Here is a 57,671-nt window from a genome sequence, read left to right as displayed (position 1 = left end):
GATTGACATTGACCCTAACGCTTGTCGTTATGCCCGCGAACAAGTGGGAGCAATGGCTTTTGAAGGCAGTGCTGTCAGTACAGAAGTGTTGTTAGAAGCTGGGATTCGTAAAGCTGATGCCCTAGCAGCCGTTCTCCAGGATGATGCTTTAAACTTAGCAATGGTAACTCTCGCCAGACACTACGGTGTTCCCCATATTCTGTCTCGGATGCGCCACCCCGATTTTGTGGAACCGCTGCGTTTAGCTGGAGCTAATCATATTATCAGTACCGTCGATCTGGCAGTTTCAACAATGGTGAATTCTATTGAGTATCCGCAAGTAGAATCAATGATGCATTTTGAGCAGGGACAGATTGAGGTTTTAAAACTTTCCATCTCAAACAATTGCTATGTTGTCGGTCGTAGCGTTGCCGAAATTGCTCAGGATTCCCGGTTTCCTACTGGCTCTTTAATAATTGGCTATCAACCCCATCCCCACGAGGATTTGATGATTCCTAATGGCAGTACAGTACTCGAACCCGATTCAACTGTGTTGATTGTGACTAAACCAGGGTCGTTACATCAAGTCATTGATTTTATCGAAGGTTGTAAATGATTAATTTAAATGAAGCTATATCCGCTTTTTTATTCAGCGATCGCTGTTATTGTACTGACATCCTGCACATCGCCAGAGAAGCCACCGCCAAAAGCTGAGACTAATCAGGTCTCTCAATCTCAAAAGGTGGTAATTTTGGATGAAAATTTCAAGACAGTGACGGGTCAAACTATTTATGTCCCTGTCTACTCGCACATCTATCATGGGGATGGGAAAAGGATTTTCAATTTAGCGGCTACTCTCAGTATTCGTAATACTGATTTGACCAACCCTATCATCATTTCTTCTGTGCGCTACTATGACTCAAATGGGAAATTAATTAAACAGTATTTGGAACGCCCGGTTCAACTTGCTGCCCTAGCTTCTACGGATTTTGTTGTAGATAGAACTGACACTAGTGGAGGTTCAGGGGCTAACTTTATTGTGGAGTGGGTAGCTCAAACAAAAGTTTCTGAGCCTCTGGTTGAAGCAGTGATGATTGGTACTGACTTGCAACAAGGAATTTCCTGGCTCAGCCCTGGCAAAGTTATTAAAAGTCAAAATAATGACAAGCGCTCATCTTCTGTACAGGGTTCTTGAAAAGCGACTAATCATCATCTAGTCTCAGCAGTTGCTCGTCAATCTTTTGTATCCGCCCTCGGACAATTTCTTCTGAGAGGATTCGCTTACGCATTGCCTCATTAAGCGCTGCTTTCTCTGCTAGCAATAAACGACGACGAATAGCATCGAGTTTTGTGTGTTCGCCTCTGTTTTCGTCAAACTCATTCGGGCGGCGATTATAGAATTCCCGCAGCGTCCTTTCTGCTGCTGCCACTTGTACCTGATAAGCAGAACGCATCTCCTCATAGACAGATTTTGGCAACACCCCTGACTTCAACAGGCTGTCTAATTCATCTTGTGCTGCTTTACCTGCCATCAGCTGGGCTTGCAATTCTTCAACCTGCTGCTGAGCGTCTGAAAATTTAGATAATTTTAAGCGTTTTACCAGCCAGGGCAAGCTTAACCCCTGACCTACCAATGATACCAGCACACTACCGAAGACTAAAGCGATGAGACCCTCTCGCCCCGGCAGTGTGGTGGGTAAACTCAACGCCAAAGCCATTGAGAGCGAACCTTTGATGTTGCCTAAAAAGAGTAAATGTTGCCAGCGCAATGGAATTGGGCGGTCAAACCAACGAACCCCTGCTAGCAGCGGATAGACCGTAAGAACTCGCGCTGCTTGATACGCCAAAACTGCAAGTAGAATTCCAGGTAAAGCCCTCCAGAGCGTTACCAGGTCTATTTCTACACCAATCAGTAGAAAAATAAAGGTGTTGACAGTAAAACTGGCATATTCCCAGAAACTCAACAAGGTAATGCGACTAGAAGCAGAAGTATTGCGAGAAAGCCCAAAATTGCCGAAAATTAATCCAGCTATAACTACAGCCACAGCACCTGATACACCGAGAAATTGCCCAACCTGAAAAGTTCCTAATGCAACTGCGACAGTTAGTAAGAGACTGCTAAGGGGATCATCTAAACGGGCGAATACAGGTATGCTCAAGTAGCCCAAGACTAACCCCACGACGCAGCCTCCTAGAGCGATAAATAGGAGCTGTTGGATTCCCTGTAGTAACGTGAGCGAACCTGTCGAATAGACTTGCAAAATCAGGTTGAACGAAACTAGGGCAGCGGCATCATTGAATAAGGTTTCTCCTTCAACGATGGTGGAAAGCCGGGAGGGCACCCGTATCTCCTTAAAGACGGCAATCATTGAAACCGTATCAGTGTTTGCTAGAATGACTCCTACAAATAGAGCGGGTATCCAAGTCAGTCCCAGCCCAAATTTCAATAGGACGGCAATAATAGCACTAGAAAACACAGCCCCTGGACCAGCTAGGAGGGCAATTGGTTTAAACGTGCTTCGTAGGCGACTGATATCTGTATTGATACCAGCTTCAAATATTAAAATCGGTAGAAAAAGATTCAAAACAAGGGTTGGATCTAAACCAATGGGACGAGAGAACAGCTCAGTGATCGGCAAACCTGCCAACACTAAACCTGTAACGTAGGGAACACGAAGCCGCCGCGTTAGCAGAGCAACGCCGGTGGCTAGGAGCAGGAGAATAATTGAAACAGTGACTAAGGAAGCAACATCCACTTTGGTTTTGGAAAGTTATTTTGACTTCTGCGATAAACGTTGCCAAAAAGGTGTACAAGTGTCAAAAAAATTTTTGTCACACTTGATGGAGAGTGTTTGAGCCATTGTTATAATATATTGTTTTTGAAGAAAATATTGGATTGACGACCTGTCTAATTTTTACCCTGCAAAGTTCCCTAGTACTGTTGAAATCCCTACTGGAACCGACGCCGGATATCGGCGCTTTTTGGGCGATTGTTCCAAAGCTATAGGGTAGCGTCGCCTTCTGGAAAATCTTCCTGGAGAAAAGGAGACAATTCCTGATTCAGCCGACCTGCTTTAACAAATTCAGCGTAGGTGTCTGCCTCAATCGACAGCAGTTCTCTCCGCAGCTGTTCAGCCGTAAAGCTCCGCAAATTAGGATACTCATTTTGTAGTTGGTCAATCTCTTGTTGCAAACGGTTCAACTCCCCTTTGACCAGCGTTTCCTGGTAGCGGTAAAACTCTGGTTCAACACCCGGACGTTCCTCTACTTGATTGAGGTATTGCAGAACACGATTGAGCGCAGCCAAACGCGCGATCGCTTCCGAATATCTCTGACGCAGAGGTTGATCCCCCAAAAGATTGAGTTTCTCCAACAAAGGTTTAACACTCAATCCCTGCACTAACAAAGTAAACAACACCACCCCAAAAACTGTGGCGATGATTTCCTCGCGCCCAGGCAGGATAGCAGGTATACTCAATGCCAGAGCAATGGAAACTGAACCTCGTAATCCGCCCCACCACAGTACCGTTTGGTCCTGTAAGGGAATCGACGAGTTAACGAGGCGATTACTTAGGCTGCTTAGAGCGTAGATAGCGATCGCCCGTGTCAAAATCACCGCTCCCACGGTCACGGCAATAATTCCCAAGTTTTCTCCTAGAATGGCAAAGTGGATCTGATCGCCAATCAGCAGAAACACAATGGAGTTGACAAAAAACGCCAGAAACTCCCAAAACTCAGTCACAATAATTCGGGTGCGCGGGTTCATACCGATGCGAGAGCCAAAGTTACCTAGAATTAAGCCTGTGGTAACTACCCCAATCACTCCCGAACCCCCCAAATCCTCGGTAATAAGATAAGTGCCGTAGGCAGAAACCAGAGTTAATGATTGCTCTACCAATGGCAAATCGAACCGCTGAGTTAGATAGGAAATACCAAAACCAATGAAACCGCCGACAGCAATACCAATACCAACAACTGAAAACAATTGAACTAAAATCGACTGAATCCCCAAGTTAGCAGTACCTAAGGGAAGCGCCACCAAAAAACTGAAGGCAACTACCGCCATACCGTCGTTAAACAGGCTTTCACCTTCCATCAACGTTGTCAGACGGCTTCCCACACCTAGTTCTCGAAATAACGCTGTCACAGAAACCGGATCAGTAGCAGATAAACTTGCCCCAACTAGCATTGCCGTAGTTAACGACATTCCAGTAAGTTGATTTAACCCCAAGGCGATTCCTAAAATCGAAATCACTACCCCAAGCACCGCATACAAGCAGATGGGAACTAAATCTCGCTTCAAGCCCGGCCATTTCAAATTCCATGCCGCTTCAAATAAGAGTGGTGGTAAAAAAATTGACAGAATCAACTCCGGAGAAAGATTCACGAGGCGGACATCGACAAAAGCCAAACCTAAGCCGACAATTACCAACAACAAGGTATAGGGAATCTGGCGAAACCAGCTAAAAATCTGCGGCAGCGTTGCCACACTTAGAGATACTGAGAGTACCAAAAGAAATTGCTTCAGATTGTCTTCAATGATGGCGGAAGATTGCACCGACTCAAGCGCCATAACAATTCTAGGCTCCTTATTTGCCACATCAAACGGATTGTCCTCAATTATGCGGTACTGAGGATATGTAATTCACTTAGTACAGGATTGCACAATATGGTAACGTTATGGATTTATGAGAAGCTGTACTAAGGAAACTTTCTGCTAGAAACTCGCTTGAGTTCAAGTGCTGCATCGCTGTCACTTTTTAGTCACATTGATTTCCAAGACTGGAAACATCAAGAAACTTTTACAGGTTGACAAAGCGGTTCTATATTACCTTTTTAACTTATGAGTTAATCAGGTTCAACGCCAAAGGTTTCCTGTACACACAACTCCTCCACGGTATTCTCTATGTTGGACCTCTGGTACAAAAACGCTGTCTTGTACTGCATTGATGTCGAAACCTACATGGACGCCAATGGCGATGGTGTCGGTGACTTTGAGGGACTGACTCAGCGACTAGACTACATCGCTGGGTTGGGAATTACCTGCATTTGGCTCATGCCATTTTATCCTACTCCCAACAAAGACAACGGGTATGACGTGATGGATTACTACAACGTTGATCCCCGTTTAGGTACGCTTGGGGATTTCGTTGAATTTACACGTCAGGCGTATGAACGCGGTATCCGCATTATCGTTGACCTGGTAATCAACCACACTTCTGACCAGCACCCTTGGTTTCAAGCAGCTTGCAAGGATGAAAATTCAAAGTACCGGAATTATTATGTGTGGTCGAAACAGAAGCCTGAAGACATAGAGGAAGGAATCGTTTTCCCAGGTTTTCAGAAAAGTACATGGACTTACAACGAAGAAGCGGGAGCCTACTATGCTCACCGATTTTATGACCACCAAGCCGATCTAAATCTTACCAACCCGCAGGTGCGTCAGGAAATCCAGAAAGTCATGGGCTTTTGGCTTGCTCTAGGTGTATCTGGCTTCCGGGTCGATGCAGCTCAGTTTTTAATTGAAATACGGGAGAGTAAAACCCAACTTAATGTCGATAGTCTTTACCTTTACTTCAAGGAGATACGAAATTTCCTCTCGTGGCGACGTGGGGATGCGATTTTGCTAGCAGAGGTCAATGTCTCGGTAGATAAACTCTCACCATATTTTGGGGACGGAGACAAGATGCAAATGCTCTTCAATTTTTTTGTTAATCAGCACTTGTTTCTTGCTCTCGTCCAAGAAAAGGCTGCTCCACTGATTGAAGCATTGAAATCACTACCGAATATTCCTGAAATTGGTCAGTGGGCGAACTTCATCCGCAACCATGATGAACTGACCCTTGATAAACTTTCCGACGCCCAACAAGACGAGATTGCAGATGCATTTGCACCGGATAGAGAGCAGATGTGGATTTTCGACCGGGGTATCCGCCGTCGCTTCGCCCCGATGGTTGATGGTGACCCGCGTCGCCTGCGGCTTGCTTACAGCCTGATGTTGACCTTACCTGGTACCCCTGTGATCAATTATGGTGAGGAACTTGGAATGGGCGATGACTTGTCCCTAGAAGAACGCAAGCCAGCTCGCACGCCAATGCAGTGGTCAAGTCAGGCGAATGCAGGCTTCTCAACAGCACCTCCCGAACAACTGGTACTTCCCGTAGTTCAGCAAGGGAAATTCAGCTACAAGCACTTGAATGTTCTTGAGCAGCGTCGTGACCCCAAATCGCTCCTCAACTGGATGGAACGCGCAATCCGGATGCGTAAGGAATGCCCAGAGTTTGGCTGGGGGAAATACGAAATCATCAGTACAGACAATCCTTGCATTTTTGCACACCGTTGTGAGTGGCACAGTGGTGTTGTCATCGCCGTGCATAATTTAGCCAGTGAGGCTTGTACTGTAACACTTGAGCTAGAAGAAGGCGACGGGGAACGCCTGATAGATTTACTTGGAGACCAGCCCTACGAAGCTATAGACGGCACTTCGCACAATATCCAACTTGAGGGCTATGGCTATCGTTGGTTTCGTGTCGGCTGTCAGCATCTCTAGGCGACAAAATTGTTGTAAATTTTATTCCAAATCCAAGAAGAAAAGAAAGAGAGGGAATCTCACGAATCATATTATGTCCGATTAAATAACCTTACTAAATTTGTAGTGAGGAATGCGCGTCCTCTTGAGCGAAAACTAAGGACTGAAGTCCTTACTACATACAAGTTTTATTACGGGTAATTTGCCGGACTTGATATCATTTAGGATTGCTATATTAACAATCAACCTTTTCAAGGAGGTACTAACCCAAGATAGTAGCTTGGTAGCGCAAATTTTCAGCTTCCTCCACAACTTTTTCCATTCCGCCTTCGGCAATCTTTTTAACGTAATTAATTTTTACTTCCTCTAGCATATCCACCAGCCAAGATTGAATTTCTTGCAGGTTATGCGTCTTTTGTAACTCTTGTTCTAAGGAATATCTAAAGTTTGTTATGAGATTATCAGTTAGTTTGGCACTCACTGGGTCTTCTAGAGTTTTTATTAAGCTGCTATAAACTCTTTGAGACATATCTTTAGTTAAATTTTCTGTAATTTGGGTGGGTAATTGACTCAAGCCAGGTATATTTTGTATTTGTTGATATATTGGAGATTCGTTAAGAGTACTTTCAATAGTGTGACGCACTAAAGCTTCTAAATCCGGTTGGACTTGAGGTAAAACATCATAAACACTGATGTTGAATAAGCGAGTAGCTATAGCTTCTATTTCGTTAGCGTTATTTACCTGAACATAAGGACGGCGCGTTTCAGGATGAAATAACCAACGTGCTAAATCACCCCGACGAATCGCATCTTGCATTTGGTCAATTATTTGAATCCCTACCATTTCAGTGAGTTCCCCAGCAAAACTAACCGCAAAATCATGGTTCAATTGCGCTCGTAGTAGTTCAAGATTTAATAAATGAGCTTGGTAAAGACGAATAATGACTGGAATAACGCGCAACCATCGCCAGAAGGGAAGTAACAAAAATAAATCGTACCAACGCCGTAGCATAGCTTCTAGCCAGTTCAAGTTGGGATTGCGGCGACTGATATAAAAAGTACGCGACAGATATTCTAGGGCAAAAATAATGACAAACGGTAAATCAATCAGCCAGAAAAAATTGACAAAGTTACCGACTTTGTCAATACCTCTATAGTAATTAGTTTCAATGAGAGGTCGAATTTGAGAATCGAAAAAATTGATTTCTGATTGCCAACGCTGCTGCGACAGATAAGTTTGACTCCAAAAAGTGGCAAAGGCAGCCCTAGCAGATTGTTCATGAGTACGCAAGCGTATTTCATTTTTGATTTTTGCTAAGGTACCACTTTTATTTGCAACGTCAAAAGGATTATCCTCAATTATTTGACTGCTGAGAACACGCAATTCACTAAGCAAACTTGCTGCTTGGGGTGACTGCAATCCAGTTTGCAAAACCTCTTCTTGCAATTCGTTTACCTTGTGGAGATAGTTTTGTGTCTCTGGATGGGGTTCAATGCCCTTAACTGGGTCATAGATTCGAGTTAAAGGTGGCAAGGCTTGCAAGTAAAAATCACGCAAAGCCACATAGGTCAAGTCAAAAAAGACTAGACTCAAGTTCATGAGTGTCAGGATGGCAATGCATCGTTCAAACCAGCGGTTACGACGCAGAGGTGTTCTTAGGACTACTGTTGATGTCATGTGAAAAAGTTGAGTTATTATTAGGCTTCTTGCAAAAGTAGATTGATGAATGTTTAGAACCACAGATGCACCCAGATAAATCATCTGTGTTAATCTGTGTGCATCTGTGGTTTCATTTTCATAAATTTGACTTCTGATAATACCAATTCTCTATGAAGGTACATATTATTTTTACCCCTCCTAACCTCCCCGATGCGTTGGGGAGGTGCCGCAGGCGGTGGGGTTCTTTCTATGCATCTTCATATGGAAACGGTATAAGAGGTTTATTATTCAAAATCAAAAGATAGTAATTCTAAATGGCTCGGATTTGAGATTAGCTCTTTTGCTACTAAGTAACCACCAATAGTCCAGGTTTGATATATCCTTGCTTCTTTGCCAATCAATCGACCGTTCTTACCATCGTAGTATTCTGGCCATTTATCCTCCATTAAACGAGTTTCAGCAATCTCAATAGCTTTGTGAGCAAGCTCTAGACGATTTGTTTTTTGAGCCGCAGCTGCTAGTAGCCAGAGTAAAACTGGCCAATTACCACCATTATGATACGACCAAGGGATATTTTTTGGATCGCATCCTGTGACGATTCTCCACTCCATACCTTCGAGTGCTAGAAAACAAATTTTCATGGGCATATATCCCACCAAATCACTCCAGCGTTGCTCAATTAAATTCATAATGCTCTGAGATTCCTGCTCGCTTGCCAGAGAGGTGATAATTGCCATCATATTCCCGACAGTGAAAAAGCGAAAATCCATACGCCCTGGTCCGAGATTACCTGCTAGATAACCGCCAGTGTCTGGAAGCCATTCAGTCAACCAAGTAGGAATTGAATTAGCTTGACACTCCCCTGGCTGAACAAATTTCGCTGTCGCTCATTTGTTCGTAAAGCCAGGGGATTCTGTAATCAACGTCGCAACTTGCTCTACCAGGTTTGCACCAAGTAGCGTATAGGTTCCGACTCCTACAGCGTTACTTCGGGATTGCCCAACACTCACGCTTGTTTTCCAAGATTCAGAATATTTATCGCTGCATTCACATCTCTTTGCAACTCACAGCCACAGGCACATTTATGGGTACGAGTTGAAAGAGATTTTTTCACAATTGTTCCGCAATTACTACATTCTTGAGAAGTCATTCTAGGATTGACAGCTACAACTGTGGTTCCAAATTTAGCAGCAAAATATTCCAACCAATGACGAAATAGTGTCCAAGCCACATCATTAATGGACTTGGCAAGACAGTAGTTTCGTACCATGCCTTTGACATTCAAGTTTTCATAGGCGACTAAAGCGTTAGCCTTGCATACGTTACGCGCAATTCTCTTTGCGTGTTCATTCCGTTGCCTACTTACTCTTAAATGCTTCTTGGCATATCTCTGTCTAGCTATTCGTCGTTGATTTTTATTTTTCTCCTTTTTATATATTTGACGTTGAGCGTGCTTAATAGATTTTTCGGCTTTCCTCAGAAACCTTGGATTTTCTTCATGATGACCATTGGAATCAGAGTAGAAATATTCTAAACCGACATCAATTCCTAACTCACCATCACCTGTTCTTTCTTCAGGTTTAACCTCGATATCAACTGCAAATTGGCAGTAATATCCATCAGCTTTCCGAACCAATAGAACCCGTTTTATGGACTTAACAGGATAGGTGTGAATATCCCATTTTCCTAACAACTTAACTTCCCCAATACCTTTTTTATCGGTAAAAGTGATACGTCGCTTTGTAGGATGTAGTGACCATCCTGAAGTTTTGTATTCAACTGAACGATTATCTTTTTGAAATCTTGGCAAACCTTTTTTGCCTGGTTTTTTAGACTTGCAATTGTCGTAGAATCTGGCAATAGACAGCCATGCTCTTTCAGTTGCAGCCTGACAAGCCATTGAATTCAAATGTTTAACAAATCCAAACTCTTTACGCAGTGCTGTTGAATAGTTGTTCAAAGCAATCTTGTCTATTTTTTGTTCTTTCGGTGCATCCATCCAGTAACGAATAGCTTTATTTCTAATAAACTGAGTCGTCCTGACAGCTTCATTAATAGCTCGATACTGTTGTTGCTTACCTTTCACTTTGTACTCTAGTACTAGCACTGCGTTATCACCTCCTTATTGTTTATTGCTTATGTATAAAATACAATATTTTTAAACAAAAGAACAAGAGCTAATTGTAAAGATATGACAAATTTTGAACCCGATGAGTACAGGCATGAAGGTAATGCTGTATCTCTTCTTAACTATCACTTTGTATGGATACCAAAGCGTAGAAAGAAAGTGTTAGTAGGTGCTATTGCTGAAAGACTACAACAGATTATTTGCGAAGTATGTCACGAAAATAGGTGGAAAATTATAGCTATGGAAATTATGCCTGATCATGTACATTTATTTGTAAATGCAAAACCATGCGACGACCCTAGTAAAATCATCCGGTTGATTAAAGGTCGTGCATCATCATATTTAAGAAAAGAGTTCCCAGAATTGCTTAAGCTTCCTACTTTGTAGACGCCGAGTTATTTTGTTAGTACTGCTGGTAATATTTCTACTGAAGCGGTCAAAAATTATATTGCACAGCAACGAGAATAACGTCACAGTAGGCTTTAGCCTACGTCGTGGTTTTCATCCCCGGCTTAAAAGCACGGGGTTTTCAACCTACCCTTTATAACAAGATACGCCCCTATCCAAGATGCCCCTATGACCACAGGATTTTTTATCAACAAACTTCTCACTGGCGCGTACCTCCTAACTTTGCCGTTGTGATGAAACTTGCGCTCGCCTGTTGACTTCTGACCAGTTGACAACATTCCACCAATTCTCTAAATACTCAGCGCGGCGGTTCTGGTATCTAAGGTAATATGCGTGTTCCCACACGTCATTACCCATAATTGGATACAAACCTTCCATAATTGGGCTGTCTTGATTTGGTGTTGTTGTAATTTGCAGTTGTCCTTGGGGGTTACGTACTAACCAAACCCAACCACTACCGAAACGATCGCCTCCCGCTTCATCAAACTGTTTCTTAAATGCATCAAAACTACCAAAGGTCTGATTGATTTCTGTGGCGATCGCCCCCGTTGGTTGCCCACCTCCCTGAGGGCTCATAATTTGCCAGAAAATCGTGTGGTTAAGGTGCCCGCCACCGTTATTGCGTACCGTTGTCCGAATGTCTTCAGGTACGCTGTCTAGGTCGCGCAGCAAAGCTTCAACGCTTCTGTTCTGCAAGTCAGGATGCTCTTTCAAAGCCTCGTTGAGGTTGTTGACATATGCTGCATGATGCCTGTCATGATGCAGTTTCATGGTTTCTGCATCAATCGCTTTGCCTAGTGCGCCATAGTCATATGGCAATGGTGGTAGCTGTGCGGGGGAAGCACTCAAGCCCTTGTCAAGATAGGCTACGGGGGAAGAAGTAGCGGGGGTTTGTGTCACTACAGGTGTCGCTGTGGGAGTCTCTGCGGGAGATGGTGACTCTGCTACTGGTGTTGGTTGACAAGAAGCTAACAGGATAAACAGAGCGGTTCCCATTAGTAAATAGCTGATTCGTTGTCGCAAAAATTTTCTCATGAACTCTAACTTCTAAGGGAATATTGTCTACAAATCTTATGCTTTTTATCATTAGACATCTAGGAATGCTTCTCTATTCTTTGTTGATTAAGCAATTGGTGCCACAAGTCTCAAGAGGATGGAGTTAATAATTGCCAAAGCAATTGAACCAATTAGAGCGCTCCAAATCCCCCACCGTAAGCTAAATCCTGGTACTAAATACGCAGCTAAAGCAAAGATGATTGCATTCAAAATAAAGAAGAATAAACCCAAAGTAACGATAATAAAGGGAAAGGTAAAAAAGGTCAAAATGGGAAGCAGAATAGCATTCAAAATTCCGAAAACTGCAGCAGAAATCAATGCTTTGCCAAAACCGTCAATTTGCACTCCAATTGGCAATCTAGCAATAATCAAAAAACTGACAGCAGTGACTAGCCAAGTCCAAATCAGTCCAGCCATAATAAAAACTCCCTATTGGCAATAAGCTTTTGTGGGTACATTATTAAAGGTAATAAAGAGTCAAGAGCCAAGAGCTAACTTTAATCACTCTAGACTTTTGACTCTCAAGGAGTGACCAATTGTTTTCTATTTTGAGTATCGACGATAAATGTGAATAGAAAGTGACAGCAACGAGGACACGGAGAATATCTCAACCTCTGCGCGTCAGATACGTATCATGGTTTCCGCCGCGTTTTATGCTACTTACTTTCACCGATATATGACACTTATATGGCACTCAATAAATTACGCCGTTGGTATCGTCTATAAACAATAGCAAACCATCGGGTGCGATCGCCCGCAAGGGCTCGGCTCCCTTTGGGAGCATCGCCTATGGGGGGCACTTCGTGCCAATGCCCAAAGCGCGCGCACTCGCGTTCGTGCGCAGCGCACTCACTGCCCGAACGCGAGTGCGTGTCCGCAGGACTTACGCCGCAGGCGTGCCCACGGTGAGGGACATAGGGCGATCGCCCACTTCTAGATCAACTCTTTAAAATGAAAAATAAATCATGTACCTTGGGGCATAGAACAAATTAGATACTTATAAAAGTTAACAAAAAGTGAATGTCTTCATAAAAATATTTTTCATAATTAAAAGTAAACATCTTTTATAGAAGATTAGATTAAGAAACGCTTTACACAACCTACTATAGTTAAGAATGGCTGAGTGTAATTTTCAGACATCTACTTAAATTCGGAATTATCCGGGGTTTCGCGCCTAACTTCCTCTATTTGACCAACTTGAAAAATCAAAATGAAGGGCTGACCCATTTCTTTTTTTAAAAATTCTTCTAAAAGCATCACTTGTCTTGGTGTGACAGGTTCCCTAGTGCGAACATTCAAACGGACTTCCGGCGGATTGGTTAACCAATTCACATCACTATCTAGTAATATCACTCGTTGAAAGGTAATAGTTCGATTTAGTAGAGCTCTTTTTAGACTGGCTTCAAGCCGGGCTTGCCTAACCAGCTGGAAAAAGCTAACTCCTAAAGGAATGAGAAGTACCGCTGTAAATGCTAGTGTCCAACCTAGAGCTTTACGCGCACGGTGCAGTGGAGTACAACCGGTGAGCAAAAAAGTCAGCATACAAGAAAGGGTAATTCCCAGCAAATTTGTCAGATAAAGTAAGGTTGCACCAATACTGAGCGACCAATTTGCTTGTGATAAACCCAAACCCACAACACATATCGGTGGCATAAGAGCAACAGCAATGGCAGTACCAGCCAGAGAACCTGAAATTTTTGGCTTAACTTTAGCAAAACCACTAATTCCTCCAGCTGCCACTGCAATTCCTAAGTCTAGTAAATTAGGTTTAGAACGGCTAATAATTTCGCTGCCAAATTCTGGAAGCCCTACAAAATAACCAACTAACAAAGCTAAAGTGATTGCCAAGGCTGTTCCTACTACAATTGCACTTAAACCTTTGCGGAAGAGAACAACATCGCCTTCTAAAGCTCCAAATGCTAACCCTCGAATTGGTAACATCAAAGGAGCAACTATCATAGCACCGATAATGACAGCGGCACTATTAGAAAGTAATCCTAAGGTGGCAATGACACACGAGCCTAAAATCAACACGACATAATTTATATCTATAGTTGATTCTTCTAAGAGTCCGCTTCGTATTTCCTCTATTTCATGCGGCGCAACTCTTTTGTTTTTTAAATTATTGAAACGATGGCGAATATTATTGATGTTTCGCAAAATACTATCCCTCATTCACGAAAAAGCCTGTAGACGAAAATTGAGGAATTATGTTGCAACCCCTCTATCGATTCCCTCAAAACTCTTGTTGTTTTTTGGGTATTTATTCATATTTTGAAATTTTCTCCATCTAGCCAGAGTTATAACATTAAAATGATTGAATTTTCTTGACAAGAGCCAAAGCAGATCATGCCATAACAAACTGGATAAAAGTTATGCTGCGTTAGAAAAATTTGTGTATTGCTGCAATATATGACTGACCTTAGGCAGAAATTATTTTTAAAATTTTCTATTAATATAAGCACCATCTCCCTAGGAAAAAGGTGTAATGAATTTTCAGGAATCAGTATCAGCAGTATGGGTAAAACTTCAGAAAATGCTAGATAGTTTCATCATCATGCTGCCTAATATTGTATTGGCATTGCTCGTCTTTGCGTTATTTTGGTTCGCGGGTAGGATAGTTCGGTTTGCTGTCAGACGCCTAACTCGAAGGTATCGCCATGCACGTAATCTGGGGCTGATTCTCGGACGTTTGGCGCAGGGGGCTATCATCTTACTGGGTTTATTTATAGCTTTATCGATTGTCCTTCCAACATTCCAAGCAGGAGATTTAGTTCAACTCTTAGGTATCAGTGGTGTAGCAATTGGTTTTGCCTTCCGTGACATTTTGCAAAACTTTTTGGCTGGTATCCTAATTCTTTTAACTGAACCGTTCCAAATCGATGACCAAATTATCTTTAAAACCTTTGAGGGAACGGTAGAAAACATTCAGACACGTGCTACAACAATCAGAACATACGATGGTCGCCGCATCGTAATTCCCAATGCGGAACTATTTACAAATTCGGTCACTGTGAATACTGCCTTTGAGAACCGCCGCTTGGAGTATGATGTTGGCATTGGTTACGGCGACAATATTGAACGGGCAAAGGAGTTGATTCTCCAAGCAATGCATAGTGTAGATGTGGTCTTGAAAGACCCCGCTCCTGACGTGCTGGTGATGGAACTTGCTGAAAGTACAGTCAATATCCGTGCCCGGTGGTGGATTGCTCCCCCGCGACGGGCAGATAGTCTCGACTCACGGGATCAGGTTCTGACTGCTATCAAAAATAAGCTGACAGCCAACGGCATTGACTTGCCCTTCCCAACGACACAAATTTTGTTCCACGATCAGACAGAAGAAACAGATGGGAATCGCTCACGTCAGCGTGAAGGATGGCCCGCAGGATCGGGTGAAGTGCCAAAACCAGTAAGAATCAGTGATGCTCTTATGAAGCTTGCCGATATGCGAGCACAAAGAGACAATGGGAAAGCAGAAGGTAACGGTAATGCTCGCAAATTGGAATAAGAAGACTTGGTTTCCAAACTCCCGCGAGGTTTTTATGAGTCGCTTTCGTCGCTTTCGCATTATTATCATCATTTCTGCCATTGCTTTGATGGTTGTATTGACATGGTTTTCAACGAGTCAAATGTCAGTACAAGCGCAAGGGCGACCGACATCTGTGATTACACTGGATGGTCGTCGGCTATTTGAAGTCAGTGAATCTGGGCAATTTAGCGCTGAAAATCGCGCGGCTGATGCCAAATTGATTTTAAAGGCAGCAATCCGCTCGACTGAACCAGCAAAGGTGGAGATTGTAGAAAGTAATGAATTACCCGTGATTCAGGTAAATGGTCGTCACTTGCTAACGGTAACCCAACAAGACACTCCTCCTGGTAGAACAAAGCAGGAACAGGCTCAAATCTGGGTGCAACAAATCACTGAGGCTATTTCGCAAGGTCAACAAGAACGAAGGTTAAGTTATCTATGGAAAGCGATATTATTTGCAGTTTTATCCGTGTTGGGTGCAGTTGCTCTCCATCTAGTTTTGGGTCGGATTTGGCGCTCTTGGCTACGCAGACTCGTTCCTAGGGAAGCGAATGACCCTGATACGGGAGCGCAACCTAAGGGTATTGAATTATTTCTACAATTGACGCTCTCCTTAGTGCGTGCTGGATTATGGTTAGGAACGCTTATTTACATTACAGACTTATTTCCGTTAACGCGCGAGTGGAGTCAGGGCATTGCTAATATTCTTTGGATGAGTCTGACATCACCAGTCATTTCTCTAGGGGAAAAGTCTTATTCAGTCATCAATATCATTATCCTAATTGCCCTATTTTTTGGATTAGTGGCTGTTGCAGGAGCAGTTACGAATTTATTGCGATCGCGTATATTACGCATTACTAGTGTTAGCCGAGGTGTTCAAGAATCCATAGCCGTTATTATCAACTACAGTTTAATATTTATTGGTACAGTCGTTCTGTTGCAAGTTTGGGGCTTGGACATCAGTTCCCTGGCAATAGTAGCGAGTGTTTTGGGTGTGGCAATTGGGTTTGGCTTGCAGGGAATTGCCAAGGAATTGGTGAGCGGTTTAGTCATCACCTTTGAGCGCTCTATCGAAATCGGGGACTTTGTGCAAATTGGGGAATTTATGGGAACGGTGGAGCGATTAACTGCCCGCAGCACTCATATCCGTACTTTAGATGACATAACGGTGATTGTGCCAAATTCTCGTTTATTAGATAAGGAGGTGGTGAATTGGAGCCATCGTAGCCCTGTGTCTCGGCTAGTATTACCCGTGCGTGTAGCTTATGGTTCAAGTTTGAGTACCGTGCGTTCTGCCCTGCTAGAGGCGGCAAAAGATAATCCTGATGTTTTAAAAAAACCAGCACCTAAAGTTTGGTTTAAAGCCTTTGATGAAGATTCTTTAAATTTTCAGTTATTAGTTTGGATCTCACAACCTCGCAAGCAGTTTCAAATCAAGAGCGACCTCTACTTTCAAATTGAAGAAATTCTGCGGCATCGTCATGTTCAGATTCCCTTTCCGCAACGCTCCCTCCATTTGCAGTCAGGAAGTCTTCCTTTGGAACTTTCACCCACGTTAGAAAAGTCTTTGTCTCAACTTTCTGAAGTTTTGACCGCTTGGCTGAAAAATCAGTCGCAAAGTGATAACTTGAATGGTTCGACGAAATCATCAAAGGAACGACACTGAAAAAATCAGTTCTTATTGCCTCAGATATTCTTACCCTTCGGGTATCTCCTATGGCAAGAAATTAGGTTCGGTGACTCGTTCATCCTGAGCAGCGACGGGAATTGATGATGTCATCGCAATCGTAACGGGAGCAATCAGAAGAGAGAATAATAGGATTCCCTGCACAATGATGTGTGCTAATTTATCGAAGTGTATCTTGATTCTTTTCTCAGTTCTGCCCATCGCTGTTCTAATACTTTAGTGACTGTCTTCACCTCTTGCTGATTCAATTTGGGTGTATATCAAAAAGCCTCTGCTAAGTGGCAGCTTTACCTGTTCTATGCTTCAAGACGTATCTATCAGCCTCTCAACAGAGGCTATTAGTTTAGTAGGCTCTGCGGGTAAACGTGTAGTAAAGCCACAGACCAATCATGGCTCCAATAACCGAGACGATAATGCCCCCGATGCTCAATCCTGCTGAGGTCAAGGCTAACGTTCCTGTGGTCAGCAAGGTGTACACGCTTCCACCAATGAAGGCACCAACAATTCCTAGGATCAGTGTTCCCAGAATACTGCCCCCCTGATGCCCGGGATAAATCATTTTCGCGATCGCACCTGCAATCACACCTAAGATGATCCAAGCAAGAATATTCATAAGTTTCCTCCATTAACAACATCTTTTGTTAAGCGCACTGAAAATCCAATCAGTAATACTAATTCTCTGTAACAAGGCGCTTAATAATTACCCCCGCCTTTGGCGTCCCCCCTTACCAAGGGGGGACTACAGGGGGGTCGAATTAAGCTCAACTTCATAGACAATTGGTATAACTCTGCCTGTTTTCGTCATCAAGCGAAAATTAGACTTCCTCTTCAAGCAAAACTGAATAAGTGCGTCCTTTTACCTGTTTATAGAATATCAATTAGTCGAGACGATTTTACTCTATCTGAAGTAACAAAAACTCTTTAAAAAATATGAGTAAAAAAACCTCTCAAAAACTACAATTAAATGACGCTTAGACGTTATTTATAATAACTAAAAATTAGGTATAGTAGCAATTAAAAACGAGAATTTGATTATAGGTTCAAAGGAATAGCACTATGAAAACCAAAGTTTACAGGACTTTTACAGCGTTCAAGTTATCGCAATTGAAAAAGCTGATAACTGCTCGATATCTGGAAGATTGCCTGAACTTTCTCCAAGGCATCACTCAGATTAAGAAGAATTCAGTTGTCAGAATGCAGAACTCAGCTTGGGCATCGCATAAATAAATTTAGGGGATTTAAATAAGGACGCCTTAAAACTTCATTCCAAACAAATCAAAGAAATAGAGAATCGCAAACCCCGTAAAGAAAATCCCCGACACAATCATGAAGATAAACGAGAATAAGCCAGGTTGCATGGTTTTAGGAAGTTGCTGCCGATTGACGAAAAGAGTCAAAAATACAACAACAGGGTTGTGGATGACGGTGACTATACCGCCCCAGGAAAGAATTTCTACCGGGTCACGCACTATAAAAAAGACAATGAGCGGTAAAATTGTTACTGCCCAAATTGCATAAGCATTCGTGAGCCATTTTCTATTTGTAAGGTTTGAGAATATCCACTGCTGAAGATTGTTGCCGTTGTTATCATGCTCTGCTTGCAAGTTTTGGATTTGCGGCTCGAACAAAATCAGCGTGCAATCAGCAAATAGTCTCCCCCAGGGGAATAAGATCGGATTTCTTTGCGTTCCCTGAGTCTTGGCATAGTTAAAGTTTCCAAGGAATCATTTTTTGCTTATCTGCTCAAAGTTGGAGAGCACATCTCACCCTCTTTTTGGAAGAGGTCTATTAAGGTCGTAAATACAACTGTGTAATGTAGTAGGTATCGCCAGCTCGCCAAACTCCCACACCCGTTTGTGTGAAAACGGGACGCAGAATATTCTCCCGATATTCTGGACTTTTCAACCAACTCTCCACCGCTACATTTCCTGGTTGCGAAATATTCGTCGGACTTTTGAACAAATTCTCACCCACAACCCAAAAGGGGACTCTCCCAACACGTACTCGTTGATTAGCGGTACTGCCATCTGCCCCGGTGTGGCTGAAGAAGTTTTTTTCAGCCATCTGCCAACTGTAGTTCCGGGCAAGCTGCGCTAGTGTTTCATTGTCTTGCAAAGGTCTCAGACCGTTTTGTTGACGCACTTGGTTGACGCGTTGTCGGACTGCTGCCTCAATTTCGGCGCTTTCGGAGGTTTGGGCAGGAACTGGGGGCGTAGGAGGTTTGCGTAATGGTATCTCAATTCTGGGCTTGGGTGGCAAATATGAAATCACTCGGTCACACCCCGTTACCAGGAGTGCGAATGCAGCCCCAAAAGCCCAAATTATCCCTTGTAATTGGGGTTGACACTTGTGCCTCAAATCAAAAGCAGGTAAGTCAATCCTCTGTTCTCGAACCGCCCGTTGGATCTTCATCTATTTCTACGTTCCTCTATTTAATTGCTGGCGTAAGCAATAGTACTGAGGAGAGAGTTTTCCGCCTGCCGTGAGTCCAGTCGGGTATGTTGCACTACAATAGGCACGTCCGATGTAATCACGCTAGCAAAATCAGTATCATGAGGGATCGGTTCCGGTTCTGTCAGGTTGTTGAAACGGATATGCTTTGTACGTCGGGCAGGAACTGTCAGTCGGTAGGGACCAACAGGTTCCTTGTCACTGTAAAAAATCGTAATTTCCACATGGGCATCAGAGTCGCCAGCATTGAGAATGCATACAGTTTCATGACTGGTGAACTGAGGTTCTGGACCGTTGCTGTAGGCGGGGATGTATCCTTCAGCAATTGCCCAAGCTTTACATCCAATTGACTGATTCATTGAAAATCTCCTGGTAAATATCGCACTTTTCTTTCTGATGGTTTTCGCCGTTGCCTCCAAGGAATAACTCTGCTTGCCAAGATACTGAAAGTACTGCCAGTAACTTCAGCAGTTGTTTGCTCCCTAGTATCATGCAAACTGCGTAAGCCATGTAAATCTAGAAAGCTGAAACCTACCTTCGAGAAGAAAGGAAGCAAACAGAACAGGAGGGTATCAGTTGTTTGGTTAATCCAACCAAAGCCACTTGGACCAATGATCCAAACAATGGGATAGCAAATCCAAAACGTTGTAAAGTAGGTGCACAGCTTGTCATAAAGTTCTGATAGTTGCCGCCCTTGACTTCTCGTTTTAGCGCGTAAGGGTCCCCAAATTCCCCATAGAATAATCAAAAAGGGAACGACACCATTGATGTACCACAGATATCTTACCCAAGGCACTGTGGATAGGTCAGCAACTAAGCCACTGGCAATCACAATCACCTGTGTACCCATCAGGGAAGCGATTAATATCCAGTCTTTTTTGGCAAGATAATGCATTGCGGTCAAGGACAGTGCCAACAGTAACAACGGTGTGGTCACAATCCAGTCAATGTAGCGAGCGAAATGGGTAATCTGACCAGCGACTGCAATCTTTCCCTGCTCTAAATCACCTTGTGGTAATACCATCGACAAGTAAGCTAATCCTGACCAGATAGGTATTAAGGTAGCAATCAGATACTCGTATTTAGGAACACCACGAGGATTTCTACTGAGCGACATAAAGTGAGTAGCACCAAGCGCCATACCTGCAATGTAGAGCCAATGAAAAATCTCCTGCCAATCCATACTCACCTCTAACCGAGTAAATTTACGTAAGCAGATAGGTACTTTTTTTCAGATTAAACAGTTGACGTTTTGAAATAGAAAGGATTTCTATTTCGTTATTTCTAACGTTAAAAATAAATGTGATTAAAAAGTGACAGCGATGAGCAAGAGTCCAACTTGAGCAAACGCCAACCAATGAGAAGTCAACACAATAGGGGGAGAGGGAGGACAGGGAGATGGTGGGATAAGAGGAAAAACCTTCGTGTCTCCTTGTCCCGGAGTCCTCGTATCCTCTTTTGATATGCTGAAACCTCTGTTGAATAGAATTGCTGCGTTGCTGTCACTTTCTATTCACATTTGTTTCGCACATTGGATGTAGATGAAAAATTTATGATTGTTTAACAATCAGTTGAGGAGCTTTAGTTCTGATTTTACCCTGACAGTGCTAGTGTCTTACATTTAACAACACGGCACTGATAAATGACTTTGAAGCAAGAGGTAAATGATATGCATATTAATCGAATTTTGAGACAATATGTAACCGAGGAAAGGAATTCTCTTCTTTCCAGTCTAAGCGAGACAAACTTGGTTAGAACAAGCTTGAGAGCAGAAAATTTGGATGGGGAACAACTAAGTGTAGAACATTTCAATGGGGCAATACCCTTCGATCCAGCAGTGCTTTTGGCTCCTATTTTCTTTCTAGCAATGGCTGGACTCGTTATTTTTCATAAGCGAAAGCTCTCACGTCAAGTTCATACACATCAAGTTCATAGGCTAAATAGTTTACATAAACTTCCTTGTCAAAAATGTCGTTTTTTTTCAAACAACAATTATCTCAAATGTACGGTACACCCTTCCACTGTTCTAACAAAAGAAGCAATCAATTGCCGCGACTATCATCCCCTAAATAAAAAAAGTATTCGCTTTTCTAGGATTTACGGTAATAAGCAAAACTAATTTGTTTGCAAAAATTCGCTGGTCTAACGAGTAGATTTTTCATAAGGTTGTCCAGTGTTTTCCAGTTGTAATGAAGAGGAAGTTTGCACCAAACTAGTTTTGAAAGAAAGCTGGTTGCTGTCACTTTTTATTCACAATTGTTGCTCATACTCAAGACATCAGTATCCAGGAGCGATTGCGCAAAGCACAGACGCCGGCGTATCGCTCGCCTTACCAATCGGAGTCGAACACATGTGAAACTTGGTCAATGGGTTGGCTTACTAGCCTTGATCGCTTCTGTATATATCCTTTGGCAGATTAAACAACTGATTTTGCTTTTGTTTACGGCGGTAGTCTTAGCAACCGCTTTAAATCAATTGGTTCTACAATTACAAAAATTACGCATCAAGCGTTCTTGGGCTGTTTTGCTAAGTATCTTTATATTACTAGCATTTTTCATTGGCTTTTTCTGGCTGATAGTACCTCCTTTTACGGCTCAGTTTCGAGATCTTATAGCACTTCTACCTACAGGTATATCACGGATTCAAGATTGGATAAATTATCTAGAAAACCGCTTTGGAGGAGAGTACCTAGATTTACCCAACATTAATAACTTAGTTCAACAAATCCAACCTTTCGCAATGCAGTTATTTGAGAGGTCTGTTAACTTATTAACGACTTCTATTACCGCTTCTTTAGAATTTTTATTTGTGGTAATATTAACACTTATGCTGTTGGCAGACCCTCAGCCCTATCGCAAATCATTTATACGATTATTTCCCTCGTTTTACCGCAAACGAGTTGACGAAATTCTTTCGCGCTGTGCAACTGCTTTGGGAAGTTGGACAGTAGGGGCTTTGATTGAAATGGTTTTTATTGCTGCTTTAAGTGGAATTGGTTTGTGGATTTTGCAAGTGCCACTGGCATTAGCCCATGCTGTTTTGGCAGGCTTACTCAATTTTATTCCCAATATTGGACCGACTTTGAGTGTAGTATTTCCAATGGCGATCGCTCTGCTAGATCAACCTTGGAAAGCTGGAGTCGTTTTAATTCTGTATATCGTTATTCAGAATATTGAGAGTTATTGGTTAACTCCTACCATCATGGCAAAACAGGTAGCGTTATTACCCGCTGTCACCCTAACTGCACAAATATTTTTTGCCACTTTTTTTGGAGCCTTGGGGTTATTAATGGCGATACCATTGGCTGTGATTGCTAAAACTTGGTTAGAAGAAGTTTTATTTAAAGATGTTTTGGACAAATGGCATAATGCTTCTTTGTAAAAACTCTCTTAAATTGAATCATTCTTGACTATTGCTCTATTTTCAATTTATCACTTTCAAGAAAATAATTATCATACAATCAATAACAGTTATAAGCCTGGTGTATATTGAATCATCAAAGGTGTCAATTTTATCCAGAAAAATTATTCGTTATTGTACCGATTCTCGTTTGCTAGAAACTCTGTGAAATGAAATGACTAAATTGTTGTCACTTTCTAATCACATTTGTCTCTCAAACTAGATGTATATTATTTCACGATACTGTACAACCAGTATAGGAGCAGACTTGCTTACCTACCCTATAAGAGTGAGGACGCATACATAGGCGTGCCTCTACAAAAACTAAACTTATCCCGCGTTCTCAGCAGCCTTTGCCATATTGGAGGCAGTTTGCAGGAAAATAATAATTATAAACGTGGTGATTGAACTTTGGAGGTTATAGTGAGTTTTAGAAAAATTTTGGTTGCTGTTGACGCATCACCTCAAGCACAAGTGGTGTTTGAGCAAGCTTTAGAGTTAGCTAAAAAAGAGTCAGCTAGCTTAATGTTATTCCACGGCATTGAGATAGCAGCAAAACTCACGTACCTAACAGAATTAGAGGTGAAAACACAACAAGCCCAAGGATTACTACAGATATACCAACAAAAGGCGAAAGACCAAGGAATTTCGGCAGAAGCCAACTACCGGGCAGGGGAAGCAGGGAAATGTATTTGCAATTTAGCACAAAGTTGGAAGGCGGATTTAATTGTGATTGGTCGTAGAGGCTATAAAGGACTAACAGAAGTTTTATTGGGTAGCATCAGCAATCATGTCGTTCACCATGCTCCTTGTTCAGTTTTAGTTGTTCAAGGTGAGCCTTTGGCCAGCTAGATGTAGAGCCTATTCCTCTGTCAAGAAATACTTGAGAGCCACAGAGGAATAAGGCACTCGCTAATCAAATAGAAACGCTATTGACCTTATTTAGTTTCATTGTAGGGACTAACCTGCATTTCTGCTCTATATGACCGAGGACGTACACACAGCTGTACCCCAACCAAAATTCAAATTATCCCGCGTTGTTAACAACGCCTTAATTGTTAGTTTGCCCTGTCAGGGAATTTTATTGGAGCGAACAACATGACAGCATCACTTACAAATGAATTGTCAGAACATCAATGGCATAATCTGGCTGAGCAGGAAGTTGCTCGGCGTTTAGACACAAATTTAGACACAGGTTTAACCGCTGCTCTTGTGACAAAAAGACGGGAGCGTTTTGGTTCTAACGAACTCAAGAGTAAACCTGGAAAAAGTCCGTTGGTGCGGTTTTTCTTGCAATTTAACCAACCGCTGCTGTATATCTTGCTGATAGCAGGTGCAATCAAGGCGTTGCTAGGGCAGTGGGTGAATGCTTGGGTGATTTGGGGTGTCACTCTGATTAACGCTATTATTGGTTTTGTTCAAGAATCTAAAGCTGAAAGTGCGATCGCAGCCTTAGCTTCCTCAGTTCAAACAAACGCAACTATCCTCCGCGACGCTAAAAAGATGCAAGTTCCTTCCACCGAGTTAGTACCGGGGGATGTGGTGCTTCTCACGTCTGGAGACAAGGTACCAGCCGATTTGCGTCTTGTGCAAGTACGAAATCTGCAAGTCAATGAATCAGCCCTAACTGGGGAATCTATCGCCATTGAAAAAAACACGCGATCGCTTAACCCAGATGCACCATTAGCAGAACGCACCAACATGGCTTATGCTGGTAGCTTTGTGACGTTTGGCACTGGCAGGGGTATTGTTGTTGCTATTGGAGAGGGAACAGAAACTGGGCGCATATCCCAACTTATAGAGCAAGGAACCAGCCTGAAAACCCCATTAACCCGCAAATTCGACAAATTTAGCCGCACTTTGCTGTACATCATTTTGGGGATAGCGGCGCTTCTGTTTGCAGTCGGGCTAGGATATGGCTACTCTTGGGGAGAAATGTTTGAAGCTGCCGTCGCCTTTGCTGTCAGTGCCATTCCTGAAGGATTACCAGCTGTAGTTACAGTCACGTTGGCGATAGGTGTTTCCCGGATGGCACGCCGTCACGCAATTGTTCGCAAGTTACCAGCGGTGGAAACCCTCGGCGGTGCTACAGTTATCTGCTCTGATAAAACTGGCACCCTAACTGAAAACCAAATGACGGTACAAGCAATTTATGCAGGTGATAAATATTATACAGTTACTGGTGTGGGCTATGCTCCACAGGGAGAAATTTTGCTAGATGAAAAGCCAGTGAATTGGAATAATTCTCCTGCCCTTAAGGAATGTCTCAAAGCTGGATTGTTATGTAATGATTCGCACTTGGAAAAAAAAGATGAGCAATGGCTAGTTGTTGGCGATCCAACAGAGGGAGCGTTGATAACTGTTGCCAATAAAGTTTTACTAACCCGTAGCGGCTTAGAAGAGGAAATGCCCAGGCTGGATGTCATTCCATTTGAGTCTGAGTTTCAGTACATGGCAACTTTGCATGAAACTTTGTCATTAGCAAGTGACACTAGACACAAAACTATCTACGTTAAGGGTTCGGTAGAGGCTATTCTCAATCGTTGTCAGCTTCGGTTGGATGCTGAGGGAAACCTTAGCCCTGTGGAAGCAGAAACTGTGCATCAGGAAGTTGATGCAATGGCGAATCTTGGTTTACGGGTGCTAGCTTTTGCGAAGAAATCTGTGTCAGAGACTCAAGACACGCTGGATCATGCAGACATCGAACAGGATTTGATTTTCTTAGGGCTGCAAGGGATGATTGATCCGCCCCGAAAAGAAGCAATAAAAGCTGTGGAAGCCTGTCAAGAAGCTGGGATTCAGGTAAAAATGATTACGGGCGATCATGCTGTGACAGCAGCTGCCATTGCTTCTCAAATGGGCTTTAATCAAAATGGCGAAGTTCTTGCCTTCACAGGGCGTGAACTTGCTCAAATGGAGAAACAAGAACTTGCCACAGCAATAGAAGATGGGGTTGTGTTTGCCCGTGTCGCACCAGAACAGAAACTCCGTATCGTTGAAGCACTACAGTCTAAAGGCGAAGTCGTTGCTATGACGGGGGATGGTGTTAACGATGCACCCGCCCTCAGACAAGCGGATATTGGTATTGCAATGGGGGGTGCTGGAACTGAAGTGGCGAAAGAAGCCTCGGATATGATTTTGACAGATGATAACTTCGCCTCGATAGAAGCTGCGGTGGAGGAAGGGCGAACGGTTTATCGGAATTTACTTAAGGCGATCGCCTTCATTCTCCCAGTAAATGGTGGCGAATCGATGACGATTTTGATTAGTGTATTGCTTGCTAGAGACTTACCAATTTTGTCTTTACAAGTTCTGTGGCTAAATATGGTGAATTCTATCGCCATGACTGTACCATTAGCCTTTGAGCCGAAGTCTCTTGGGGTGATGCGACAACCTCCACGTAAACCCAATCAACCCTTGCTCTCCAAAAGTTTAGTACAGCGCATCTTGGCAATTTCTGCCTTTAACTGGATTTTAATTTTTGGTGTCTTTGAATGGATGCGACAAACTACAGGAAATATCGATTTAGCGCGCACAATGGCAATCCAGGCTTTAGTCGCAGGGAGAATTTTTTATCTTTTAAGTATTAGTCAATTAGGAAGTGCTGTTATCGATAAACTCCGTGGCATCAGACAGACGATTAGCGATGCCCCAGCGATTGTCATTGGAATTGTTTGCACTATAATTTTGCAAGTAATTTTCAGTCAGTGGAACTTAATGAATAACTTATTTTCCACTGCACCACTGAACTTGAATCAATGGTTGTTTTGTGTGCTTGTGGGCTTACCCATGATTGCAGTATCCGCCTTAGTCAATCGTTTCGATCCTCCCAACTGATCCAGTTGTCTACAAAACTCGCAAGCTTGCGAGTTGCCAGGTTTACTGGTCACTGTTTAACTAGTGTTTAAAATGCTCACCAAGTTACTTAACCACCATTATTGAGCATTTTGGTTACTGCTAGCAGCGCGAACAACATACTGATTGGCGGGTGAATTGTCAGCAAGTGGTTCTATTTTTCCCTGGGCAACTAATGTTTGATAAATTAAAGCTGCAATCTCCCCACGAGAAGCAGATTTCCTTGGATTAAGAACTTTTGAATTTGGATAGTTGACCACTATATTTGCTTTGGTTGCTGCTGCTACATCTCCAACCGCATATTGCGGAATCTTATTGGCATCTGCGTAAGTGTTGGTGATAATAAATGATGCAGGACGATTAAGATTCACAGCCTGTTTATCAGTTGTTGAAGGAGTCACAGCAGTAGGAGGTGCAGCCTGGGCTTTTGGTATTAATAAAGGCTGCATCAAACTAGTCATTGCAAGCGGCAAGAATATACGTCTTTTTGCGGCTTTTGGTTTGGGTTGTTGGGCGACAGTTCTCTGGGTGACTGTGGGTACAGTAACCGCTGGTGTACCAGTAGTTAGATCCAAACCTCTGCTCAAAGCAACTATTGCCTCAACCTTGGAAACGGGTTGATTGGGACGAAAGTAACCACCAGGATAACCCGCCATAAATCCTTGTTGATACGCTGACTCAATGGGACGAGTAGCCCAATAGCCAGCAGGAATGTCTTTATATACAGCACCACTTTCTACTTGGCGAATTGGCGGTTGGTCAAAAGCCTTGCGAATGATTGCTGCGAACTCATCCCGGTCTACTGGCTGTTCTGGTCGGAATGTACCATCAGGATATCCAGTCACAATATTTCTTGCAGCCAAACCCCGAATAAATGGCTGTGCCCAGTAGTTAGATTTCACATCACTAAAGGTAGTCACAGAAGGTTGAGCATAACTTTCCAACGCTCCAACTGCAAGCACTGTCAAATTTAAAGTTAGTAAAGATACACCTGCTGATGCTAACTGAAGCAACCGAGTCATTATCAATGCCTCCTATTTTTCTAATCATTCAATAGTGGTTAAAAAATAGTGGAAATCTCGTGGAGAAATTCCTATTATCTGCCAAAATCCTACTTGAGATTGAATGTAGCTATACCTAAAGGTATAGCTAACGTATCACTGAAGAAAACAAAAACTATCAATGCTTAATAAACGCTTTGAAATCCTGAAGCACTTCCGAATATGCCTATCAATTCTCGCTTTTAAATGAAATAATTTTATTTTTTTTATTTCAAACACAACACTTTATTAGTGACATCCATCTTCAGATAAAAATCTTCTATCTAAGCAAGAAAAATATCAAAAACTGGAAACTGGGTTAGAAGGGGAGGATTATAGCTGAGTCCTCCACGACTTTTCCACTATTTAGATTTAATCTAAATCTAAAACAAGTTTGGTCATACATTCAGCTGCAACTATTGACTGAATATATCTTGTGACTTAATTTCTCAATAGAGTTATTTAGGGAGTATCCCAAATGTGTAAATTTATTGTCATGCTGAATGGAGTGAAGCGGAATGAAGCATCTTTAAAATTAACGAGATACTGCGATTCTTCGCTCCACTTCGTTTCGCTCAGAATGACAATTATGTTTTTGCAAAATTGGGATGCTCCCGTTATTTATCTCTAAGAAAATTTCTTGACAGAATCAATCGATGTCAGTAACAGGGATGAAAAATGAAGGATAAAAAGTGAAAAACAAATACACTTTGCACACTTCATACTTCATACTTCACACTTCATACTTTTTTAGTCATATGTAAAAGATTACCCTACTTTTTCCAGGAGGATATTTTCATGTGTAGTTTATTTCGTTGGTCATCAGCAAACTCCGTATTGCTAGCCCTTGGAGTAGCAAGTGCTACAGTCACTCCTCTGATGATTTCCGAGACCGCTTCAGCTCAAGTTCCTGTTCCAACGACAACTCCAGGTCAAACTCCAAACACAACGACAGCCACTACCTTTTCTGATGTTGGCGCTGATTACTGGGCGCGTCCATTTATTCAAGCTTTAGCTGAAAGAAACGTAATTACTGGCTTTCCTGATGGCACTTTTAGACCGAATCAACCTGTTGATCGTGCTGAATTTGCCGCAATGATTCAAAAAGCTTTTAACCAAACCTCTGTTCGGCAGTTAGGCGCAGGTGGATTTAAAGATGTTCCTGGTGACTACTGGGCAGCTTCTGCAATCCAGGAAGCTTACGAAACCGGATTTATGGCAGGCTATCCTGGGAACTTGTTCCTACCCAATCAGCAAATTGGCAAGGTGCAGGCAATTGTTGCTTTAACAAATGGTTTAGGTTTGAATGCTGACCGTACTGCATCAAGTAATATCAGTACCTATTATACAGATGTGAATGCTATCCCGAACTACGCCATCAATGAAGTGGCAGCAGCAACACAAGCTAATATTGTTGTCAACTATCCAGATGTCAGACAACTTAACCCCTTAGCGCCTCTAACTCGTGCAGAAGCTGCGGCACATTTGTATCAAGCCTTAGTCCGGCAGCAACAACTGCCACCCCTTGCAAACAATGTTGCGGCTACTCAATATATTGTCGGTAGAAACACTGGCGGCACTCAAACTTCCAACGACATTGTTTCCCTTGCTGCCTCTAGTAATTCCTTTACAACTCTGACTTCTTTATTGAAGACAGCAGGTTTAGCAGATATTCTCCAACAACCAGGTTCCTATACAGTTTTTGCTCCCACAGACCAGGCGTTTGCTGCTTTGCCTCAAGAAACTCTACAGCAGTTGCAGCAACCAGAGAATAGAGAAACCTTGATTAGGATTTTGAGATATCATGTCATTCCTGGTCAACTCACTGCTAGTGAACTGGCGGCTGGAGAACTCAAAACTTTTGAAGGTAGACCTGTTGATATTCAAATCGCTGCTGCGACTAATCAAGTTGCAGTAAACAATGCACAAGTCATTCAGCCAAACATCCAAGCAAGTAACGGTGTTATCCATGCGATTAACCAAGTCCTCATACCACCTGACGTTAAGCTTAGTCAGCAACCGCAAAATGGTGGAGTGAATACCAATGGTGTTGATATTGGTAGAAGAACTCGTGGTGGCAGAAGCTATATCGGGGTTGGTGGCAACATTGGTTTGGGCGGTGATTCAGCTTTAAGCGAAGGGAACTTTGCGGTTTTCAGCAAACTTGGGCTAACACGCAGCATATCAGCGCGACCATCAGCAGTGATTGGGGACGATCCCGTTGTTCTGGTTCCTATAACCTTTGACTTTTCCCAACAGTCAGCAAATCCCCTTGGAGAACAAACGTTTACTATAGCTCCTTACGTAGGTGCTGGCGTAGCGATTGAAACTAGCGACGACGCTGATGTTGGTTTACTGCTAACTGGTGGTGTAGATGTGCCTTTAGGTTCTCGATTTACGGCAACAGGATCTGTCAATGCAGCTTTTCTAGACGAAACGGATGTTGGGCTGATGATAGGAGTTGGCTACAACTTTTAACGGGTCGCGGAAGTCCCCACCCTCAATGTACTCATAGGGTGGGGATAGGGAGCGGGCGGTGATGAGGGCATCCCCGAACTAGACTGACTGTGAGTGAGTGAGTGAGGAAGCGGGATGTCTGAATAATCGCCAAATATTTCTTGATTTTGTCCGGAATCTGTCTAATTCAAGTGGTATAGTGTAATTGGTTGCTACCCACCCACACGGCTCATAACAAACGGTCACAGTAGCAGTAGTATGCGAACCCTCGTCTAAGAGCGTGAGAAAGGGGGAAAGATTCCGGTCACTGGTTCGCACGATTACGCTCTGCGGTAAAAGATAAGCCATACAGGAATGTACGAAAAAAGAATTCACTGCCTGCGGGAGGCGGGCGGCTGCGCGGGTTCTCCACGGGGAGATAAAGCTAGCAATACCAGAGACGCTGTGTAAGACTTGGATCGTCTTTAGTGACGAACATTCAGCAATGGATGTACCCAACAGAGCAATGGCGGTTGAGACGCGTTCGCGAAGCGTGCGCCTTAGCGCTTAGCCCATACTTCAAGCGAAGCTAAGTATGGGTACTTCACCAAAATATTTCCTTGGGGGGAGAGCCATCGCCTCAAAATGCGAGATTGTTAGCGGCAGGAGGGTGTATGCGTCAGTTAATTATCCAGGTGCCACAAGGGCATGGCAAAGCAGTTCTCGACATCGCTAATTCTCACAATGGCGCAAACCTTGCACAACTTGCAGCCAAGGGTAGTGATGAAGCGATTGACGTGGTAATTGTTCATGTTTCTAATCGAGAGGTTGAGGGGTTTTTGGAGCAGTTACAAGACCTGCCTAAAGTACATATCACGCTTATACCAACTGGCGTGATGGCTTTGCAACCACCTGCGTCAGAAGCACCGCAGCAGGTAGTGAATGTGGAGGAACGCAGCCCTATTGAGATTTTTCTCTCTGGTTTGCAAAGTGTTGGTTCTTGGCGGGGCTTTCTTGCTTATGCAGCAGTCGCAGGCTTCGTGGTCTGGATTGGCTTGTATACCAATACAGCTTATCTGCTGGTGGCTGCAATGTTGATTGCACCGTTTGCAGGTCCGGCAATGAATACTGCAATTGCCACCGCACGCGGCGATCGCCAACTCCTCGGGCGCAGTCTTTTGCGTTACTTTACGGCTTTAGCAGTCACAATTGCAACTGCTTGGTTACTTAGTCTGATACTGCGACAAGAAATTCCAACTAGTTTAATGCTAGAAAGCAGCCAGGTTTCAACTGTGGCAGTGCTTTTACCGTTGGCAGCCGGAGCAGCAGGGGCGCTTAATTTGGTTCAATCAGAGCGAAGTAGTTTGGTATCCGGGGCAGCAACCGGAATGTTAGTTGCCGCTTCTCTGGCTCCACCTGCGGGAATTGTAGGTATGGCAAGTGCCCTCGGCAGGTGGGACATGGTAATATCTGGGCTGTTCCTGCTGTTGCTGCAACTATGCGGCATCAATTTTTCCGCTTCCCTCTTGTTCCGACTGTACGGGCTATCTACTCAAGGAACCCGTTATCAGCGTGGGAAAAAATCGGTATTTCGTTCAGCCTTGGTGATGACCGTAATAGCACTCGCAGGTCTTTTGACCTGGCAGTTTTCTAATTCTCCCAATCTAGAACGCTCCAGCCGCGCCCAACGTGCCAATGCTGAAGTCCAGAAGGCTGTGAAGCAAGTCGGTTTTGCACAATTAGTTGAGTCGAATGTTCGCTTCACACGAGCCAATATTGAAGGACAAAACACCTTGTTGAGTGTAGTTTATGTCCAGCGCCTACCGGAAGTTACTGAGTCTAGTGAGGAAATTCGCGATCGCCTGACCCAAGCAATTCAAACTCATTTATTGAAACAGGGCTTCAACGTAACACCCCTAGTAGATGTCAACGTGCTTGAAACCCCTGCTAACAAACCATAAATGCAATTTATGAGTAACCCGAACTTGAGCGAAAAACAAGACCTGGAACGAGAGCGCAGTGAAGTATTGCAACAGCTAGAAGATTGGTTAGAAACCCCAATGGTAGTATTGGGCTTTGCGTGGCTTTTGTTATTCATCATCGAGCTCATCTGGGGGCTAAATCCTCTGCTGCAAGCTGTTAACACTACCATCTGGATTATTTTTATTTTGGATTTTCTGCTTAAAGTAGCGGTTGCTCCCCGTAAACTTTCCTATATCAAAAGCAACTGGCTAACGGCTTTCTCTCTCATGTTGCCAGCTCTACGTACTTTTCGGATTCTGCTGCTGGTAAGGGCATTACGAACAGCACGGGCTGTTCGAGGACTACGGCTGCTGGGGGTCATGACTCGTACCAATAGAGGAATGCGGGCTTTGGGAGCGAGTGTTAACCGTCGGGGTTTTAGTTACGTGGTGGCGTTGACGGCGATTGTTACTCTAGTAGGAGCAGCGGGGATGTATGCATTTGAAAACGAGGTTGCTGATGGTAGCTTGAACAACTATGGCACCGCCTTATGGTGGACGGCAATGCTAATAACGACAATGGGTTCTGAGTATTGGCCCAAAACTCCTGAAGGTCGGGTGCTTTGCTTTCTTTTGGCGCTGTATGCGTTTGCGGTGTTTGGCTACGTCACTGCTACCCTTGCAACGTTCTTTATTGGTCGTGATGCAGATGATGACAAAGCCGAGTTAGCAGGAGCAAAATCGATTGAAGCGCTTCATGCTGAGATTGCGGCATTACGGGCTGAGATGCAGGTATTGTTGCGTCAAAATTCAGAGCATTGAGAATTCATAATTGCAATCATTTTACTACACCTAAATATGAGTAAACTGGCTTTTGCTCCCTATCGTTGCCATCAAGTGCAATCTCAATAAGCAAAAAAGTTATATATGTATAAATTTACCTGAATGAGTCTATTATTAATTGATTTTTTGCAAAAGAGCTATTTTTCTTTGATAACACTAATCAACAGTTAACAAAGGAATTGAACCTTACTACTTTTTACTAACGACTGATAAACGAGGAAGGTTAATGAACACAGAAATATCTGCAGCTTGGAACAAGGTTGAGAACATGATTAACGGTTTCATGGTTCTGCTACCGAATATTGTTTTGGCGTTAATTGTCTTTGCCTTCTTTTTCTTTGTTGCTGGGAAAATTAAAGGACTGGTCAAGCGGTTGACTCGGAAGCACCGCCAGGCTAGAAATTTGGGATTGGTATTGGGACGGTTAGCACAGGGTGTGACAATTTTGATTGGTTTGTTTATCGCCCTGTCAATTGTAATTCCCTCATTTAAAGCAGGCGATTTGGTACAATTGCTAGGAATTAGCGGTGTGGCAATTGGTTTTGCTTTTCGTGATATTCTGCAAAACTTCTTAGCTGGCATTTTAATCCTCCTCACTGAGCCATTCCAAATTGATGACCAAATTGTTTTTAAAGACTTTGAGGGAACGGTAGAAAATATCCAAACAAGAGCGACGACAATTAGAACGTATGATGGTCGTCGAATTGTGATTCCCAACTCTGAGTTGTTCACTAATTCTGTCACAGTAAACACCGCCTTTGAGAGCCGCCGTCTAGAATATGATGTTGGCATCGGCTACGGCGATGACATCGACCAAGCAAAGCAGTTGATGCTGCAAGCAATCCACAGCGTAGACAGTGTATTGCAAGACCCAGCTCCTGAGGCACTGGTGATGGAACTTGCCGAAAGTACCGTCAACATCCGCGCCCGATGGTGGATCAAACCGCCACGACGGGCGGATGCTCTTGACTCGCGGGACAAGGTCATTTCTGCAATTAAGAAAAAGCTAGTTGAAAATGGTATTGACTTGCCCTTCCCGACACAGCAAATTCTGTTTCATGATCAGACAGAGGAAACAGATGGCGATCGCTCTCGTCAACGAGAAGGCTGGCCGGCTGGTAAAGGCGAAGTTCCTAAACCGCGCAGTATTAGCGGTTCGCTCAGAAAGCTAGCCCAAATCCGGGCGCAACGGGATGGCAATGGCAAGATAGATTCTCAACCTCATAACGACCACTCATGAAAAACGTCAAGTTGGGCAAGCTCTGGGATGAACTCCACTCTAGCTATTGGTTTATACCAACATTGATGGCAGTAGCAGCGATCGCTCTGGCGTTCACAATGCTAACGCTTGACCGCACAGGCAAAGCCGAAATTAATTATTGGTGGAGCTACACTGGTGGAGCGGATGGAGCGCGATCGCTACTGGGAGCTGTTGCAGGTTCGATGGTGAGCGTTTGCGCTACAGCCTTTTCAATTACAATTGTAGCGCTTCAGCTTGCTGCTTCCAGTTTTGGTCCCCGGCTACTGCGTAATTTTATGCAGGATACTGGCAATCAAATTGTCCTTGGCACCTTCATTGGTACGTTTATCTACTGCTTGCTCGTACTTCGGACTATTCATGGAGAGGGAGATGGATACAGTCTGTTTGTACCGCAGCTTTCGGTTACAGGCGGCACTTTACTTGCAATTATCAGCATTGGTGTATTGATTTATTTTATCCATCATGCTTCAACCATCATTCAGGCATCGTACGTAATTCAGAACGTTAGTACAGATTTAGATAGCGTCATCGAGCGGCTTTTCCCACAAAAAATTGGACGTGGTAAACCAGAACAGGACGTTACGTCGTCCATTCCAGTTTCTTTTGAGGAAGAAGCTTGCCCAATTCGAGCTAGTGGCACAGGTTATTTGCAAGCAATTGATGACGAAGAACTAATAAATATTGCTTGCAAGTATAATCTGCTAGTGCGCTTAGCGACTCGACCGGGAAAATTTGTGGTTAAAGGCAGCGATTTAGTTATGGTTTTTCCTGAGCAACGAGTGAATGCAAAACTTGTCAAACAAATCAATGATGCCTTTATTCTGGGCAGAGAACGTAATGAGCAACAAGATATAGAGTTTCCAATTGATCAATTAGTAGAAATTGCCATGCGTGCCCTCTCTCCGGGGATAAATGACCCATTTACGGCAACTCGCTGTATTGACCGACTCAACGCTGGACTATGCCATTTAGTTCAAAGAGATTTTCCTTCGCCCTACCGCTACGATAAAAATAACAAACTGCGTGTCATTGCCCAAGGACCCACTTTTCCAGAATTGGTTGACCGTGCCTTTAACCAAATTCGGCGCTATGGAAAGTCGGATGCAGCAGTAGTTAATCATTTGTTAGATGCCATAGCTACTATTGCCACCTACACAAATAATAACAAATACTGTGCAGCCCTCCAACATCATGCTGAGATGATTTTGCAAGATAGCTGTGAGGCACTCTCACAAGAACAAGACCGCAAAGATTTACAAGAACGGTATTATACAATCATTAAAGCTTTAGACTGCAACAGTGCTATTAACAATTGGGATTAACCAGAAAAAGAGCGTTTACAATTAATAGTTTCGTGTTTGTAATATTTCTGAACTTATGAAAAGTATAAATTGGAAAGGATATCGAGTTATTGCGTGGATGGGGGAGGCTATACTAACATTTTTCGTAGTAGTTGCAGCATTTCAAGGTAATTGGCAAAATGCCTTGTCGCTGACATTTTTCTTAATTATATCTTTTGCGTTTGTCATCCGCGATGATAAGTTACCCGCCTTGTTTGATTTCCTGTTTGTCCTTGCGGCGTTGCTGAATGCTTTGGGTTGGGTGTGGGGTTTATTTTATACGCCAGGACCGTATGACGAAATTGTTCACGCCTTTACTAGTTTTGCAATTGCTCTAGCACTGAGTTTTTTAGTTTACGGCTCAATGCTGGATATCTTTCGCCATCATAAAATTTTGTATTTACTCACAATCGCCAGTTTTGGGATTGCTATTGGTGCTTTATGGGAAGTGACCGAATGGTCTGCTGGCAAAATTCTCTCTACTGAAGTGATTGGAAGTTTAGATGATACCATTATGGACTTGGTGATGGACAGCTTGGGAGCGGGATTAGCAGCCTTGACTAGCCTTTGGGCATTGCAAGAATGGACAGGTCGCAATCCAAGGCTTGGAAATCAACAAGCTAGGTCGTACAGTCGAGATTGACTGTTATATTTCTTTGAGAATTGTGTAGTTTATACTGTCAGAAAATTTTTCCTTTTTTTCGTATTTTACCCATTATCTTCCTAACCTCAAAAGAAGAAATAAGTATTGCACAATCAAAAAAAATTAGCTATTTAATTATTTCTAAATCATTTCAAATGTGCAACACTCAATTGGTTAAAGAGTATGTTGAGGTTAAGTTGTTGAATCACAGTTAAGTTACTTAACTGCTTCTAGGAAAGAAGATATCTTCAAAAAGTGGAAAACTGGTGGAGTGTTGAGCAATGTTGCCAAATATTTACAGCAGTTTTCAATAGAGTAGACCATAAATTTAGCTTAAACGGCTAGAAGCCCCACATCCTACCCGCAGGGAGGTGTGGGATGAATAGCCGGACAAAAACGAGGTGTACCCCCGACCTATGTTGACCGTCGGTTAACGCGGGAGAGGGGTACCCTCGTTTTTGTCAATCTCCGGAATTTTTAACGAGTCAATCATCTCATCAATTACTTGAGTCATTGTCTTTTCTGTTAAAGCTGCATATAAGCGAAGTTTATTTAATCTTCTTTCAGATGTCCTAACTCTGATATATTTATCCTTCATATTGTTTCCTCGTTGCTTCCTCGTAATGTTATCATAGCTATAACAAGGCGGGGGTCTGACACGAAATTTTTTGCCATGCCGAGGGACTAAGCGACAAAAAATTGGCAGCCTTTGTTTGATTGATCTGTCTTCCAAGTCGGGTACTCGTTGTAATAAGGCTGCCAATTTTTCTAGCAGGATGCGACACCTTGTAATGTTTATCTGTGTTCCAAGACGGCTACTCGGAGTAATAGGGCTGGCAAAAAATTAGGGGACAATGCGTCGGAGGTGATTAAAGTGTTGAAGGCAGTTAAGGTCAGACTATACCCAACAAGTGAACAAGAAATAGCTCTAGCCAAGTCTTTTGGTTGTGCAAGGTGGTATTGGAATTATGCCCTTAATGCTTGTATCCAACACTATTCAGAAACAGGAAAGTCGTTAAAGTTAAGCGTTTACAAGGCTTACCTCCCACAATTAAAGGTCGAGTACCCTTGGTTGAAAGAGGATTGTTATTCTGCTGTTTTACAATGTGTAGCAATCAATTTAAACAAGGCTTATGCTAACTTTTTTGAGGGTCGTGCTAAGTTCCCTAGGTTCAAGTCAAAGCATCACAAGCAATCAATCCAATATCCTCAGAACGTTAAGATTGTGGGTGATTGCTTGGAGGTTCCTAAGATTGGTGTTGTTAAAGCAGTTTTTCATAGACTAATTGAAGGAAAAATCAAGACAGTTACTATCAGTAAAACACCTACAGATAAATACTTTGCGTCTCTACTTTGTGAAGTTGATGGTGAAGCGGGTCTTGTATCTGGTGACAAAATACTGGGCATTGATTTGGGATTGAAAGACTTTGCTATTATTCATGATGGCAATGAAGTTACCAAACATTCAAACCCAAAACACTTAAAGCGCCATGAAAAGAATCTAGCACGGAAGCAGAAAAAATTTGCTCGTAAGGTTAAAGGAAGCAATTCAAGAAACAAATACAGAAAACTCGTAGCGAAGGTTCACGAACGAGTATCAAATTCCCGTCAGGACTTCCTACATAAACTCAGTAGGAAACTGGTTGATCACAGCCAAATCATTGTTGTGGAGAATCTCCACGTCAAGGGAATGGTACGGAACCGCAAGCTATCAAAGTCGATATCCGACGTGGGCTGGGGAATGTTCGTTAATTTCCTGGACTACAAGTTAAAAGCCAAGGATGGTCAACTTGTAGAAATAGGAAGATTTTTCCCTAGCTCCAAAACCTGTTCATGCTGCGGTCACATTGTTGATGAGTTAACGCTTGATATTCGTGAATGGGACTGTCCATCGTGCTTTACGAGTCATGATCGCGATGGTAATGCAGCATTGAACATCAGGAAAGAAGGATTAAGGATATTGCAAAACAATGGTGAGACAGCGCTGCAGGAGGGTTTCCCTCCGCAGGCGACTGCGAACCCGAAGGGCGGAGGGAATCCCGTTATTGCTGATGGAGGCTGTGTAAGACCACCTACCCGTAAGGGCAAGGGGCAACGGTCAATGAAGTCAGAAGCCCACACCGTACCCGATAGGGTCGGTGTTGGGTAGTTCACTAAGCTAAAGGAGCAACAAAAATACTCATCTGGCGTGGCTGTTGGGCAAAGTAAGACCGCATATCATGGGGTAAATCAAGCAGGCGGTCTTGTCTGGCGTACCTTTTGCTTTAAGCGGTTAAAAATGCGGTTGATTAGTTTTGAATCCACAATGGGTTTGCTGATGCAATCGTCAGCACCCGCTGCAAATATCTGCTCAACAGTCTGTGCTTGTGTATGAACAGTCAAAAACAGCACTGGCAGCCCACTCCAATGCGGGTCGTTACGTACCACCTGACACAGTTCAATCCCATTGATATAAGGCATTTCTACATCTAAAAGCAGCAAATCTGGAGAAAATTCTGTCAGGACGTCCCAAAAACGTCGCGGATCACACAGAGTTGTCAGCTTAAATCCCTTTGGCTCTAGTAATTTCTGTATAACTGTCAGCACCTCTTGGTCATCATCTACAGCCATGACTCTTGCCTCACTAGTAGTCAGGTGTTGCAGTTCCTGAGTCACTAGCTGCAACACAAGGCTTGCAGGCATGGACTTGTGCAAAAAACCACGTCCGCCAGCTCGCACGACTTCTAGGCGCTCAGTAAAATTATTTTGGTCTGTAAAAACGAGTACTGGAATTGGCGGTGTTTGGTTGGACAATTCTGCTAGCAGCTTGAAACTGTCCTTAACACCATAAGGACAGCAAAGGTCGAGTAGCACTACATCGGGAGTGGAAGATGCGAATGCCTGCGGCACGGCTTTGCCGAACGCACTTCTGGCATCGGCAGTGTTTGTAGCAGTCTTTACTTGCATTCCTTGGGTAGCAGCTTCTTTAACCAGTTGCTCTACGACTTTAGGATCATCGCTAATCAGCAAAAGGACATTCTGACATTGCTTAGTAGAAACTGACTCAACATACGTTGGCTCAACCGGAGTTTGCTCTAGCTCCCGCTGCATCTCCATCACGAGTTCACACAGGTGTTGAGACTGAGCTTGGTCAATCGGTGTGCTGCCCTCAAGCATATGCTCTATCTCGTTAGCCAGTTGTGAACCTTTAGCAAAGCCAAAACTTCCCATTGCACCTGCCAGCTTGTGAGCTTCTTGCTTTGCATGAAGTCGCAGTTGAACATCAAATGTCCCCTCTGTTAAAGCATTGGTTGCTTGCTCCAGCACAGCTATGCGATCGCCAGCCCTAACTTTGAAATCCTCCCGCGCCTTGGCAACGGCTGCTAACATAGCTTGTTGCTGCGCTAAGAATGGCTCTTCTTCGGTTGTCTGAGAACTTTGCTCTTGGGGTAGAGGCTTCAGACGATAGCCCAATCCGTAAACCGTTTCAATCAAATCATAGTTAGCACCTGCTGCTTTGAGTTTCTGCCGTAAACTTTTGATATGAGACTTAATTGTGTTTTCTTCTGGCGGATCTTTATCAGCACCCCAAAGGTGATCGATGATGGCAATCCTGCTAAACACGCGCTGGCTGTTGCGTAAAAAAAGCTCCAGAATACTAAACTCTTTTGCTGTTAAATGTAGCACTTGGCTGCCATAAGTTACCTCACAACTACTGGGATCGAGGTGTAAGCTTCCCCATTTTAGAACAGGAGGTAAAGAAGAATTTCCCCGACGTAGTAAAGCGCGAATGCGAGCTGTTAACTCTTGAAAATCAAAGGGTTTAACCACATAATCGTCTGCTCCGGCATCTAAACCCATAACTTTATCAGTTCTACTGTCAAGTGCCGTCAGCAGAAGAATAGGCATCTGATAGCCCTCTTGACGTAATTGCCGACAAAGACTAACGCCATCCAATTTCGGCAGCATCACATCTAGCAAAATCAAATCATAGCTACAGACCTCTGCCAACTCCCAACCATCTTGACCATCAGCAGCAATATCAACCACATAATGTTGTGTGTTCAGAACTGCTGCAACAGCTTGAGCAAGCGAATGATCATCTTCAACTAAGAGAATTCTCATGTTGAGTATTTGCTTTTCAAAGCACCCTCAAGCGCCAATACTAATGGGTTATATCTTTCTAGAACCACCTGACATCTATCAAAGGTAAGGGAAGCTTTTGTATCCACGCACATAAGTGATTACCTTGTGATCTTTGTTACAACAGTCGTCTACTTTTAAAACATCTTATGAGCAGATAACCCACTTCCAAGCATTGTTATTGTGGAGAAAATGAACAACGTAAAAAGGCGCTTTGACCAAATATTCTTCATTTTTAAACCTGCAAAATCATTTTGAAAAAGGCGTTCTTAAGCAAGCATCGGCACGCTTGTTGAACGCTGTTAATTTCGTAACTGGTTCAGGTTGATGTTAGGTGGTATTAACACTTCGTTAACCGCATGGATAACACCGTTGCTTGCCTGGATGTTTGGCTGGGTCACACTCGCATCGTTCACCCCGATTTGATTGGTACCAGAATCAATTTGAATGTTGATAGGTCTGTCGGCGAGCGTTTTCAGTTGTCCACGCTTGAGTTGATCAGTAGTCACTTCACCAGGCACTACATGGTATCTCAAAATCCTAGCAAGCGTTTCTCTGTTTTCAGGTAGAAGCAATTTTCTGAACGTCTCTTTCGGTAAAGCAGCAAATGCCTGGTCTGTGGGAGCAAAAACTGTATAAGGACCTTTGTTTTTGAGAGTGTCCGCTAGACCTGCCCTGTCCAACACAGAACTCAATGTTGTGAAGTTTAAAGCAGAAAGAGCAACAATGTCACCAGGCTCAGTTGTAGAGGTCGTTGAAGTAGTTGCAGTAGTAGAACCACGATTATCTGACGTAGATGTCGTCATTGTTGTGGTTGCGCTAGCCGAACCACTAGTATCTGATGTAGATGTAGTCGTTGAAGTGGTTTGGCTCACCTCACTATTGCGACCCACAATGTAATTAGCTGCTGCAACATTGTTAGCAAGTGGTTGCACCCGTCCTTGCCGTACCAAGGCTTGATACAAGAGTGCTGCTGCTTCTGCACGCGTGAGAGTTCGCAGCGGATTGAGGGCTTGTACATTTGGATAGTTGACAACAATGTTTGCCTGTGTAGCAGCGGCTATAGGATTGATGGCATAAGCAGGTATCCATCCGACATCTTTATAAGAGGTTCTAAGAATCTCTTCAGGCGTGCCATTAACAGACAAGCCCAAGCCATTTGCTAAAGCAGTTATCGCCTGCGCTCTAGGAATGGGTTGCTCTGGCAAAAATTGTCCACCAGCGTAGCCTTTCATAAATCCTGTTTGAAAAGCTTCTTCGATTGCAGAAGTAGCCCAGTAGTTGGCAGCAACGTCTCTAAATCCAGATTCAGCTAACGGTCTAGTTTGGTTCTGCTCAAAAGCATTGGCAATCATCGTCGCAAATTCAGCGCGTTCCACAGGCTGTTCTGGTCTAAAGGTTCCATTAGGGAAGCCTGTAATTATTTTTCTTTCTGCTAGGGCTTGAATAAATGGTCGAGCCCAGAAATCAGGTGCAACATCAGAAAAGTTGACCGCTGCACCCGGACTAGGAGATGGACTGGGAGATGGAGAAGTCGTCTGAGCAATGGTGGGAGCAGTAATCACTATGGGAGCCATTGCACCAACTGTCATAGCAATAGATAGCAAGGTGCTACCTGATGACCAACGTAAAAAACTATTCATAGTTGAAAATATCCTCCAAATGTGGGGCTAGCTCTTAAGCGTTACCCCAAGTAAAACTGCTGTGTTAGGGTGTAGGAAAAGTAAAAAGTAAAATTATATCTTTTGCCTTTTAACTTTTTTCACTAGACCCGTCTCCAGAGGGGACTGGATACGTATATAAATCTTGGCTGTGCGTCACAGGATTTTATTTTGATGCAAAAAATTGATGCAAAAAAATGTAGTAATTCGGCAAAGCTGCATAACCTCTAGTTCTTCCCAACCTTATGAGAAGAAATAGGCATTGCACAATCACAAAAGGATTTAGTGATTTAATTGCTATATATTTCTTTCTAAATCATTTCAAATGTGCAACGCCCAACAATTAGTGAAAGAGGAAGTTGAAGTTAAGAAACGCCAGTTTAGTAACTTAGCTGCTTCTAGGAAAGAAGATATCTCTCAAAAGTGGAAAACTTGTGGAGAGTTGAGCAGTGTTGCCAAAATTGCTAATGACAAATTAACGCACTGCCAGCGAAAGCAGACAATCCTAAACAAGATGCGTCAGGATCTGTAAAAACCATGACTGGTAAATTAATTATTAATTTAATTTAAAGCTTCTCTTAGCAAATAAATGCTCAATCGTCATCGTCATCATCGTCATCGTCATCATCGTCATCGTCATCATTCTGTTGTATAGCTGGCGATAATGTAGGCGTGTTAGATATGGTTGGTGCTGTTGGCGACTGCCGTATTGTTGATGAAGGTTTTCGTAACATCGATAAAGCAATTACAGTAAAGATTATAGCTGTAACTGCTGCTATAACTAGGGTTATGACTTCAAGTTTTGTATGCCTGTTTTTATCCTCTGGTTTCATTGATATTTTTCCTTGAACAGTCGCAAATACATAGTTTAGATCGCAGGAAGTACAGTTAGACTTGCTTATTAAGCGCAATTGCACCACAAAACGGCAATATTATGGTTCCACTGACAATTTACAGCTATTTTCAGGTAAATAGACCACATTTGCCGTAGGGGCACAGCATTGCTGTGCCCTTACAGTGTGGTTCAAATACGTGAAAACTGCTGTAAACTAAACAGTATAGTTTGCCCTTGGTGACAGCTTCGCGCTTATCTACGCCAAAGAGGATGATTACTCAGAGTTTCCAGACATTTCGGCAAGGCTCTTGACAACTGCAACCAACTCAGCTGCCTTGATTGGTTTAGCTATATGTAGCTGAAAACCTGCTGCTTTAGCCTGTCTGTAATCTTCTTCCCTGGCATACCCCGTGAGTGCAATAGCCCTCAGGCGTCCGCCCATCTCTGAACCCAGTTCCCTGACTTTGCGGATGAACGTGTAGCCGTCCTCGTCTGGCATCCCGATATCACTCACTAGCACATCTGGTCTTAATTGTTCAAGCGCTGCAAGTGCTTCGCCTACCGAGCCAACAGCAATCACTTGCGCTCCACTCTCAGTAAGTACTGTGCTAATCCACTCCCGCACGTCAGCCTCATCATCCACAACTAGCACTTGCAAGCCGTCGAGCCTAGTAGGATTATCTAATGCTGGTGTGTCTTTTCCAACCATTGGCGGTTGTATTTGGTCTGAATTGCTGGTTTGAGCTTCTTTTGCTGAGGGGATGGCTAAGAAGGGCAGCATCACTGTGAACGTTGCCCCTTGTCCTATTCCGGGGCTTTCTGCTTGGATAGTACCGCCATGCAATTCTACCAAATGACGGGCGATCGCCAAGCCCAATCCTAACCCCTTATTTGACCGAGTACTTGTGCTGTCTGCTTGACGGAAGCGGTCAAAAACATATGGTAGAAAGTCAGGACTGATACCCTTACCCGTGTCGCTCACCTGAATTTGAGCATAATTATCTGTTGCTTGTTGTTCGCTACCACTAACCACTGACAATCGCACCTTAACCCGTCCGCCATCTGGTGTAAACTTAATGGCATTGGAAAGTAAATTCCACACAACTTGTTGCAAGCGGTCTGAATCACCCCAAATTGGTTCTACCGGGGTATCAAGCACAGACTCAAGTTGAATAGCTTTGTCATCTGCCGATGGTTGTACAACTTCTATCGCGTCTGCAATCACTTCCACTAGGTTAACCGAACTAAAATTCAGTGAGAGGTTCCCTTGAACAATACGTGAAATATCAAGCAAGTCTTCAATCAGTTGCATCTGCAAGTTTGCGTTGCGCTCAATCGTCTCAATCGCATCCCTCACCCTATCCTCATCTAGCATACCTGTTTGCAACATCCCTGCCCATCCAAGAATTGCGGTCATGGGGGTGCGTAATTCATGGGAAACTATTGCTAAGAAATCATCCTTTGAGCGGTTTGCTGCTTCTGCTTGACCACGTGCGGCTTGTTCACGCAGCAGTAGTTGATTGCGTTCTTCCTCAGCGAGTTTGCGCTCAGTGATGTCTTGCATAATTTTTGAGAAACCGCGCAGATTTCCGTCCTCATCCCGTAAGGCTGTGATGACACAATGCGCCCAGAAATATGTGCCATCTTTACGGATATGCCAGCGATTCTCCTTGGAAAAACCTTGAGCTACGGCTGTTCTCAGGACTTGCTCAGGTTGTCCGCGCTCAATCGCCTCCGGTGTAAAAATGTGCTCGAAAGGCTGCCCAATAATCTCTGCTTCTTGATAACCTAAAATGCGTTCTGCTCCAATATTCCAACTGACAAAGTGACCGTTCGGACCGAGCATGAAAATGGCGTAGTTTGTTACTCCTTCTATTAGCAAGCGGTAACGCTCTTCGCTTTGGTGTAAGCTTTCCTGAATTTTACGTAAGCGCTCGTAATTACCCTGAGCCTCTAGTGCATTGATTTCGGCTTGTCGTCGGGCATAGCGCAGCGCTGCATTTAGCGAGTTGATCAGCACTGCCACTAGCACGAACTGAACCAGCCCTATTATACCGGGCAAACTCACAGCCAGCGAATGTGGAAGTAAAAAGAAGTAAGCACAGGCTAAAGCAGACAGAACAGTTGCTACCAGCCCCGGTTCCATACCGCCATACCAGGAACTAACCATGACAGCGGCAAAAAACAGTGGGTAAATGCTCAGCTTTTGCAGCGGCCATAGCAGCCGTGTCAGTAGCAGAGCTAGTAAAACCGTTATGATAGCAACGCTATAGCGTTGTAGCCGGGAGCCCGTCAATTTCAGCATATTTTGTTCTCTCTGGTCGCTCCGGTGGTGTACTTAGGGCATAATTGGGCGTTCTCTATTTCTGCCCGAGTTTTCCACTTTTGCGCCCTAACTTTGAAGATGAATCTAAAAAACATGGTAGTCCTAAACAAGTCAGGGTGTATTCTTCCGGCAGCGATATCAAGAAGGCTGTGCTTTGTCTGATTCTTCCAAAGGTTAAAAAGCATATTGCAGCTTTTTCATATTTCATTCATCACAGCAGATGCCTCCTGAAATATTTAGAACTATCAGTCATTGTTGCTAATTTGGGCACTTATGAACACTCCAACACATTTTTTGCTACATAACTCAAGCAAGTCTAAAATGAAAACAACAATGAAACGATACAGGACTGAAACTGTTCAGCTTAACTCGCTAGCTGATTTGGATCGGATTGTATCTGAACAATTCAATTTACCTCTACGCCCATATTCAACAGATATGAGGGCAGCCTTAGAACTAGTTGTCTTTGCTTTGGAAAACTGTGAGCGTCCTCACTTTGAGATATACCGCTCTGAGTCGAATGCTTTCCCAGATTTACCCTTTGCAGTAAGCTTTGATCAAGAAGCACGGACTCATGGAAAAACCGCGCCAATAGCAATTTGCCATGATGCTCTCCATCGGCTTAAAGGAGTTGTAGTAACAATTTCTGGAAGTTACTATTGGAATCTAGACTAATCTATTTCACTACTTCCCCATGCTAACTATGGGGGGAGTAGTTGAAAACAACAACGAAGACAATAACAATAACAATGACAGCCAAGCAAATCCTAGTCATTGATGATGAAGATGACATCCGTAAATTAATTCAGACCTGCCTGGAGATCATGGGAGGTTGGCAGGTTCTGACCGCCACCTCAGGTAGCGAAGGACTGCTCTTGGCTCAGGCTACCCAGCCTGATGCTATCCTTCTAGATGTCATGATGCCTGATATGGACGGTCTGACTACCTTTCAACAACTACAAGCGAATCCGGCAACTCAGCATATCCCTGTCATTTTGCTAACAGCTAGGGGGCGCACCGCTGATCACCACCTGTTTGCTGGACTGGGCGTGACAGGCGTAATTAATAAACCCTTCAATCCTCATAAACTAGCTGACCAAGTAGCAGCAACCTTGAAGAATGTTAGGCTCAAGCTTAAGTAGTATTTTTTCCGCTATCCTTGAGTTCTCCACCATTGCTGCCTAATTTAAAGTTAGGTCTGGCTTACTGTTGAGTTAACGCAGGTTTTTCTCAAGTAAAAACTTTGATGTCAACAATGTACCACATTGTGTATTTAATTTGAAGTGCTTAAGGCGCTAAATCAAGCTAATTGCTGTAAATATAACAATTTCTCGGTGAAATCAATATTTAAATAATGCTATCTGAAGGTTTATATGTTGAATAATTTAGAACCTTTTTCGCATTCCCCAACTAAACAAGAATTTGCCGCTACTTTTCGTGTAACAAGTCAGATTAGCTTCTGGGTACAGTTAGCACTAGGTAGCGTATCCACGGTTGCTTTGTTGTTTGCGTCCTTTAGTCGTAACATCTCCAACAAAACCAATAATCCAGGCATTGACCTCGGCATATTTTTAGCTATAATCAGCATTTTATTGCTGTGTTTCAGAGTCTATTGGGCTTTCCGTTACAGACGTTTAGCTAAACGTTTACAAGCACCCACACTTGAAATCAACCCTAATAAGGAAGACGTAATCCAAGTTTTACGAGTTGGATTAATCGTTAGTTTGGTTGGGCTATTAATAGCTTTTGTTGCATCTGAAGAGACAGTTGCCGTGGTACTGGCTAAAGCTCTAGCCCAACCTCAAGGAGTAGCAGTATATAACCCAGAAAGTGTTATTCATTCGCTGGATATTTTTGTCTTGCTAGCAAACGTTAATATGATTGGTGCCCACTTTTTTGGTGGATTGACTTTGCTTGGCTTACTCAATTGGATAGAGTAAAAGTGAAGCTTAGCATTGATTTCATCGACCAGCTATTCCTTTAGTAGTAATTGTGAGATTTTCCAGGAATTATGCACGAGTTTTCCACTATTAAAGTTTAAAGTCAGATGGTTGATGGTTCCTCGTTAGTTGTATTAAGTTGATCTGCTCAACTTTTTCTTAAAGTTCACATCCAAACAGTTTGAAGAGTCAAGAAAAACTTCTTTAAAGAATTCACTTAGAACTAGATAAACTAAACATCAATTTTGAGATGTTCGCTCAATCCTTTATACATTGTGTGAGGCGATATGGCTTTTGCTCCACTTAAACACGCTATTGGTGTATTTCCCAATCATCAAGAGGCAGAATATGCACTTCACCAGCTCAAAGATGCTAGTTTTTCTTTTGATAAAGTTTCCGTAATTGCCAAAAATGCCGACAGCAAGCTTAGAGGTGCTGACATAACTGATCCAAATGGAAACTTAGCTAGTGAAGGCGCTAAAGTAGGCGCAGTAACAGGTGGTGCAACGGCAGGTCTAGTAGGTTTATTTGAAGGGCTGGCTGTGGTGACTATTCCCGGAATGGGTCCCGCGCTTGCATTGGGAACTGTATTAGCAAATACCCTACTAGCAGGTGGTATTGGGGCAGCAGCAGGCGGTCTTCTCGGTAGTTTAATTGGTTGGGGAATTCCTGAAGAACAAGCCAAATTTTATAATGACCGGGTGTCGCAAGGTGATTATCTGCTGATAGTCGAAGGCACAGAACACGAAATTCGTCGTGCCGAAACCATTCTAAACAGTCAGAGGATTCAACAGTGGCGTGTTTACGACGCAGCAAGGAGTATTGGTCATTCTCAAATGAGCGTGAGTAGCCGTCAGCCAGGAATTGATTAATCCAAGCTCATCTGTTTGGAAAGCATCTACGCATCTACGCATCAACACAATTTGCACTTGCCTCAACGGAATTAATGACAAATTTTTGGAGATTCTACATGATGAATACACTTGATCAAAATAAGAGCTTTGCTCAAAAGCTGTGGAACGCCAAAGGGACTATTGCTCTGGCACTCTCCATAGTGCTGCTTCCCGCTTGTAATAACAACTTAGAGCGAGAGGCGGCAGTTCCAGAAACCAATGTCACCGCAGAAGAAGTTGCTGATAATACAAATCAACTGATTGGAAAAACCGTAACGGTGAGAAGCCAACCTATTAAGAAAATCGCTCCATCAACCTTTACCATCAGTGATAAGCAATTCTTTGGCAGCGAACCCATCCTCGTTGTCAATGCCTCGGGCAAAGTTTTTGCTCTGCCTGCTGACTCAAATACACCAGTTCAAGTTACGGGTCCGGTTCGCAAACTTGTTGTTGCAGATATTGAGCGAGAATACAATTTGGATTTAGATCCAAAGTTGTACGCAGAGTACGAAAACAAACCTGCGATTATTGCACAGTCGCTTGCACAAGCACCCAAACCGGGTGAAATTACCACCAACCCCAAGCAATACTACGGTAAAACACTAGCAGTCACAGGTGAAGTCGAAGACATTAGAAGTGCGAGCTCCTTCACTCTAGATGAAGACAAGTTGCTAGGTGGACAAGACTTGTTAGTTATACGTGCTGGTACTCCAAAAGGAACTGTTAATGAGGGTGAGAAGGTTGCTGTAACGGGTGTGTTGCGTCCGTTTGTCGTCGCTGAGTTGGAGCGAGACTATGACCTCACGTGGGATTTAACCTTGCAACGGAAGCTAGAAGCAGAGTACAGTAACAAGCCTGTACTAGTTGCGACAGAAGTTTATCCTTCAGCGATTCCGCAGTAAGCCAAGTATTTTGTGCGCAAAGAAACCTACTGCTTAAATTCTTCTCATGCTTGGCAAGATGTTTTGGATTATCATACTTTGACACTTTTTCACCATCGGTGACGATTGCAAAGTGCTTCAATCCTAAGTCAATGCCATAGATTTTATCTTCTGCCGTGGTGAGGTTCTCACCACGGCAGAAGGTAAAGGTAAGTATAGATGCAAAATATTTCCCTGATGGAGTTTTATTGACAGTAACAGTCTTGATTTTTCCTTTAATTGGTCTATGTATTTTGGCTTTGACCTTGCAAAACTTGGTTATAACACTCAGTTAACCATGCAGTTTCTTCCGCATCAACTTTAAGCTATTGTTAAGTTTATTAAAGAAATCTACCGTGAGAATGATCTTCTGAAAAGGGTAGGTCAGTATACTCCTCAATAGAGAAGACTTCATAACTACTATTATGGAATATTTATTTTTAGTGGCTGTGAAGAGTAGATTTTGTTTGTGTAAAATGTGTGCAACTAAAAAGAGTTTTATTCTCATTCTTTTCTGTCTGTTGACTGGATCTAGATGCACTTTACAAAACTCTCAAGCTAATACCTCGGTACAACAAGATATTCAAACTGTCGGCTGGGTAGAAAAAGGAAAGATTGCTGGGGTTAACAAAGAAATCAAATTTAAGCTTGATACAGGTGCAACAACAAGCTCTATCAACGCCGAAATTTTAGAAAAGCCAGATTCTAAATCAGAGTCTGGTGGCATGATTAAATTCCGATTCACAAATGGAGAGGGAGTTAAAGAGGAATTCGAGCTTCCTATTGTGCGATGGGTTCGTATTGAGAGCCGTAAAGCTAATTATATACGTCGTCCGGTAGTGCGAATGAAATTTTGTCTTGCAGGTCGGTGGATTGAGGAAGAGGTAAACCTTGCAGAGCGAGATGACTTCAACTATCCAGTCTTAATTGGACGCAATATGTTGAACAAGGGCCGATTGGTGGTGGATTCTTCTAAAACCTTTACCACAGACCCAACATGTTCAGCACAGGAGGCGCGCAAATGAAGCGTACTATTTATGCAGTACTATTAGCATTATTCTTAGCGGCAATTGGACTAAGCGTTTTTATCCACAAACTAATAGCTTCAGAGGTTCCGCTATTGCCCAATCAAGCCTTTAACAGTTGGTATGTTGAGGCGAAGTTATCTCTCGATTCACAACCATTACCGCTCTTAGCAGAAGAAGATTTACCTACGAAAATTGAGTTTTATCTTCCTCAAGACTCTCAACGTTACGAGATTGTTAAAGAAGATTTCATCAATGAAGGATTTGAGCGCCAGGTCGAGACTTTAAATAAATCAGGGAACCGGGAGGCAGTATTTACCAAGCAGGATGCGACTGACAGCAAGGAACTTCTTTTTTACCGAGCCATCATTCAGAGAAAACCTGGCGTGACACCGGGAAAAGAGAAAGTGCCGATTTCAGGACGGCGATTAGTTGATAAGGAGCTTGTGAGGTTTGGCGAAAATACCGAGAGATCTCAAGATAATTTGGAGGAAAATCTGCCTACTGCCGAGATTAATTCTCTTTTAAAAGAGGCTCAATCTGAGTCAAGCGACCCCCTCACCCTCGCAAAACAAATCTATCAACTGGCTCTCCGCCAAGATGATATTCGGGTTCAGGCAATCCGCAGAAACTTGAGAAAAGAAGAATCCACCGCACAATTAGCAGCGTTTTTGTTAAACCAAGCAAAGGTTCCGGCGCGGGTTGGTAATGGTATTTTCTTGAGGAGTGATGAAGTTTATTCAACTGATTTTATTCAGTGGTTGGAGGTTCAGGAAGGCGATCGCTGGCTAGCTTACGATCCGATTGACCGCAGTTTTAAAGAGCAAGATAGCTATCTGACCTGGTGGTATGGTTCAGATCGGGTCTTGCAAGCAAAAGGAGCAAGCAATGTCGATTTAGAAGTCGTTGTTCAGCCTAATACTGATAATGGACTGACGCGAGCAATTTTGCGGGGTAGGAGAGCCACAAATCCATTCTTAGAATACTCTTTTCTCCGGCTGCCTCTGGCAACTCAGCGAGTGCTTCAGGTGCTTGTCCTCATCCCCATTGGTGCTTTAATTATCTCCATTCTGCACCAAATGATAGGATTGCAAACTTTTGGTACGTTCACGCCGATCTTAATTTCTCTTGCCTTTCGGCAGACTGGAATCCTCGTTGGTATTCCCCTATTTGTTCTCGTTGTAATTATCGGGCTTTTGTTTCGCAGTTACCTGAATCGATTGCAGCTTTTGATCGTACCCCGACTCGCGGCAATTTTAACCGCAACCGTTTTGGTCGTCGGTTTGCTAGCAGTTCTGATGGAAAGTCTCGATCTCAGTCTGGGCTTGTCGGTTTCTTTATTCCCGATTGTAATTCTTGCCATGACAATTGAGCGAGCATCAATGATGTGGGAAGAAAATGGACCAACTGAAACGATAATTGCCGGACTCGGTACTGTTTTTGCAGCCGTTATCGGATATTTCTGCATGATTAATGATTATGTGGAGCATTGGGCATTTGTTTTTCCAGAACTGTTGCTGTTGGTTTTAGGGCTAAATATCTTAGTGGGGCGTTACAACGGCTACAAGCTAATTGAGTATTTCCGATTTTTGTCACTACAGAGACGGTTAAATCAAGCAAAGGGGTAAGCTGATATGTTTCCATTTTCACTTCGGCGTCACGGCATTCTAGGAATCAACGCTCGCAATTTGGACTATCTGTTCCCCACCAATCCGCGTCAGCTGTATCGTCTGGCAGATAGTAAACTAGAGACGAAAAAAATTGCTCAAAGCATTGGTGTGCCTACCCCAGAGTCCTACGGCGTAATTCGTTTCCAAAATGAGGTGAAGAAGCTATCAGACATTGTTGGAAAACACAAATCCTTTGTAGTGAAACCTGCTAGGGGTAGCGGCGGGGATGGTATTGTAGTGATTCAAGACGTTACAGATGAGGGGTATCGCAAAGCCAGTGGTTCAATTCTGAAATCGGAAGACTTACAGTATCACATTTACAACATCCTTGGTGGTATGTTTTCGCTGGGAGGTCAAACTGATGTCGCAATTATTGAATATGCAGTGCAGTTCGATCCAGTCTTTGATGAAATTGCCTACCAAGGTGTACCCGATGTTCGGGTGATTGTGTATCGAGGTGTACCAGCGATGGCAATGTTGCGCCTCCCTACGCGGGCTTCTGACGGTAAGGCAAACCTACATAGAGGTGGTGTTGGTGTCGGTATCGATCTTGCTACTGGTAAGACACTGGCGGGGATCCAGAACAATCGCTACATTGATAATCACCCCGAAACAGGATATCCCTTGCGCGATCGCCAAATTCCTCACTGGCAATCCATTCTGGATATGGCTACCAACTTAGGTGATAAAACAGAGTTTGGCTATCTCGGCGTTGACATTGTTTTGGATCGGGAAAAAGGTCCGTTATTGTTGGAAATCAACGCTCGTCCTGGTCTTGCCATTCAAATTGCTAATCGAGAAGGACTGATTGGGCGACTTGAAGCCATTGATTCTACCTTACCAAAACTTTCAGGAGTGCAAGAAAAAATTGCGTTTGCCCAAGAAACATTTGCAGTAAGAACGCCTTTACGTAGCAACGAAACGATTCTCAATGCTAAGGCTCAAAGAGTCTAATATCAATTCCTTAAATCTTAGAAACAAATGCGTTCTCCCCTACCCTCCTTAATAAGGGGGGTAGGGGAGATCATGTGTAGCAAACATTTAGGTAATCGATATAACTTGTACTACCTTGTACCTGGAAATTCTCCCAAACAGCAAGGAAATTCAACTGGTGGGATGACTGGTCAAACTCAACCAAAATGATCTCAGCATCGTGTCTAGTTGAAAGGAAAAAGTCGAACAAGTGTCAAGAGCAAGCTGCCTAATTCTTCTTATTATATCACTGTTTGGCTCAGTTTACTGTGGATTTGCGGACTTATACACACACTTTTCTGACTGGTAGTGAAAAATTATGCTTCAGTTAAGCGATAATTAAGTATTAGTTATCAGGTACAGCACGTCGATTGGTAAATCCCAACACTGTTTGGCTTAGATTCATCTACCTATAAACCCTGTTCAGACAAGATGTTTGGAGCTTCTAGTACACCTGAAATTCTCATAAACAAATTTTAACCAAGCCTTATTGTCTTGGGTAAACGCAAACGTTTACTGCCCAAGCACAGGAAGTACTGTAGTAACAAAGCGTCTCTAGCCCATGATTTTTGAGGGTTTTAGTCCCTTATTAGGTAGCAAGTTCAAGGAGGCTTTTCAGTGAAACTTCATCTCAGCAATCGGTCAAGTAGACTTTTATACTTATTTTTAGCGCTAGATCTTACTTTCATTGCTCTTCACATTATTTATACGTATACTGGGTTAATTTCAAATTCTTCTTTTTCAATTGAACAAGACCGAGGATATGCAGAAATATTTCAATACTTTAAACAATATTGGAGTGTTCTTTTATTAAGCATATTAGCATTACGCAAGCGTTCTTTTCTCTGTCTAATCTGGTCTTTGCTGTTTTTTTACCTATTGCTTGATGATTCGCTTCAAATTCATGAAAGGTTAGGCGGTTTTATAAGTGAGAAACTGAATTTTTCTAGCTGGTTGAACTTACGTCCACAAGACTTTGGGGAACTTACCGTATCTATTTTAGTTAGTTTGTTCTTTCTGATTTTTATCAGTATTACCTATTATTTCAGCGATCGCTTTTCTAGAAAAATATCCAAATATCTCATTATGGCGCTGTTTGCTCTCGCTTTATTCGGAATTGTAGTAGATATGCTTCACATCGCAGTCAAGTCTCCCTCCTTCTATACTTTACTTGGTCTTATAGAAGATGGTGGTGAGCAAGTGGTCATGAGTGCCATTGTTTGTTTCATCTTCTCACTGCCTGAGTGTTTGCCTCAAACCATTAGTGAAAACAACAGGTATGTAAAATAGTCAACAGGTAACCTCTACCTTCTTCCTTGTTCAATTGCTTTTTACGGATTTATCCTTCCAGGTACAAGATGTGAGCTAACAGAGACGCAAAATTGTGCGTCTCTACAATATTTAAAACCTAAAGGTAGTACGAACGGTTCCTACATAAATCGTGTCATTGTTTTGATTGTGTTCTGGATTGGTGACTATTAATAAGCCTGGAGTAATAGCAATATTATCAGTTGCTTGAAAGCGGTAAAAAAATTCTAGGTGTAAAGAGGTATCTTTATCGGTGTAGTTTGTTCCCCAATCATTACTAGTAACCTTTGGTGGTTGCCCAATGACAATGCCAGCTAAACTGTCTTCTTTCCCCAAATCGGAAAAAGCTAATGTCACGGCATAGTGGAAAATAGTTGCTTCTGGTTTACCTAACAGGTCAGTAGCTTTTGCTTCGGTAAGACCAACCCAGCCAGCTATAGTAAAATCAGAACTCACTTGAATACTTGTTTCTATACCATAAGAGTTGGTTATTATATAATCGCTTTCATCATCAAAAGGGTCATTTGCCAACTCGCTTCCTGTACCTGTATCAAGGTTGTTGTACGAACGTAAGTAAGTTAAGCCAAATTTGACGCGATCGATTGGCTCCAAAATCAATTGGGCGATAGCAGCATATTTGTCATTATCTTGTAGGTAAGCTAAGGTAATTTGAATATCGTCATGGGGTTCTAAAGCTAATTGGGCAACAACACCATCAGTCTCTTCATCAAGTACTGATTCAGAATCATCAAGCTCCTCAGCATTATCATCTCCAAAACCCAAGCTCAAACTGCCTGCATTGCTAAATTCATACTTAAGACGCACTACAGCCCCAAAGTCTTGTCGGTAAAGTGGACTATACCTGCCGAAACGCGAAATAGCCCCCCAACCACTACTACTAAAAGAACTGGTGGTGTTAGCGACTTGTCGGATGTCTGTACTATCTGTAGTGATGTATAGCTTTGCTGCTTCACTCAGAAAAAATCGGTATTCCAGTCGGTTAATGTCAAATTTGTTGTTACTATCGCCTTCAAATCCTAAACGTGCCATTTCCGTACCTGTGGCATCATCAAACCCAGGAGTGTTTTCAGCTTCTAAACGCACGAACAGGCGATCGCTTCCTGTAAAGCTGATATCAAAGTTTAGCCACACGCGATCGCTCAAAATTAGATTCTCATCCACTTTCTCGTCATCATCGTCAGCTTTTTGATTACCCCTAGCACCACTGAGGGCAAAGATAACTTCTCCTGTAAGCTTCGCAGTAGGTGAAAACTGCTGTGCTGCTAACTGGCTCGTCTTTACTTCTAAATTGTCTAGTCGTCTTTGCCAAGTTGCTAACTCTGTCCTAAATTCTGATTGCAACCGTTGTATTATGTCTAAGTCTTCTTGGCGTACTAAATCGGCATTTTCTTTGGCAGTTAATTCATTGACGCGATCGACAGCAGCCTTTAAAAGGGCAGCAAATTCATACCGAGTTATACTTTGATTACCCGAAAAGAGATTATCAAAGTCAGTGACAACGACTCCGTAACGCTTAATGAGAGACTTTAGCGCTTGAAAGCTCCAGTCAGTGTTTTTGATATCCGACAACTGGGAAACAGAAGTGACCTGAGTTAAAGTGCTGGAGATGTACCAATCGTTTTTTTCTAAGTATGACGTACTCTGTCCCATTGCTGTGGCACTCTCGTTCTTACCCATTGTATATCTAGAAAAATCAGCACCAAGAGTACTGTTTGTTAGCACTAAAATAACGCCCAGTGTAGTAGAACCCACATACAGAGCATTCTGAATAACTTTTGACATTATGAATGATTAAGTATGAACCATGGCTGAGGAGGCGACAAAATTGCCTGAAAAGCAGATCTGGTAAACAGTGTAGCGTTTTATGGTAAGAAAAGATATATCTGATTATGTCAATAAAGTCTATCTAATGATAATAGCTAGGATTAAAAAATTAGGTTTATCACTTGGGATCTGTTTCTTTCTCCAGGGTGTTAAAGTCACGAAGAGCAAAGGTTTTATCAGTTTTAATGTGGCTTGCAAATGGAAACGTAAAATCTTGGGAGTCGCTCCAGAAGAGGGATGGTTTATCTTAACAAATCTGCGCTCCGCGGAATTGAGCAGGCGATTGCCTCTGCTGGGATAGCTGCCTCGATTGCTTTCAGTACGTTACCAGTTTGTATATTAGAAGACAGTAGTGAGAAATCCGACCAGATGCACCACAATCAATTTCTATCGTTAAGAACAAAGGTTAATTTACACGGCTTTGGCGCTTCACTGAACCGTATTGATCTATAAATAGGTTTTCTTTCTCCACTAGTTTTCCACTTTTGGGACTTAACTTTAAAGTGTGGACAATTCCTCAATTCCTCAACTTAGTTGCTATGCTTGACTTCTTCTTGAAATTTCCATTTCAATATCTTGAAGTGTAACGAAAAGCTTTTTAAGCAATAAATTGAAATAAACCAAGCATAAATTTTTAAATGCTTGCTTGCTCAAGCATAACATCAAAGAGTATTAGTTATTCACAAATGAAAGTGATTAGCCGTAAATCAGGAATTAATTCATCAAGCTTGCTCATAACATTTTTAGGAGGCATCTATCAATGCGTACACCCAATAACTTATATCAAAAAAGAGTTGGGCTATTAGGAACAATTTTTGGGGGTTTGCTCATCAGTATCCCAGCAATTCCTCAAGCAGTTATAGCCCAGCAGCCTACTTCCAAACTTAACCCCTGCCCTACTATTTTTTACGAAGAACCACATAACAGTCGAGTTTTGGTTCCGCAAGGTTGCCCACCAAATACTGCAACTTTCAGACTGAGTGGACAAGGGGGAGTTGTTGTAAAACCAAGAATTTTGGTTCAGCCTCAGGGCTTACCTGTTAATCGCCAACCAATACCTTACCCAGAAAGCCGACAAGACCCCATTGCTACCGTCATGCCAACAGCAGGCACGGTAAATGTGAGATTGAAAAACAACACTAACGCCCGCATTACCTATCAGGCGATCGCACATACCCAGCCCCGAATTCTTCCAGGTAGAGAAGAAATTGTCCTGCAAGACTTACCAACGCCTGTGACAATCACGATGGTACGTGAACATGGCGGACTGGTCAAAGTCATGCCCCTATCTAAATCTGATTCAGGGGTGTTGGCAGTTTCGCTGGATGAGAAGACTACTCCCGATAATAACCAGGGTGTGTTGAGAATTCAAAGGGATGGTCAAGTCTTTTTAAACTAAGTCTGCATCTGCATATATATCTGCTCTCGAATTACCTCTGAGCAGATATGTATGCACTTGCCTAGACGGAATTCCTGGCAAAATTCATTTATATTTTTCTTGACGTACTCCTCGGCATAAATGTACGAGGATTCTTAAAAGATGTTCCAATGTAGGCTAAAGCCATACATTTCCACCTTAATTCCTGTTTCTTAGACTCTTAGCTAGACTGAAAATCAGTCCCCGCCAGACCCTCCGGGTTCGCCAGTCGCCTGCGGAGGGAAACCCTCCCGCAGCGCTGGTCTCACCGTCTCCACAAGCATTTTGGTTTTACGTCCACGACGCGTCCCACCGCAGACTATGGTACAGCCCTTCATACTACGTTTCTACCCAAAGGAGTCCAGTTATGGATATCCTGTATGGGTCGCCACCCAGTACCTTCAAGAATTATACCAGAGAAACAACAAGTTAAAACTTGTTGTGTCGGGTTTCATCCCCTGGCTTTTAAGCCTTGTCATTACCAACATATTTTAAAGTGAGGTAGGGGTGTAATAGAGTCAGAGTATGAAGT

General features: G+C 43.0%; 45 protein-coding genes and 5 pseudogenes (1 of these 50 running past the window's edge). 29 read left to right on the top strand and 21 right to left on the bottom strand.

The window, feature by feature from the left end; genetic code table 11:
* Together ACM0OZ_RS26155 and ACM0OZ_RS26150 are read left to right on the top strand one after the other, a co-directional pair.
* Positions 1-595, top strand: partial view of a potassium channel family protein gene (locus tag ACM0OZ_RS26155; protein WP_414585739.1) — the 3' portion only. It extends 83 nt beyond the left edge of the window; the window shows 595 of its 678 coding nt (coding positions 84-678); its start codon lies off the left edge, out of view; it ends in the stop codon at positions 593-595.
* A gap of 9 nt (positions 596-604) precedes the next feature.
* Positions 605-1,174, top strand: a complete 570-nt coding sequence (locus ACM0OZ_RS26150; protein WP_414585738.1) for a DUF3124 domain-containing protein — start codon at positions 605-607, stop codon at positions 1,172-1,174.
* A 7-nt stretch (positions 1,175-1,181) separates the two neighbouring features.
* Here ACM0OZ_RS26150 and ACM0OZ_RS26145 read toward each other — a convergent pair whose 3' ends face one another.
* Together ACM0OZ_RS26145 and ACM0OZ_RS26140 are read right to left on the bottom strand one after the other, a co-directional pair.
* Positions 1,182-2,735 (bottom strand): cation:proton antiporter, encoded by a 1,554-nt coding sequence (locus ACM0OZ_RS26145; RefSeq protein ID WP_414585737.1) that lies wholly within the window; start codon positions 2,733-2,735, stop codon positions 1,182-1,184.
* Positions 2,736-2,980: 245 nt separating this feature from the next.
* Positions 2,981-4,552 carry a Na+/H+ antiporter gene (locus tag ACM0OZ_RS26140; protein WP_414585767.1) on the bottom strand — a complete coding sequence of 524 codons (1,572 nt, stop codon included), beginning with the start codon at positions 4,550-4,552 and terminating at the stop codon, positions 2,981-2,983.
* 333 nt (positions 4,553-4,885) lie between these two features.
* On the opposite strand from ACM0OZ_RS26140, the gene ACM0OZ_RS26135 reads away from it, so the two are divergent.
* On the top strand, positions 4,886-6,529 hold the full coding sequence (locus ACM0OZ_RS26135) for an alpha-amylase family protein (RefSeq protein ID WP_414585736.1): 1,644 nt from the start codon (positions 4,886-4,888) through the stop codon (positions 6,527-6,529).
* A gap of 241 nt (positions 6,530-6,770) precedes the next feature.
* Here ACM0OZ_RS26135 and ACM0OZ_RS26130 read toward each other — a convergent pair whose 3' ends face one another.
* The 3 genes and pseudogenes from ACM0OZ_RS26130 to ACM0OZ_RS26120 form a co-directional block, all read right to left on the bottom strand.
* Positions 6,771-8,186: a hypothetical protein gene (locus ACM0OZ_RS26130; RefSeq protein ID WP_414585735.1), complete on the bottom strand. Its 1,416-nt coding sequence runs from the start codon at positions 8,184-8,186 to the stop codon at positions 6,771-6,773.
* 266 nt (positions 8,187-8,452) lie between these two features.
* Positions 8,453-9,019, bottom strand: a pseudogene (locus ACM0OZ_RS26125) (glycoside hydrolase 100 family protein); the annotation flags it as partial.
* Positions 9,020-9,055: 36 nt separating this feature from the next.
* Positions 9,056-10,275 (bottom strand): annotated as a pseudogene (locus ACM0OZ_RS26120) (RNA-guided endonuclease InsQ/TnpB family protein).
* Positions 10,276-10,359: 84 nt separating this feature from the next.
* Between ACM0OZ_RS26120 and tnpA the strand changes: the two are divergent.
* Positions 10,360-10,764 (top strand): annotated as a pseudogene (gene tnpA, locus ACM0OZ_RS26115) (IS200/IS605 family transposase).
* A 156-nt stretch (positions 10,765-10,920) separates the two neighbouring features.
* Here the strand turns inward: tnpA and ACM0OZ_RS26110 are convergent.
* The 3 genes from ACM0OZ_RS26110 to ACM0OZ_RS26100 form a co-directional block, all read right to left on the bottom strand.
* The gene (locus tag ACM0OZ_RS26110) at positions 10,921-11,739 is read right to left on the bottom strand and encodes a superoxide dismutase (RefSeq protein ID WP_414585734.1); all 819 of its coding nucleotides are present in this window, start codon (positions 11,737-11,739) and stop codon (positions 10,921-10,923) included.
* An 87-nt stretch (positions 11,740-11,826) separates the two neighbouring features.
* The gene (locus tag ACM0OZ_RS26105; RefSeq protein WP_414585733.1) at positions 11,827-12,177 is read right to left on the bottom strand and encodes a phage holin family protein; all 351 of its coding nucleotides are present in this window, start codon (positions 12,175-12,177) and stop codon (positions 11,827-11,829) included.
* Positions 12,178-12,900: 723 nt separating this feature from the next.
* Positions 12,901-13,935 (bottom strand): DUF389 domain-containing protein, encoded by a 1,035-nt coding sequence (locus tag ACM0OZ_RS26100; RefSeq protein WP_414585732.1) that lies wholly within the window; start codon positions 13,933-13,935, stop codon positions 12,901-12,903.
* A gap of 313 nt (positions 13,936-14,248) precedes the next feature.
* On the opposite strand from ACM0OZ_RS26100, the gene ACM0OZ_RS26095 reads away from it, so the two are divergent.
* Together ACM0OZ_RS26095 and ACM0OZ_RS26090 are read left to right on the top strand one after the other, a co-directional pair.
* Positions 14,249-15,268 carry a mechanosensitive ion channel family protein gene (locus tag ACM0OZ_RS26095; RefSeq protein ID WP_414585731.1) on the top strand — a complete coding sequence of 340 codons (1,020 nt, stop codon included), beginning with the start codon at positions 14,249-14,251 and terminating at the stop codon, positions 15,266-15,268.
* On the top strand, positions 15,249-16,955 hold the full coding sequence (locus ACM0OZ_RS26090; RefSeq protein ID WP_414585730.1) for a mechanosensitive ion channel family protein: 1,707 nt from the start codon (positions 15,249-15,251) through the stop codon (positions 16,953-16,955). The genes ACM0OZ_RS26095 and ACM0OZ_RS26090 overlap by 20 nt, the downstream gene beginning before the upstream one ends.
* Positions 16,956-17,003: 48 nt before the next feature.
* On the opposite strand, the gene ACM0OZ_RS26085 is transcribed toward ACM0OZ_RS26090, so the two are convergent.
* A complete protein-coding gene (locus ACM0OZ_RS26085; RefSeq protein ID WP_414585729.1) occupies positions 17,004-17,177 on the bottom strand; it encodes a hypothetical protein in 174 nt (57 codons plus the stop codon).
* Positions 17,178-17,319: 142 nt separating this feature from the next.
* On the bottom strand, positions 17,320-17,589 hold the full coding sequence (locus tag ACM0OZ_RS26080) for a GlsB/YeaQ/YmgE family stress response membrane protein (protein ID WP_096562046.1): 270 nt from the start codon (positions 17,587-17,589) through the stop codon (positions 17,320-17,322).
* A 443-nt stretch (positions 17,590-18,032) separates the two neighbouring features.
* Between ACM0OZ_RS26080 and ACM0OZ_RS26075 the strand changes: the two genes are divergently transcribed.
* Positions 18,033-18,203, top strand: coding sequence for a hypothetical protein (locus ACM0OZ_RS26075; RefSeq protein WP_414585728.1), 171 nt, complete (start codon positions 18,033-18,035; stop codon positions 18,201-18,203).
* Between the two features lie 26 nt (positions 18,204-18,229).
* On the opposite strand, the gene ACM0OZ_RS26070 is transcribed toward ACM0OZ_RS26075, so the two are convergent.
* From ACM0OZ_RS26070 to ACM0OZ_RS26055, 4 genes are all read right to left on the bottom strand, one after another.
* Positions 18,230-18,604 (bottom strand): hypothetical protein, encoded by a 375-nt coding sequence (locus ACM0OZ_RS26070; protein WP_414585727.1) that lies wholly within the window; start codon positions 18,602-18,604, stop codon positions 18,230-18,232.
* A gap of 160 nt (positions 18,605-18,764) precedes the next feature.
* Positions 18,765-19,388, bottom strand: a complete 624-nt coding sequence (locus ACM0OZ_RS26065) for a CAP domain-containing protein (RefSeq protein ID WP_414585726.1) — start codon at positions 19,386-19,388, stop codon at positions 18,765-18,767.
* A gap of 20 nt (positions 19,389-19,408) precedes the next feature.
* The gene (locus ACM0OZ_RS26060) at positions 19,409-19,786 is read right to left on the bottom strand and encodes a sensory rhodopsin transducer (protein ID WP_414585725.1); all 378 of its coding nucleotides are present in this window, start codon (positions 19,784-19,786) and stop codon (positions 19,409-19,411) included.
* Positions 19,783-20,610 (bottom strand): bacteriorhodopsin, encoded by an 828-nt coding sequence (locus tag ACM0OZ_RS26055; protein ID WP_414585724.1) that lies wholly within the window; start codon positions 20,608-20,610, stop codon positions 19,783-19,785. Before ACM0OZ_RS26055 ends, ACM0OZ_RS26060 begins: the two co-directional genes overlap by 4 nt.
* 1,169 nt (positions 20,611-21,779) lie before the next feature.
* Between ACM0OZ_RS26055 and ACM0OZ_RS26050 the strand changes: the two genes are divergently transcribed.
* The 3 genes from ACM0OZ_RS26050 (at position 21,780) to ACM0OZ_RS26040 (ending at position 26,663) form a co-directional block, all read left to right on the top strand.
* Positions 21,780-22,808: an AI-2E family transporter gene (locus tag ACM0OZ_RS26050; RefSeq protein WP_414585723.1), complete on the top strand. Its 1,029-nt coding sequence runs from the start codon at positions 21,780-21,782 to the stop codon at positions 22,806-22,808.
* Positions 22,809-23,249: 441 nt separating this feature from the next.
* Positions 23,250-23,678 carry a universal stress protein gene (locus tag ACM0OZ_RS26045; RefSeq protein ID WP_414585722.1) on the top strand — a complete coding sequence of 143 codons (429 nt, stop codon included), beginning with the start codon at positions 23,250-23,252 and terminating at the stop codon, positions 23,676-23,678.
* Between the two features lie 246 nt (positions 23,679-23,924).
* A complete protein-coding gene (locus ACM0OZ_RS26040; RefSeq protein ID WP_414585721.1) occupies positions 23,925-26,663 on the top strand; it encodes a cation-translocating P-type ATPase in 2,739 nt (912 codons plus the stop codon).
* A 98-nt stretch (positions 26,664-26,761) separates the two neighbouring features.
* Here the strand turns inward: ACM0OZ_RS26040 and ACM0OZ_RS26035 are convergent, their stop codons facing one another.
* Positions 26,762-27,703: an S-layer homology domain-containing protein gene (locus tag ACM0OZ_RS26035; RefSeq protein WP_414585720.1), complete on the bottom strand. Its 942-nt coding sequence runs from the start codon at positions 27,701-27,703 to the stop codon at positions 26,762-26,764.
* A gap of 816 nt (positions 27,704-28,519) precedes the next feature.
* Between ACM0OZ_RS26035 and ACM0OZ_RS26030 the strand changes: the two genes are divergently transcribed.
* The 7 genes from ACM0OZ_RS26030 to ACM0OZ_RS26000 all read left to right on the top strand — a co-directional run bounded on the left by ACM0OZ_RS26030 (position 28,520) and on the right by ACM0OZ_RS26000 (position 38,354).
* Entirely contained in the window at positions 28,520-30,199 is a 1,680-nt protein-coding gene (locus tag ACM0OZ_RS26030; protein ID WP_414585719.1) for a fasciclin domain-containing protein, read from the top strand.
* 632 nt (positions 30,200-30,831) lie between these two features.
* Positions 30,832-32,118 carry a DUF389 domain-containing protein gene (locus ACM0OZ_RS26025; protein WP_414585718.1) on the top strand — a complete coding sequence of 429 codons (1,287 nt, stop codon included), beginning with the start codon at positions 30,832-30,834 and terminating at the stop codon, positions 32,116-32,118.
* Between the two features lie 9 nt (positions 32,119-32,127).
* Positions 32,128-32,940, top strand: coding sequence for an ion transporter (locus ACM0OZ_RS26020; RefSeq protein WP_414585717.1), 813 nt, complete (start codon positions 32,128-32,130; stop codon positions 32,938-32,940).
* Between the two features lie 247 nt (positions 32,941-33,187).
* Positions 33,188-34,201, top strand: a complete 1,014-nt coding sequence (locus ACM0OZ_RS26015) for a mechanosensitive ion channel family protein (RefSeq protein ID WP_414585716.1) — start codon at positions 33,188-33,190, stop codon at positions 34,199-34,201.
* Complete coding sequence (locus tag ACM0OZ_RS26010; RefSeq protein ID WP_414585715.1) at positions 34,198-35,544, top strand: DUF2254 domain-containing protein; 1,347 nt, start codon at positions 34,198-34,200, stop codon at positions 35,542-35,544. Before ACM0OZ_RS26015 ends, ACM0OZ_RS26010 begins: the two co-directional genes overlap by 4 nt.
* A 55-nt stretch (positions 35,545-35,599) precedes the next feature.
* Entirely contained in the window at positions 35,600-36,205 is a 606-nt protein-coding gene (locus ACM0OZ_RS26005) for a hypothetical protein (protein WP_414585714.1), read from the top strand.
* 874 nt (positions 36,206-37,079) lie between these two features.
* Positions 37,080-38,354, top strand: coding sequence for an RNA-guided endonuclease InsQ/TnpB family protein (locus ACM0OZ_RS26000; RefSeq protein ID WP_414585713.1), 1,275 nt, complete (start codon positions 37,080-37,082; stop codon positions 38,352-38,354).
* Positions 38,355-38,434: 80 nt separating this feature from the next.
* Here the strand turns inward: ACM0OZ_RS26000 and ACM0OZ_RS25995 are convergent, their stop codons facing one another.
* Positions 38,435-40,309 (bottom strand): response regulator, encoded by a 1,875-nt coding sequence (locus ACM0OZ_RS25995; RefSeq protein WP_414585712.1) that lies wholly within the window; start codon positions 40,307-40,309, stop codon positions 38,435-38,437.
* 320 nt (positions 40,310-40,629) lie between these two features.
* A complete protein-coding gene (locus ACM0OZ_RS25990) occupies positions 40,630-41,970 on the bottom strand; it encodes a fasciclin domain-containing protein (RefSeq protein ID WP_414585711.1) in 1,341 nt (446 codons plus the stop codon).
* Between the two features lie 343 nt (positions 41,971-42,313).
* On the opposite strand from ACM0OZ_RS25990, the gene ACM0OZ_RS25985 reads away from it, so the two are divergent.
* The gene (locus tag ACM0OZ_RS25985) at positions 42,314-42,520 is read left to right on the top strand and encodes a hypothetical protein (protein ID WP_414585710.1); all 207 of its coding nucleotides are present in this window, start codon (positions 42,314-42,316) and stop codon (positions 42,518-42,520) included.
* 61 nt (positions 42,521-42,581) lie between these two features.
* On the opposite strand, the gene ACM0OZ_RS25980 is transcribed toward ACM0OZ_RS25985, so the two are convergent.
* The gene (locus ACM0OZ_RS25980) at positions 42,582-42,821 is read right to left on the bottom strand and encodes a hypothetical protein (protein ID WP_414585709.1); all 240 of its coding nucleotides are present in this window, start codon (positions 42,819-42,821) and stop codon (positions 42,582-42,584) included.
* Between the two features lie 276 nt (positions 42,822-43,097).
* Positions 43,098-45,128 (bottom strand): ATP-binding protein, encoded by a 2,031-nt coding sequence (locus ACM0OZ_RS25975; RefSeq protein ID WP_414585708.1) that lies wholly within the window; start codon positions 45,126-45,128, stop codon positions 43,098-43,100.
* 342 nt (positions 45,129-45,470) lie between these two features.
* Between ACM0OZ_RS25975 and ACM0OZ_RS25970 the strand changes: the two genes are divergently transcribed.
* From ACM0OZ_RS25970 to ACM0OZ_RS25950, 5 genes are all read left to right on the top strand, one after another.
* Positions 45,471-45,824, top strand: a complete 354-nt coding sequence (locus ACM0OZ_RS25970) for a hypothetical protein (protein ID WP_414585707.1) — start codon at positions 45,471-45,473, stop codon at positions 45,822-45,824.
* A 74-nt stretch (positions 45,825-45,898) separates the two neighbouring features.
* On the top strand, positions 45,899-46,291 hold the full coding sequence (locus tag ACM0OZ_RS25965) for a response regulator (RefSeq protein ID WP_414585706.1): 393 nt from the start codon (positions 45,899-45,901) through the stop codon (positions 46,289-46,291).
* Positions 46,292-46,522: 231 nt separating this feature from the next.
* Positions 46,523-47,089, top strand: coding sequence for a DUF3611 family protein (locus ACM0OZ_RS25960; RefSeq protein WP_414585705.1), 567 nt, complete (start codon positions 46,523-46,525; stop codon positions 47,087-47,089).
* Between the two features lie 287 nt (positions 47,090-47,376).
* The gene (locus ACM0OZ_RS25955) at positions 47,377-47,961 is read left to right on the top strand and encodes a hypothetical protein (RefSeq protein ID WP_414585704.1); all 585 of its coding nucleotides are present in this window, start codon (positions 47,377-47,379) and stop codon (positions 47,959-47,961) included.
* Positions 47,962-48,059: 98 nt separating this feature from the next.
* Positions 48,060-48,884: a hypothetical protein gene (locus tag ACM0OZ_RS25950; protein WP_414585703.1), complete on the top strand. Its 825-nt coding sequence runs from the start codon at positions 48,060-48,062 to the stop codon at positions 48,882-48,884.
* A gap of 25 nt (positions 48,885-48,909) precedes the next feature.
* Here the strand turns inward: ACM0OZ_RS25950 and ACM0OZ_RS25945 are convergent.
* Positions 48,910-49,167, bottom strand: a pseudogene (locus ACM0OZ_RS25945) (RNA-guided endonuclease TnpB family protein); the annotation flags it as partial.
* A gap of 160 nt (positions 49,168-49,327) precedes the next feature.
* On the opposite strand from ACM0OZ_RS25945, the gene ACM0OZ_RS25940 reads away from it, so the two are divergent.
* From ACM0OZ_RS25940 to ACM0OZ_RS25925, 4 genes are all read left to right on the top strand, one after another.
* Complete coding sequence (locus tag ACM0OZ_RS25940; protein ID WP_414585702.1) at positions 49,328-49,927, top strand: ATP-dependent zinc protease; 600 nt, start codon at positions 49,328-49,330, stop codon at positions 49,925-49,927.
* Positions 49,924-51,555, top strand: coding sequence for a UUP1 family membrane protein (locus ACM0OZ_RS25935; protein ID WP_414585701.1), 1,632 nt, complete (start codon positions 49,924-49,926; stop codon positions 51,553-51,555). Before ACM0OZ_RS25940 ends, ACM0OZ_RS25935 begins: the two co-directional genes overlap by 4 nt.
* Before the next feature lie 6 nt (positions 51,556-51,561).
* A complete protein-coding gene (locus ACM0OZ_RS25930) occupies positions 51,562-52,551 on the top strand; it encodes an alpha-L-glutamate ligase-like protein (RefSeq protein ID WP_414585700.1) in 990 nt (329 codons plus the stop codon).
* Positions 52,552-53,187: 636 nt separating this feature from the next.
* Positions 53,188-53,859: a hypothetical protein gene (locus ACM0OZ_RS25925; RefSeq protein ID WP_414585699.1), complete on the top strand. Its 672-nt coding sequence runs from the start codon at positions 53,188-53,190 to the stop codon at positions 53,857-53,859.
* Positions 53,860-53,970: 111 nt separating this feature from the next.
* Here the strand turns inward: ACM0OZ_RS25925 and ACM0OZ_RS25920 are convergent, their stop codons facing one another.
* Entirely contained in the window at positions 53,971-55,680 is a 1,710-nt protein-coding gene (locus tag ACM0OZ_RS25920; protein WP_414585698.1) for an iron uptake porin, read from the bottom strand.
* 148 nt (positions 55,681-55,828) lie between these two features.
* Between ACM0OZ_RS25920 and ACM0OZ_RS25915 the strand changes: the two are divergent.
* Both ACM0OZ_RS25915 and ACM0OZ_RS25910 read left to right on the top strand, forming a co-directional pair.
* A pseudogene (locus ACM0OZ_RS25915) lies at positions 55,829-55,999 on the top strand (IS4 family transposase); the annotation flags it as partial.
* Between the two features lie 483 nt (positions 56,000-56,482).
* Complete coding sequence (locus ACM0OZ_RS25910) at positions 56,483-57,121, top strand: hypothetical protein (protein WP_414585697.1); 639 nt, start codon at positions 56,483-56,485, stop codon at positions 57,119-57,121.
* Positions 57,122-57,671: the final 550 nt, after the last annotated feature.

The sequence above is a fragment of the Scytonema sp. PCC 10023 genome, from assembly GCF_963920835.1.
GTDB lineage: Bacteria > Cyanobacteriota > Cyanobacteriia > Cyanobacteriales > Nostocaceae > Kalymmatonema.
This window is presented reverse-complemented; position numbering and strand designations above follow the sequence as displayed.

Bases quoted from the DNA above. Each gene is read 5' to 3' on its own strand.
- ACM0OZ_RS26150 (WP_414585738.1), top strand. From the start codon at position 605: ATGAAGCTATATCCGCTTTTTTATTCAGCGATCGCTGTTATTGTACTG.
- ACM0OZ_RS26140 (WP_414585767.1), bottom strand. From the start codon at position 4,552: ATGGCGCTTGAGTCGGTGCAATCTTCCGCCATCATTGAAGACAATCTG.
- ACM0OZ_RS26135 (WP_414585736.1), top strand. From the start codon at position 4,886: ATGTTGGACCTCTGGTACAAAAACGCTGTCTTGTACTGCATTGATGTC.
- ACM0OZ_RS26130 (WP_414585735.1), bottom strand. From the start codon at position 8,186: ATGACATCAACAGTAGTCCTAAGAACACCTCTGCGTCGTAACCGCTGG.
- ACM0OZ_RS26110 (WP_414585734.1), bottom strand. From the start codon at position 11,739: ATGAGAAAATTTTTGCGACAACGAATCAGCTATTTACTAATGGGAACC.
- ACM0OZ_RS26105 (WP_414585733.1), bottom strand. From the start codon at position 12,177: ATGGCTGGACTGATTTGGACTTGGCTAGTCACTGCTGTCAGTTTTTTG.
- ACM0OZ_RS26100 (WP_414585732.1), bottom strand. From the start codon at position 13,935: ATGAGGGATAGTATTTTGCGAAACATCAATAATATTCGCCATCGTTTC.
- ACM0OZ_RS26095 (WP_414585731.1), top strand. From the start codon at position 14,249: ATGAATTTTCAGGAATCAGTATCAGCAGTATGGGTAAAACTTCAGAAA.
- ACM0OZ_RS26090 (WP_414585730.1), top strand. From the start codon at position 15,249: ATGCTCGCAAATTGGAATAAGAAGACTTGGTTTCCAAACTCCCGCGAG.
- ACM0OZ_RS26085 (WP_414585729.1), bottom strand. From the start codon at position 17,177: ATGGGCAGAACTGAGAAAAGAATCAAGATACACTTCGATAAATTAGCA.
- ACM0OZ_RS26080 (WP_096562046.1), bottom strand. From the start codon at position 17,589: ATGAATATTCTTGCTTGGATCATCTTAGGTGTGATTGCAGGTGCGATC.
- ACM0OZ_RS26075 (WP_414585728.1), top strand. From the start codon at position 18,033: ATGAAAACCAAAGTTTACAGGACTTTTACAGCGTTCAAGTTATCGCAA.
- ACM0OZ_RS26065 (WP_414585726.1), bottom strand. From the start codon at position 19,388: ATGAAGATCCAACGGGCGGTTCGAGAACAGAGGATTGACTTACCTGCT.
- ACM0OZ_RS26060 (WP_414585725.1), bottom strand. From the start codon at position 19,786: ATGAATCAGTCAATTGGATGTAAAGCTTGGGCAATTGCTGAAGGATAC.
- ACM0OZ_RS26055 (WP_414585724.1), bottom strand. From the start codon at position 20,610: ATGGATTGGCAGGAGATTTTTCATTGGCTCTACATTGCAGGTATGGCG.
- ACM0OZ_RS26040 (WP_414585721.1), top strand. From the start codon at position 23,925: ATGACAGCATCACTTACAAATGAATTGTCAGAACATCAATGGCATAAT.
- ACM0OZ_RS26035 (WP_414585720.1), bottom strand. From the start codon at position 27,703: ATGACTCGGTTGCTTCAGTTAGCATCAGCAGGTGTATCTTTACTAACT.
- ACM0OZ_RS26030 (WP_414585719.1), top strand. From the start codon at position 28,520: ATGTGTAGTTTATTTCGTTGGTCATCAGCAAACTCCGTATTGCTAGCC.
- ACM0OZ_RS26025 (WP_414585718.1), top strand. From the start codon at position 30,832: ATGCGTCAGTTAATTATCCAGGTGCCACAAGGGCATGGCAAAGCAGTT.
- ACM0OZ_RS26020 (WP_414585717.1), top strand. From the start codon at position 32,128: ATGAGTAACCCGAACTTGAGCGAAAAACAAGACCTGGAACGAGAGCGC.
- ACM0OZ_RS26015 (WP_414585716.1), top strand. From the start codon at position 33,188: ATGAACACAGAAATATCTGCAGCTTGGAACAAGGTTGAGAACATGATT.
- ACM0OZ_RS26010 (WP_414585715.1), top strand. From the start codon at position 34,198: ATGAAAAACGTCAAGTTGGGCAAGCTCTGGGATGAACTCCACTCTAGC.
- ACM0OZ_RS26005 (WP_414585714.1), top strand. From the start codon at position 35,600: ATGAAAAGTATAAATTGGAAAGGATATCGAGTTATTGCGTGGATGGGG.
- ACM0OZ_RS25995 (WP_414585712.1), bottom strand. From the start codon at position 40,309: ATGAGAATTCTCTTAGTTGAAGATGATCATTCGCTTGCTCAAGCTGTT.
- ACM0OZ_RS25990 (WP_414585711.1), bottom strand. From the start codon at position 41,970: ATGAATAGTTTTTTACGTTGGTCATCAGGTAGCACCTTGCTATCTATT.
- ACM0OZ_RS25985 (WP_414585710.1), top strand. From the start codon at position 42,314: ATGTGCAACGCCCAACAATTAGTGAAAGAGGAAGTTGAAGTTAAGAAA.
- ACM0OZ_RS25980 (WP_414585709.1), bottom strand. From the start codon at position 42,821: ATGAAACCAGAGGATAAAAACAGGCATACAAAACTTGAAGTCATAACC.
- ACM0OZ_RS25975 (WP_414585708.1), bottom strand. From the start codon at position 45,128: ATGCTGAAATTGACGGGCTCCCGGCTACAACGCTATAGCGTTGCTATC.
- ACM0OZ_RS25970 (WP_414585707.1), top strand. From the start codon at position 45,471: ATGAAAACAACAATGAAACGATACAGGACTGAAACTGTTCAGCTTAAC.
- ACM0OZ_RS25965 (WP_414585706.1), top strand. From the start codon at position 45,899: ATGACAGCCAAGCAAATCCTAGTCATTGATGATGAAGATGACATCCGT.
- ACM0OZ_RS25960 (WP_414585705.1), top strand. From the start codon at position 46,523: ATGTTGAATAATTTAGAACCTTTTTCGCATTCCCCAACTAAACAAGAA.
- ACM0OZ_RS25955 (WP_414585704.1), top strand. From the start codon at position 47,377: ATGGCTTTTGCTCCACTTAAACACGCTATTGGTGTATTTCCCAATCAT.
- ACM0OZ_RS25950 (WP_414585703.1), top strand. From the start codon at position 48,060: ATGATGAATACACTTGATCAAAATAAGAGCTTTGCTCAAAAGCTGTGG.
- ACM0OZ_RS25940 (WP_414585702.1), top strand. From the start codon at position 49,328: ATGGAATATTTATTTTTAGTGGCTGTGAAGAGTAGATTTTGTTTGTGT.
- ACM0OZ_RS25935 (WP_414585701.1), top strand. From the start codon at position 49,924: ATGAAGCGTACTATTTATGCAGTACTATTAGCATTATTCTTAGCGGCA.
- ACM0OZ_RS25930 (WP_414585700.1), top strand. From the start codon at position 51,562: ATGTTTCCATTTTCACTTCGGCGTCACGGCATTCTAGGAATCAACGCT.
- ACM0OZ_RS25920 (WP_414585698.1), bottom strand. From the start codon at position 55,680: ATGTCAAAAGTTATTCAGAATGCTCTGTATGTGGGTTCTACTACACTG.
- ACM0OZ_RS25910 (WP_414585697.1), top strand. From the start codon at position 56,483: ATGCGTACACCCAATAACTTATATCAAAAAAGAGTTGGGCTATTAGGA.